This is a genomic window from Stenotrophomonas sp. YJH_SMC_81 (genome assembly GCF_059370875.1).
The window spans coordinates 1-55,862 of the sequence record NZ_JCAFUB010000005.1 but is presented as its reverse complement, the minus strand read 5'-3'; the positions used below and the strand labels follow the sequence as shown (position 1 = coordinate 55,862).

Below are 55,862 nucleotides of genomic sequence, written 5' to 3'. Positions count from 1 at the left end.
AACACCGAGTACACGTAGACGTCATACCACTCCACCAGGTTGCCGGCGGAGCCTTTGAGGGTGTTGGAGATCGACCGCCGCAAGGCGGCGCGGTCGTTCGCGGGGACAACAGGTTGGGACGTGGTGCTCATCTGGGTGGAAATCCTCGATGCGGTGCGTCCGTGCGCAGGGAAAACGGCGTCCGGCCGTGGGGCGGCGCGGCCGGGCAGCCTTCTTGGTACTGCATCGGCCGTCAACACGGGGTAGCAGACCAGAGCAGGGTGCATGGATGGATGACAGCGTGCCACCGTATGGGGTCCCGGACCATACTCAAAACGTCCTAGAATCCGCCTTCCCCCGGCTCCCTGGTGTGTCATGTCGGCTCCCCCCTCTTCGTCTGCGGCTGCCCCCCGGGGTGGCCTTGTCGCGCTGGCACTGCTGCTGGTCTACGTGGTCTGGGGCTCGACCTATCTGGGCATCGCCAAGGCCCTGCACGGCGGCGCACTGCCGCTGACGATGGTCTCCGGCAGCCGCTTCATCATTGCCGGCGGCCTGATGTTCCTGGCCTTGCGCCTGTTCTGGAAGCTGCCGAACCCGACGCTGCGGCAGTGGCGCAACCTGGTCATCATGGGCGTGACCATGCTGGTGCTGGGCAACGGCATGGTGGTGCTGGCCGAGCGCGAGGTGTCCTCGGGCCTGGCCGCCACGGCGGTGGCCTCGGTGCCGCTGTGGATGGCGCTGTTCTCGGCGCTGCGCGGGCAACATGCCAGCCGTGGTGAGTGGCTGGGCATCGCCATCGGCTTCCTCGGCGTGGTCTGGCTCAACGCCGGCAGCAGCCTGACCGGCTCGCCGACCGGGCTGGTGCTGCTGCTGATCGCGCCGATCGGCTGGGCGTTCGGTTCTGTGTGGGCACGCGGCCTGGACCTGCCGGGCCCGTTCATGACCGCGGCCGGGCAGATGATCTGCGGCGGCGTGCTGCTGGTGCTGATCGGCCTGGCGGTGGGCGAGCGCCCGACCACGCTGCCCGATACCGGTGGCCTGCTGGCAATGGCTTATCTGTGCGTGTTCGGCTCCATCGTCGCGTTCACTGCCTACGTGTGGCTGCTGCAGAACGTGCGCCCGGCGCTCGCGGGCAGCTACGCGTATGTCAATCCGGTGATCGCGGTGCTGCTGGGCGCGCTGCTCAACGGTGAGCGCTTCGGTTGGCGCGACCTGCTGGCGATGGCGGTGATTCTTCTGGGTGTGGTGGTGCTGACAATGGCAAGGACGAGAAAGAAGTGAGCATGGACGAGAAAGAACAACGCCGGGGCCTGCTGGTCACCGCATCCACCTTCGTGATCTGGGGCCTGGTGCCGGTCTATTGGCACCTGCTCAACGAGGTGCCCTCGTTCCAGATCATCGCCCACCGCATCATCTGGAGCACGGTGCTGGTGCTGGGTTGGCTGTTGATCAGTGCGCGCCTGGGCTGGTGGCGGAAGATCGCCGCGCAGCCGCGCGCGCTACCGATCCTGCTGGTGTCGAGCCTGACCATCGCCTTCAACTGGGGCCTGTACATCTGGGCGGTCAACGCCGGTCATGTCATCGAGACCAGCCTGGGCTACTTCATCAACCCGCTGGTGAACGTGCTGCTGGGCGTGCTGGTGCTGAAGGAACGGCTGCGCCGGCTGCAGTGGGTAGCGGTGGCAATGGCGGCGGTGGGCGTGGCCTGGCTGACCATCGATGCAGGTACGCCACCGTGGATCGCGCTGGGCCTGGCCTGTTCGTTCGGCCTGTATGGCCTGCTGCGCAAGCTGGTCTCGGTCGACCCGGTGGCCGGCCTCGGCGTGGAGAGCATGTACCTGTTCCTGCCGGCGCTGGCGTTTGCGATCTGGGCCGAGAACGGCCACGGCGGTGCGTTCTTCCATGGTTGGGGCTGGCGCAACGACCTGCTGCTGATCTTCGGCGGCGCGGTCACCGCCGTACCGCTGATCGGCTTTGCCTACGGCGTGAAGCGCATTCCGCTGTCGCTGGTCGGCATCCTGCAGTACATCGCGCCGAGCCTGCAGCTGCTGCTGGGTGTGTTCTTCTTCCATGAGGCATTCGACACTGCCAAGGCGATCGGGTTTGCAGCGATCTGGGCTGGCCTGGTGCTGTTCGTCGGCGACAACATCCGCACGATGCGCGCCAAGCGCTAGCGCCGGCGGGGATCCGACCCCGCTTCCACGAAAAAAAGAACGGCGCCCCGAGGGGCGCCGTTCTGCTTCCATCCACGGCCAGGAGAGAGGGATGGCCGTGGCGGGAACGCGGTTGCAGGCTTAGAAGCGCTGCTGGTACTTCATGTACATGAAGCGGCCGATGTCGAAGCCACCGTAGTAGGTGAAGCTGCTGTTCGGCTGGCTGTACATGATCGGGCCCTGGTGGTTGAACACGTTGTTCACGCCCAGCGACACGGTGCCATCCCACGGCAGGCTGTAGCGCACCTGCAGGTCGTGGAAGGTGTTGGAGCCCACCCTGTTGGTCGGCGAGGCGCTGGTGTACGACGAGTTGAAGCCCGGCATGTTGCACTCGTCCATGTACGAGCACTTCTCCTTCATGCTGGAGTAGTAGCGCGCGGTCCAGCCGATGCCGAGGTCGCCATACTGCCAATCCAGGTTGAAGGTGGAGCGCACGCGGAAGTCGCCCGCCCAACCGGTACGCTGTTCCACCGGGGTGGTGGCGGCGCTGTCGTTGCGCTGCTCCAGGTAATCGGTGTAGGTGGTGTTCCAGTTGACGGCGAACTTGCCGAACGCGGTTTCCGGCAGGCGGTAACGCACGTTGATGTCATAGCCGGCAGTTTCGCGGTAGCCCGCGTTGACCAGCGAGCGGTCCAGCGAGTTGACCTGGCCGTTGCTGCCACGGGTGAAGCGGCCACAGGCAGCATCCGAACCCTGCACGTAGCACTGTTCCAGGATGTTGGTGGCCGACTCACCGACGATGGCGTTGTCGATGCGGATCTTCCACCAGTCCAGGCTGACGTCCAGGCCCTGCACGAAGTCCGGGCTGTAGACCAGGCCCACGGTCCAGGTCTTGGCGGTTTCCGGCTTCAGGTCCGGGTTGGAACCCGAGCTGAAATCGGTGGTGGCCTGCTGGCCGGGCTTGGTGGCCACGCTGCCATCGCTGTTGAGCTGGCGGAAGTTGGCCGGCACCTTCAGCGCCTGGCAACGGGCAGCGACGGCCGGGCTGCTGGCGGCGGTGCCGAAGGAGGTATCGCACGGGTCGGTGAACGAGTCGCGACTGCTGACGGTGCCGCCATACAGGTCATCCACGGTCGGCGCACGGAAGCCGGTGCCGTAGGTGGCGCGCACCAGCAGGCTGTCGATCGGCTTCCACTTCAGGCCGAACTTGCTGTTGGTGGTGGAACCGAAGTTGTTGTAGTCCGAGTAGCGACCGGCCACGTCCAGCGACAGTTCGCGGGCGAACGGCAGGTCGGCCAGCAACGGCACCTGCAGTTCCAGGTAGGCCTCGTTGAGCGAGTAGTTGCCGCGGGTCGGCTGGCCGCTGGTGCCGGCGATCTCGCCCTTCTGCACCTTCATGTCCGGCGTGTAGCTGGCCTCCTCGCTGCGGTGCTCGAAGCCCATCGCGGCCAGGATGTCGCCGGCCGGCAGGGTGAACAGCGAACCGGAGATGTTGCCGCTGGCGACCTTGGTGGTGCTCTGCATCTTGTCGACGAAGCGGGTGAACAGGTAGTCCTGCACGTCCTGGTTGCTCAGCGAGCCCGGGCCGGTGTAACCCATCGGGGCAGCCGGGTTCCACGGCACGCAGCCGGCGATCACCGCGCCCGGCGCACCGCAACGGGCCACGTTGCCGTCCATGAAGGACGGGCCGACGGCCAGGTTGACGTGCGGCTGGTACATGCTGCCGGTACCGATGCGCTCGCCTTCGTTGCGGTTGTACATGTAGTTGATGTTCCAGTCCCAGTACCGCGAACCGGTTTCGAAGCTGCCTTCCAGGCCGATGCTGGCGCGCTTGGTTTCCAGGTTGTTCTCGGTGCCGCGCGGCAGTTCCTCGGTGCGGTGCGCGAACAGCGCATCCTGGCCCCACAGGTTGAACGCGCTGTCCTTGGACAGGGCGGCACGGCTGCCATTGCGGGCCTGCGCGGCGCTGACCGAGTACGGGTAGCCGGCCAGGTGCTTGGTCGACTCGCGCTTGCTGTACAGCGCGTCGGCGACGATGCGCAGGTTGTCGGTGATCGAGAAGCCACCGTTGGCGAACACCGAGGTGCGCTCCAGGCCGGTCAGCAGGCTCATGTTCGACTTGGTGTTGGCACCATCGGCCGGGTCCGGCGCATGGAAGTTGCCGGCCTTGCTCGGGTCGCCGCCCGGACCCACGGTCAGGTTCTTGCCACCGACGGTGACGTAGCCCCACGGCGTGTTGCCGTTGAGGCCATCGTTCGGGTGGCGCGGGCCGTTGGTGTAACGGCTGAACTCGCGGTCCTTGCCCAGCACCTCGTCTTCCTTGGTGCGCTCGGCGCCCACGCTGAACCAGCCGCGCTCGAAGGTCTTGCCGAAAGTTGCACTGTATGCGCGCTTCTGGCCGTCACCCTGGCCGTACTGGCCGACATAGACGCTGGCTTCGCCACCATCGAAATTCTTGCGGGTGATGATGTTGACCACACCGGCGATGGCATCGGAGCCGTACAGCGCGGAGGCGCCGTCGGTCAGCACTTCCACGCGCTCGACGATGGACGACGGGATCGAGGCCAGGTCGGAGTAGCCGCCGGCGCTGACGCCCATGCGGCGGCCGTCGATCAGCACCAGGCTGCGTTCCGGGCCAAGGTTGCGCAGGCTGACGTACATGCCGCCGAAATCGCGCGAAGAAGTCAGCGACGAGGCGCGGCTCATGCTCGGCGCCCCGGCGGCAGGAATGTCCTGCAGGATGTCGGCGACGTTGACGTAACCCTTCTTCTCGATCTCGGCGCGGTTGAGCGCGACCACCGGCTGTGCGGTTTCGACACTGGCCTGGCGGATGCGCGAGCCGGTGATTTCGATGCGGTCGAGGTTGGTCGGGGTATCGCCGGCGCTCTGTGCGAAGGCGGGGGTGGTGCAGCTGGCGGCCAGCGCGATGACGATCGCGTTGCGCAGCGGATTGGTTTTCAGGGACATCCGTGAAATCTCGTGTTTCAGTAAAAACATGCGCCCGTTCTATGGGCGCGTGGGGTGCTGCAAACCAACGTGGGGGGCGCGATTCTAGAATGTTTCCATTCGTACCTGTTTGTCTCGACGCCGCTGGAAGTGCGCGAAGATGAATCGCAACCAACAATCCACAGATGCACTGTGCGCAGCGTCACGCGCACTGCGTTTGCGATGAGTAGAGGCATCGATAGCGGCACAGAACCGCCACGCTTGAGCGGTTGCGGCAACACGCCGCAGTGCGCACTTGTACGCAGGTGCCTATCCGTTGCGATGCATCCACCCGCATGAAATGCTCTTCGCGCTGTCATCGAAAACAAGAGGCGAAGGAATGATCCAGCTCGACGAAGCACGCCGTCGCGTGCAGGCTGCACTTGCCAGCGACGATGAGCCGGTTGCCATCACGCACGAGCATGAGATGGTCGAAGGCTGGCTGTTCTGCTTCCAGTCGCTGCGCTACCTGCAATCTGGTGAGATCTCGGACGCGCTGGCCGGCAATGGCCCGATCTTCGTCGACAGGCATACGGGTGAGCAGCACGCGCTGGGCACGGCGTACGCGCCGGAGGAGGCTGTTCGCCGGCATTTGGCCCTGCGGCACCCACCATCCGATGTTGCGGCGATGGATGCCTGAGTTCAGCAACGGAAAAGGGACGGAGCCTTCGCTCCGTCCCCCTGCGTGATGCGCAGTCCACCGCTGCATGATGCTCAGGTTTCGCGCAGCGCCGTAGTGATCGGCAAACGCGCCGCGCGCAGCGCCGGGAACAGGCCGCCGACCAGGCCGATGCCCAGTGCCCATTTCAGGCCGGTCCACAGCAGTTCCGGTGATACGTGGAACTTGAACACCACCGCGCTGAAGTTGCTGCCGATGGTGGACACGCTGTAGCCATTGAACAGCAGCCATGCAACCGCACAGCCGAGCAGGCCACCGAGCAGCGCCAACAGCATCGTTTCCAGCATCACCGCCGTCACCACCGGCAGGCCGCGGAAGCCGATCGCACGCATGGTGGCGATTTCGCGGGCGCGCGTGGCCACGGCCGCATACATGGTGTTGAGCGCGCCGAACACCGCACCGACCGCCATGATCGTGCCGATCACCTTGCCCAGGATGTCGATCAGCTTGGTCAGCCCGCCGCCCTGCTTGCTGTAGTAGACGCGGGTGGTTTCCACGTCCAGCTTCAGGCGTGGGTCGGCAGCGACGGCCGCCTTGAACTGATCGAAGCCGGCCTTGCCATCGGTACGCACGCTGATCGACTGCCAGGCACTGCGCTGGTAGGTGGTGGCCAGCGTATCGGCGTCGGTCCACAGTTCCGAATCATGCGCATCGCCAGTGGCGAACACGCCGACCACGGTCCAGGTCTGGTTGCCCAGCGACAGCGTCCTGCCGACCTCCATGTCGCGGAACTGGCCCTTGGCGCCCTGGCCGACCACGATCTCGCGCAGCCCGGTGGCGAACTTGCGGCCCTCGACGATCCTGACCTTGTCATGCACCGCCCACGCCTGCGGGCCGACGCCGCGGAACTGCGCGTTGACGTCGGTGCCGTCGGACTTCGATACCAGGTTGACCACCTGCGACAGTTCCGGTGACAGCAACGGCCGGCCCTGCGCATCGCGGCTGATGCCGGGCAGGGTGGACAGCATCGGTACCTGCTCGCGGGTGATCACCGAGTTGGTCTCGGCCTGCGAGCCACCGCGCAGCACGATGGCAGTGGTGTCATCACCGGTGTTGTTGAGCGTGGCCTGGAAGCCTTCGCCCATCGCCAGCATCGCCACCAGCACGCCGACCACGCCGGCAATGCCGACCACGATCACCGAGGACGCGCCCCAGCGTTGCGGCAGGCTGGCCACGCCGATGCGGGTGGCGGCCAACGCCAGCCGTCCACCGCGGGTCAGCAGCAGCCACAGCGTTACCAGCACGGCCACGGCCAGCACGCCAAACCACGGCAGCCCGATCCACAACACCAGGCCGATCGCAAGCAGCAGCACGGTTACGCCGTTGCCCAGCCACTTCTTGAGCTTGTTCATCTGCAATCCTCCTCAGCGGCCGGCCAGTGCATCGACGATCTTCAGGCGCTTGGCACGCAGCGCGGGCAGCAGCCCGACGATGATGCCGATCACTACGATCAGGCCCAACCCCATCAGCCAGGTTGGCGTCGGCACGTGCGGCGGCAGCATGCCCATGCTCTTCGGGCCGATCGCCGGCAGGATCAGGGCGGCCAGGCCCATGCCGATCAGGCCGCCCAGGCCGATCAGCAGCACCGACTCCACCATCACCAGGGTCAGCACGGTGCTGTCCTTGAAGCCCAGCGTTTTCAGCGTGGCCAGCTCCGGCACGCGCTCTCGCACGGCCTGCGCCATGGTGTTGCCGGTCAACAGCAGCAGGGTGAAGAACACCGCGCCCATGATCGAGGTGACGATCATGCCGATATCCGCGAACTGCTTGACGAAGGCCTGCTGGAACGCCGATTCGGTCTGGGTCTTGGTCTCGTGGTCGGAGTTCGCCGAGATCGCATCGATCGCCTGTGCGACCCGCGAAGAGTGGTCCGGGTTGTCCAGCGTCACCGTGTACCAGCTCACCTGGTTCTTGATGTAGTCGTTGGATTCGTCGAAGTACTTCCAGTTCATCATCAACTGGCGTTCTTCGTTGGCGGCCAGCGCGCGGTCCTTGGAGCGGTAGATGCCCTTGAGCACCAGTGGCCAGTCATTGCTGCCGCCACGCGGGAAGATCGTCGCCTGCAGCGGGATGGTATCGCCGATCTTCCAGCCGAACTGCTTGGCCAGGGTTTCGCCGACGATGGCGCCAGTGCGGGTCTGCTTCCAGTCCTCCAGTTGTGCCGGATCGATCTGCAGCTCGCGGTAGACATCGAAGTAGTTGGGTGACACCGAGAAGTTCGGGAAGAAGTTCTTCGGGTCCTGGTAGATGCCACCAAACCACATGCCATAAGCCACGTCACGGACACCGGCTACCTGGCGCACCTGTGCTTCCAGCCGGATCGGCAGCGACTGGGTGATCGACAGCCGCGAGGCCACGATCAGCCGGTTGGCACCTTCCACGCTGCCACCCGACGAGAACGCCACCCGCACCGAATCGAGCATGCCGAACAGCAGGAACGCGGCCACCACCGACAGCAGGGTCAGCAGGGTGCGGGTACGGCTGCGGAACAGCTGTGCCCACACCAACGAGAAGTATTTCATCGCTGTGGCCTCCGTCAGTGGGCCAGCGGCGCGTCGGCCAGCTCGCCCTTGTCCAGGTGCACCGTGTGCGTGGCGTACTCGGCGGCCTTCGGGTCATGGGTGACCATGATGATGGTCTTGCCGTGCTCGCGGTTGAGCTGCTGCAGCAGGCCGAGGATCTCCTCGGCCGATTGGCGGTCGAGGTCGCCGGTCGGTTCGTCGCAGATCAGGAAGGTCGGGTCGGAGACGATCGCGCGGGCGATCGCCACGCGCTGCTGCTGGCCGCCTGACAGTTCATTCGGGCGGTGGCTGCGGCGGTCGGCCAGGCCGACCAGGGTGAGCGCGATCTCGGCATTGCGGCGGCGCTGCGCCGCGCTGAGGTGGGTCAGCAGCAGCGGCAGTTCCACGTTCTTCTGCGCGGTCAGCATCGGCATCAGGTTGTAGAACTGGAACACGAAGCCGACATGGTGGCTGCGCCAGGTCGACAGCTGGCCGCCACTCATCTGGTCGATGCGCTCGCCCTCGATGCTGATCTCGCCGCCAGTGGGGCTGTCCAGGCCGCCGATCAGGTTGAGCAGGGTGGTCTTGCCCGAACCGGACGGGCCCATCAGCGCAACGAAGTCGCCGCTGGCGATGTCCAGGTCGATGCCGTGCAGCACCTGCACTTGCTCGGGGCCACGCTGGTAGGTCTTGGTGATGTTGCGCAGTGAAACCAGGGTCGACATGGGTGGTTCTCCACGGGAAGCGGGAAACGGGGAAGCGCACCTGCGGTGGCCGCAGGCGTGCGTCGAGCGATGCTGCCGGCCGCGCCCACGGGCGCCAGGCCGTTACTGCGCTTGTTTCTGTTGCACCTTGGCGCCATCGCGCAGGGTGTCGGGTGGGTTCACCACCACCGGCTCACCTGCGCTCACGCCCTTGAGGATCTGGCGGTCCTTGCCCATCGCCTGGCCGGCCTCGACCGTGCGCTGCTGAACGCGGTTCCCGTCACCCAGCACGAAGGCCACCGAGGCACCGTCGCGCTGGACCACGGCGCCGCCCGGCACGCGCACGCCCTGCGGCTTGGCGGCCGCCTGCGGCTGCGCCTGTTCCAGGAAGCTGACCCGCACGCCCATCTCCGGCACGATGCGCGGGTCTTTCACCTTCAGCGCCACGCGCACCTTCACCGTGGCCTTGCCGCGGTCGGCGGTGGGGATGATGGCGATCACCTCGCCGGGAATCTTCCATTCCGGGTAGGCGTTGAGCGTGGCTTCCACCGGCATCTTCGGCTGCACGCGGCCGATGAAGGCCTCGCCGACCTCCACTTCGATCTCCAGCGAGTCCATGTCCACGATGGTGCCGATGCCGGTACGGGTGAACCCACCACCCGCCGACAGCGGCGAAACGATCTCGCCGGGCTGCGCCGCCTTGGCGGTGACCACGCCGGAGAACGGCGCGCGCACGATGTTGTTGTCCACGCCCAGATCGGCGATGGCCAGCTGGTCGTTGGCAACCTTGACGTTGCGCTGCGCGGTATCCAGCTGCGCACGCAGGCTGTCGCGCTGGGCCACGGCCTGGTCGTACTGCGAGCGCGAGACCAGCTGCTGGCCAACCAGCGCCTGCAGGCGGCTGGCTTCGGCGGCGGCCTGCCTCTGCTGCGCCTCCAGCCCGGCGACCTGGCTGCGTGCGGCCTGCAGCTGCGAGGCGTACAGGCTGCGCTGCGCGTCGGCATCGATCGGGTCGAGCGTGGCCATCACCTGGCCAGCCTCGACCCGCATGCCTTCTTCGATCATCACCTCGCGCACCTTGCCGGTGATCTTGGCCGATACCGTGGCCATGCGCCGGGCGACCACGTAGCCACTGGCGTCGAGCACCGAGCTGCTGGTGCTGCCCTGCTGGATGGCCACGGCGGGAGCGGTTTCCACCTCTACGGCCGGTGCGCGGCCGAACAGGTAGGCCACGGCCGCGGCGACCAGCAGCACGACCACGATGATCGCGATCCACAACCCGCGGCGGCCACCGCCATTGCCTCCGGCGGCCGGCGGCGGCGACTTGCGGTCGATACGGAGTTCCTTCAACAGCTCGGCAGAAGCGTTCATTCGTTCCATCACATGCGTTCGGGCGGGTGTGGCCGGAAGCGCGGACGACGGCGGTTCCGGCGGTGGAGCGTGCGGCACAGCATGAAGGCAGGCACAGCGAAGACGGCAGTGACAGCTGTCATCCGATGACACTGACGGCGGCAACTGCGAAATGTGACCACGGCGGCACAGGATGGCAACGTTCCCGCTACCGGTACTGCCCATGGATCCGATCGCCCCATTGCCGGCCCGCCGCAGCGGCGCCGCCAAGCGTACCGTGATCTGCGCCCGGTTGCGCCGGTGCCGCCCAGCCGACGGTGGCGCCTGCGCGCAGGCGGCTGAACTGGCATGATCGGCGGCGATCGTCCCCGCCTGGAACCGCCCGTGCCGTCCATCTGGCTTGCCTCGCTGCTGCGCCCCGCGCCGGACTCGGCGGTGGCCGAGACGCTGCGCCGGGGAAAGTCCCCCTGGGGCGAGGCAATCCACCTGCTGTGGTCAGTGTGGATCTTCCTGACGCCCTTGCTTGGCCATGGCTTCACCCTGCGCTGGCTGCTGTTGACGCTGGCCAGCTATCCGGTGTTCCTGCTGCTGTACGCCAAGGTGATGGTGGCGCCGCGCCATCACGCCCCGCGCTATGCCCTGGGCCTGATCGCGATGTCGCTGGTGCTGCTGCCCTGGTACCCGTCCGGGCTGACCTACTTCGTGTTCGGCTGCGTGCTGCTGCGGGTGAGCGGTCGCGGCGGCTGGTGGCAGTATCTGCTGCAGCTCACTGGTCTGAACCTCCTGTTCTGCAGCCTCGCCCTGCTGTTCCAGTACCCGTGGCAGAGCCTGGTCTGGATCCCCGCCGTGTCCTATATCGTCGGCCTGGTCGTGAACGTGGAGGCACTCAACCAGCAGAAGGATGCGGCACTGCAGCTTTCACAGGACGAGGTGCGGCGGCTAGCAGCCACCGCGGAGCGCGAACGCATCGGCCGCGACCTGCACGACCTGCTCGGCCACACCCTGTCGCTGATCACGTTGAAGCTGGAACTGGCGCGCAAGCTGCAGGACCGCGGTGATGCACGCGCGCGGCAGGAGATCGGCGAGGCCGAGGCCATCGCCCGCGAGGCGCTGGCGCAGGTCCGAAGTGCGGTCACCGGTATCCGCGCCAGCGACCTGGCCGGCGAGCTGGCATCGGCGCGGCTGCTGCTGGAGTGCCAGCAGGTCCACCTTCAGTACGCACCACCACCGGCGATGCCGGTGGATGTCGAACGCGGGCTGGCACTGGTGCTGCGCGAGGCCGCGACCAATATCGTGCGCCATGCACAGGCGACGCAGGCACGGGTGGAGTTCATGCTGGAGGGAAGCATGCTGGCGATGCAGATCCGCGACGATGGTCGTGGCGGCGTGCAGGCCGAGGGCAATGGGTTGTGCGGCATGCGCGAACGCGTGGCCGCCCTGGGTGGAAGCCTGCAGGTGCAGTCCGCAAAGGGCGAGGGCACGGTGTTGATCGTGCGCGTGCCACTGGCCGCTGCGACCACACCGCTGCCGCCAGGCGTGCCGCCGTCGCTGGTGCAGGACGGTGCCGCATGATCCGCATCCTGCTGGCCGAAGACCAGGCGATGGTACGCGGCGCACTGTCGGCGCTGCTGGGCCTGGAAGCGGATATCGAAGTGCTGGGCAGCGCCGCCGACGGCGAAACCGCGTGGCGCATGCTGCAGCAGCTGCAGCCGGACATCCTGGTGACCGACATCGAGATGCCGGGCCTGTCCGGGTTGGAGCTTGCACAGCGCATCGCGCGTCACGAGCTGCCGATCAAGGTGGTGATCGTGACCACCTTCGCCCGCGCAGGTTTCCTGCGCCGCGCGCTGGAAGCCGGCGTGCTGGGCTACCTGCTGAAGGACGCACCGGCTGAGAACCTGGCCGAGGCACTGCGCAAGGTCAAGCAGGGCATCCGTGCGATCGACCCGCAGCTGGCACTGGATGCGTGGTCGCAGGCCGACCCGCTGACCGACCGCGAGCGCCGCGTGCTGCGGCTGGCGGGCGAGGGCCGTACCGCCAGCGAGATCGCCGAGCAGTTGGGGCTGTCGCACGGCACGGTGCGCAACTATCTGTCCGAGTGCATCGGCAAGCTGGGCGTAGCCAATCGCATTGAGGCGTACCGGCTGGCGCGGCAGAAAGGGTGGCTGTAGGGGCGGCCTGCCTTTCCTGGTGATGTCGTTTCCGCGACCGCGGGTGGGTGTCACTTTCTTTGCTCGTGCACCACGCTGCAGGAGCAGCGTGGAACGGCGTAGCCGGCCCGTAGGGTGGCGCACATGGATGTGGGCCATCAAGAAAGTAACCAAAGAAACGCTCCGCCGGCCGCGAGCCGGCGTGCGTCGCACGCCGGTGCCCTGCGCTCCTCGGTCCGTCGAGGGACGGCGCGGGAACTCGCTGCGCTCAAACACCGGCGCCTCTTCGCCCTCGCCGGACCTGCGGTGCTCGGCTCGCTCAAGGCGGACTGGAAGGTCAAGATCAACGGCAACAGCAACCACGCATGGCGTGGATCTACTGGGTGCAGCTGTCGCTCTTGATGTTGGGTCCGCCTTGAGCGAGCCGAGCATCGCGGGGGAATCAGGGGCGAAGAGGCGCCGGTGTTTGAGCGTAGCGAGTTCGGCGCCGTCCCCTGATTCACCGAGAAGCACAGGGCACCGGTGCGCAGCACCGGCTCGCGCTCTGGCGGCGCGTTTCTTTTGGTTACTTTTCTTTTCGCGCGAAAAGAAAAGTGACACCCCCCCCGCGGTCGCGGAAACAATCCGCCGGGAACGCCCGGCGAATCCTTTCAATCCTTCCCGCGCGCCATCGCCTGGAACACCCCGTCCCGCCGCACCCACAGGTGGAACAACGCCGCACCCACATGCATCAGCACCGTGGCGAACAACACATAGGCCAGCAGGCTGTGCGCATTGCGCAGCGCGGCATACAGCGCCGGGGTGTGCGGAACGATCGATGGCAGGTGGAATCCACCCCACAGCACGATCGGGTATCCGCCGGCCGACAGCATCGCCCAGCCGATCAACGGCATCGCCAGCATCAGCGCGTACAGCACCCAGTGCGAGGCCTTGGCCGCTACCCCCTGCCAGACCGGCAGGTCGGCAGGCAGCGCCGGTGGGCGATGGCGCAGCCGGTTGTACAGGCGCAGCAGCGCCAGCAACAGGATCGCGATGCCCAGCGGGCGGTGCAGGTCGATCAGCGCGGGACGCAGGTGCAGCGAGGCGACCATGGTCACGCCGATGAACAGCATGGCGACGATCATCAGCGCCATGGACCAGTGCAGCACCCGCGCCAGCAGGTTGAAGTGGCCGTTGCCGGTGCTCATCGTGCGGCCTCCTTCGGTTGTTCGACATTGCCGGCGGCGCGCTCGCGTTCACGGCGGTTGAAGGACTGCGAGTACACCGCCGAGCGGGCCGCCAGGATCGGATCATTACTGCCGCGCACCCCACTGGGCAGGATCAGCGGATCGAAGTTGATCTGGCCGCAGGCGCCTTCTTCCTGCGACTGCATGCGGTCCAGGCTGAGTACGCCCGCCACTACCTGGTCACGCGACTCGGGCCACGGTACCGACGGATCATCGATGGCATCGCCGGGCTCGGCGGTGGTCACGACCAGGTTCCAGCGTACCGGGCCGCGGGCCAGGCGCTGCTGCAGTTCCTGGCTGAGGAAATCGACGCTGGCCTGCTTGCGCGCTTCCGCATCCATCTCCACCACCGGCGCCAGCGGCTGCCAGCGCCAGCGCACCGCACGCTTCTGGCCCTGCGCATTGGTGAACCAGAAACTGTTGACGCTGTTGAAAGTGGTGTCGGCCCAGCTGCTGGTCCATGGCGCTGTCTTCGCCCACTGCTGGAACGCCTGCGCACTGGGGTATTTCGCCAGCACTGCCGCCATCTTCTGCGGGTCCGGCTTGCCGGTGGCCGGGTCGGGAATCGAGGCGCGCGTCTGCTCGTAGAACGCCTCGGCCGTGGGTACCGCGAAGAACGGGAAGCTGTTCATCGCCATGCGCCATTCCTGGCCATCATCGCTGACCATCTGCACCGCCAGGCTGCGCACGCGTGCGGTGTTGTCGGCGCCGTAGGGGTCGCCGCCACCGATTGACAGGCGGCCCATCACCGGCACACGTGTCTGCGAGAACACCCGGGCACTGGACAGGGTAGGGGCCTGCGCGCTGGGTTCGAACCAGCCGCTTACGCAGATGCCCTTGCTGTGTGCACGGCGGAAGCCCGGATGGGCCGGGCCGGTGGCCTCGATGGTGTCGGTGAAGCGCTGCGCGGTGAGGCGGTCGCCCATCCAGCCGGCCAGCCAGGCGAAGGCCAGCGCCACGGTACCCAGGATGAGCGCGATCAGCGCGATCCAGAGCAGGGGGGAATGCTTGCGCGGTGCGCCCGGCGTCTGGCCGGCACGGGTGTAGCCGAAGAGCGACATGGTCGGAGTCCTGCCTTCACGGAGCGTGTGGGTGGTCGACCCACACATCCTCGCAGAACCCGGCCGAGGCCGAAATTCAATTTTTCGTCAGATTTGCCGGGGACAGCGTGCCGACCAAGGTCGGCACCCACCCGATCAGCTGTAACGCGCCTTCAGCATCGCCCAGGCCGAGCGCAGCGCCAGCGCTTCGCCACCGGCCGGACGGCCCGGGCGTTCGCCGTCGTTCCAGGCGTACACGTCCAGGTGCGCCCAGCGCTGGCCGTCTTCCAGGAAGCGCTCCAGGTACAGCGCGGCGGTCACCGAGCCGGCCATGCGCGAACCGGCATTGGCCAGGTCGGCAATGCCGCTGCTCAGATAGCGCAGGTAGGGGCGCCACAGCGGCATGCGCCAGACCGGGTCACGGGTTGCGTCGCCGGCCTGCAGCCACTGCTGCGCCACCGTGTCGTCGTTGCTGAAGAGCGCCGGCAGATCCGGACCCAGCGCGATGCGTGCGGCACCGGTAAGAGTGGCGAAATCCAGCACAAGGTCCGGCTTCTGCTCACCGGCGAAGGTCAGCGCGTCGCACAGGATCACGCGGCCTTCGGCATCGGTGTTGTCGATCTCCACGCTCAACCCCTTGCGGGTGGCGATCACTTCGCCGGGGCGGAACGCATCCGGACCGATCGCATTTTCCACCGCCGGCACCAGCAGCGTCAGCCGCACCGGCAGTCCGCGCGCCATCACCAGGCCGGCCAGGGCCAGCGCGTGCGCGGCGCCGCCCATGTCCTTCTTCATGTTGCGCATGCCGTCGGCCGGCTTGATGTCCAGGCCGCCGGTATCGAAGCACACGCCCTTGCCGACCAGCACCAGTGCCGGGTCGGTTTCCTTGCCCCAGCGCAGCACCACCAGGCGCGGCGCGCGGTGCGACGCGCGGCCCACGGCGTGGATGGCCGGGAAGTTCTGCTTCAGCAGTTCATCGCCGGTGATCGCCTCGACCTGCGCACCATGTGCATCGGCCAGTGCACGCGCGGCGTCTTCCAGCTGCTGCGGCCCCATGTCTTCGGTCGGGGTGTTGACCCAGTCGCGCACGCGCAGGCTGGCGGCGATCAGGTCGGCCACTTCGCCGGACGGTGCGGCCACCAGCTGCGCCGGGGCGCGGTTGCGCTTGCGGTAACGGTCGAAGCGGTAGCTGCCCAAGCCCCAGCCCAGCTGCAGCAGCGCCTGTTCGGCGGCAGGCAGTTCATTGGCCAGCTGCCAGACACTGCCTTCCGGCAGGGCGTGCGGCGCATGCGCATAGCTGTAGGCATCGGCGCGATCACCGACACCGATCACCGCGCCGGCCAGGCCCTCACTGCCGGGCAGCAGGGCCACGCTGTGCGCACCGGCAGTGAAACCCTGCGAGGCCAGCCAGGCCTGGGTCGCGGCCGGTTGGCCGTCCTTCCAAGCGGCGAACTGCTCGCGGTCCAGCACGTACAGCGGCAGCGCCGCGGTGGTGTCGGCGGTGAAACCAGTGATCTCGCTCATGCGTCAGGTACTCCGGGATGCGGCGGCGTCGAGGTTGGCGTCCAACCAGTCGGCCAGGCCGGTGAGGGTGTCAAACTGCAGGTCCGGCTGCAGTTTCGGATGGGTCCAGGTGGCTGCTTCGCGGTTGATCCAGCACCCGCGCAGGCCGGCGGCGATCGCCCCGGCCACGTCCATTTCGGCGTGGTCGCCGACATGTAGCACCTGTGCCGGCGCCACACCCAGGCGGGTGCAGGCGGCGTGGAAGATGCTTGCCTCCGGCTTGGCCGCGCCGTGTTCGCGCGCGCCCAGCTGGAAGGCGAAATGATGGGCCAGGCCGATCCGCTCCAGATCGGCGTTGCCGTTGCTCAGTGCTGCCACCGGCACCCGCGCGGCAATCCTCGCCAGCGCATCGATCGCATCGGGATAGCACTCGACCTGATTGCGCGCGGCGTAGAACGCTTCGTACGCCGGCTCCAGCAGATCGAGGCTGGCGCCACTGGCGTGCAGCGCTTCGTGCAGGGTCAACCGACGCAGCGCGCTCAGGTCGTGGTGGAGGTGCGGATGGGCGTGGTACAGGCGCTCGCGCAGTTCGCGCATCGCCGCCACCGGATACATCGCGGCGGTGGCGGGGCTGTGTTCACGCATCCACTCGTGCAGGACCAGGTCGATGCGGGCGCCAATCGGAGCGAACGGCCACAGCGTGTCGTCAAGGTCGAGAGTGATGGCTTGGACGGGGAAATTCACCCCTCCATTCTACGCCTGCCCGCGCGGGCTTTCATTCCAGCAGCCGTGCCCAGCCCTGCATGCCTTCCAGCCGTGCCAGCACCAGCTTGATGCAGACCAGCAGCGGCACCGCCAGCAGCAGGCCGATCATGCCCCAGGCCCAGCCGAACACCATCAGCGCCAGGATCAGCACCAGCGGCGACAGCTTCATGCGCCGGCCCAGCACGATCGGGGTCACCATCTGCCCTTCCAGAGTGTGCAGGGCCAGGTACGCGGCCGCCGGCAGCAGCGCCTGCAGCGGGTCGCGGAGTTCCACGAAGCCCATCAGCAGCATCAGTGCCACGCCGATCAGCGGACCGACGTACGGGGCAAAGTTCAGCAGCGCGGCCACCGTGCCCCACAGCAGCGCCTCCTGCAGGCCGATGCCGAGCAGCATCAGCACGCCGGCGAACACCAGCCCGACCAGGGTGTTGATCACGCTGATGGTCAGCACATAGCGCGAGACTTCGCGCTCGATCGACCGCAGGATGTCGGCGGTGAAGCGCTGCTGCTGGCGGCTCGGGAACAGCGCGATTGCCGCGCGCTGCAGGCTCTGCCCATAGATCATGAAGAACAGGGTCAGCAGCACCACGGCCAGCACCGAGGCGGCAAGCCGTGGCGCGCGGGTCAGCATGCGGTACGGGTCGTCGAGCTGGGTGCGGATCACCTGCACCTTGTGGTTGCTGTCACCACCGGCCACGCGGGCGAAGTTCTCCGCCGCCTGGTTGGCCTGCTGCACCGGCTTGGTCAGGTCCTGCACCTGGCGGGCGACCTTGCGCAGCTGCTGCGGGGCTTCCTGCGCCCATTCCATCGCCGGGCCGATCAATTGCACCGCCAGTGAACCGGTCACGCCCAGGCCGGCGCCGAGAATCAGCAGCGCGCCCAGCGCGCGCGGAATCCACAGTTTCTGCAGCAGGCGCAGGATCGGGTTGCCGACCAGTGCGAAGAACATCGCCAGCAGCACCGGCAGGATGATGTCCTGCGCCGCCCACAGCGTGTAGCCCACCGCCAGGGTCGCCAGCACCACCAGCGACATCGGCCCGCGTGGGCGAGACGGAGGCGGCAGCGGTGCCTCCGGGTCCTGTGGATCGGCTGGTGACGGGGACAGGGAGGACTCGCTCATCGACGCATCAGCCGGAAAGGGGAGCGCATTATCCGCCGGCCGCCATCGGCGCGGCGGATTCCATGGATCAACGTTCGGACAGTTCGGTGGCCGCCTCGGCCGGGCGCGGTTCGCGCAGGTCCGGTTCCGCCTCCGGCACAGCTCGCGCCGCCGCTGCGGGCCGCGCTTCAGCGGCGGAGGCCGCTGCGTGTGCCTGTTCGCTGGCATCGCCGGCTTCTTCGGCCGCATCGTCGGCGGTGGCCGCCGCCTGCGCCGCCATCGCCGTGGCGAACGCTGCCTGCGCACTGGCGAACAGGTTCGAGACCGAACCCACCATCTGCAGCCAGCGCGCACCGTTGACCTTGCCCGGCATTTCCAGCTTGCCGGCAATGAAGCCACCGGCCAGGCCCACTACCACGATGCGTAGTGGCGACCAGCCCTGGCGCCAGACCTGGCTGAGCGTGGACCAGTGGTCCTGGGTCTCGACCAGGCGTACGGTCACCACCTGTTCGCAGCGCTTCACCCGCCGCTGCAGCGCACCGAACTTCATGGCTTGCCCTCTGGCAGCTGCACATCGGCATCGGGGTCGTCTTCGCTGGGCTCGTCGAACAGGCCCAGGCGGGACAGCTGGCGCCGGGTGGCGTGCATGCCGGTGTGGTGGAAGAAGTAGGACACCCGCCAGATCGCATAACCGGTGACGGCCAGGCTCAGCAGCGAGGTGATCAGCAGGGCCTGCAGCCAGCTCAGGCCCCAGCTCTGCAGCAGGGCGATGAGGGTGGCGGCCATCAGCAGCCAGGCCGACGCTCCGAATACGATCGCTACGCCGGCCCAGGCCAGCGCGCGGCCGAAGGCACTGCGTGCCAGCGCGAAGTCGGCCGAGGCCAACCGGCGCAGCGAACGCAGCGAGTGCTTGGCCGAGTCGGCAGCGGCACGACCGGCCGCGCCGACCTGGCGGATGCTCTCATCCAGCGGCGGGGTAGCCGCCGGATCAGGGGCTTGCGCGTTGTCTTCGCTCACGCCGCGGCTTACTTGTCGCTGCTGCCGCGGGCCAGCTTGGCGATGATCCAGCCGGCAGCGAAGGCCACGCCGAACGAGGCCAGCGGACGTTCGCGGATCAGCTCGGCGGCGCTGTCGATCAGGTCCTTGCCCTTGTCCATCAGCGCATCGACCTGCTCCTTGGCGGCGGCACCACCAAACTCGGCAGCGGCCAGGCCGGACAGCGCGCTGTCGGACAGTTCAGCCTTGACGTTGGCCTTGCCGATCCGCAGTTCGTCGGTGGCCGCACCGGTGGCGCCCTTGATCGCACCGCCGGCGGCGCTGGCGGCCTGCTTCAGGTGGGAACCGGCTTCACCCAGGTGTTCCTTCAGGTTCTCGGTATTGGTGGGGCTCATCGAATCACTCCTGTTGCGATGGGGGAACGGGCGTCGGCGGTGCCGACCTGGACTGACAGCAATAGCATTGCCGGGGTATAGGGGGTGTTACGGCAGGGCGATCAGCGCATCACGAGCTGGCCCTGCTGCTGGCCATTGTTGCGCAGCACGCGCACCACCAGGGTCGGCGGGCGCTGCTGGAAATTGGCACGCCAGCTGGCCAGGTCGGCGAATTCGCCCACGGTGGCGTCGGTGATGATGTCGCCCTGCTGCAGGCCGTTGCTGGCGGCGCGGCTGCCGCGCTTGACCTCGCTGACCAGCACGCCGCCGACGCCAGACTGCCGCAGTGACTCGGGCAGGTCGACGAAGGTCGCACCGGTCAGGCGCGGGTCCAGGCTCTCACCGGTGACCGCGCGCGCCTGTTCCTTCAGCGTCGCCTTGATCTGCAGTGGCTTGCCTTCACGGCGTACGTCCAGCGTCATCGCGCTGCCGACGGCCGCCAGGCCTTCCACGTTGTGCAGGGCCTCGGCGCTGTCCACGCGCTGGCCGTTGGCCGACACCACCACGTCGCCCGGCTTCAGCCCGGCTGCGGCAGCGGCCGAACCGGCCAGCACGCGGGTGATCAGCGCACCGCGGGTTTCGCCCAGGCCCAGGCCCTGCGCGATCTGCGCGGTCAGGTTCTGGCTTTCCACGCCCAGCGTGCCGCGCACCACAACGCCGTGCTTGACCAGCTGGTCGACCACGCTGCGCGCCAGGTTGGAAGGAATCGCCAGGCCCAGGCCGATGTTGCCGGCCATGCTGCCCTGCGGGTTGAAGCTGGCGGTATTGATGCCGACCAGCTGGCCCTGCAGGTCGACCAGCGCGCCACCGGAGTTGCCCGGATTGATCGACGCATCGGTCTGGATGAAGTTCTGGTAGCCCAGCCCGCGGATGCCGCTGCGGCCCACCGCCGAGACGATGCCGGACGTGACCGTCTGGCTGAAGCCGAACGGGTTGCCGATGGCCACCACGAAGTCGCCTACGCGCAGCTGGTCGCTGTTGCCGAGCTTGATGTCGGTCAGGTTCTGCGCCGGAATGCGGATCAGCGCGATGTCGGTATCGCGGTCCGAACCGAGGAACTCGGCCTTGACCGTGCGCCCGTCCGCCAGTGTCACCTGGACGTCATCGGCGTTGTCGATGACATGGTGGTTGGTCAGCACCAGCCCCTCCTTGGCGTCGATGATCACGCCCGAGCCCAGCGATTCGTTGATGCGTTCCTGTGGGATATCCGGGAACAGGCGGCGGAAGAACGGGTCGTTGAAGAAGGGATTGCGTACGCGAATCACCTGCTTGGTGTTGACGCTGACCACCGCCGGCATCGCCTTCTCCAGCATCGGTGCCAGCGACGGTACCGCCTGTCCGGCCACCGAGGCCGGCAACGCTGCAGTGGTCGGCAGGACCGCCGGCAGCGGCGCGGCGTCGGCACGGTTGTCCATGTGGGCGTTGATGCCGGTGGCAACGAAGCCACCGAAGGCGGCGGCGATTGCGAGCGTGAGCAGGGTAGGAAGCGGTCGCATGGGAGTCGGTTCGCTGGCGTGGGTGGGGGCGGTACGGCCCTACGGTAGAACAAGCTGAATGAGTGTGTCGCGATCTGGATAAATGCGCCATGAAAACGGGTGCCTCGAAGGGGCGAGCGCGGGGGCCAGAACGCGCTTGTGGCGACACCCGGGCAGGTGATGGGTGCGCCATTCAAGGCCAACGCGCGCCGCACTGGCGCAGGCGGATACGTGCGCAGTTCCGCGCAGGCGGGTGCCGCAATGCGCCACGACGGATGCCGGACGCTGCCTCCGTGCACGTGCGCGCGGCGACGGCCAGACAATGCTGGGTTTGCGTAGCGCAGCACTGAAAAAAAGGGGTTTGCTGCGAACCGCAGGTGGCAACAGGGGCTGCTGCGTACACCATCGGCGTCGCAACAGATGCGATTGCCGGCACATGCCCCGTTCCACGATCGTCAATGTCGGTATAGCATCGCCCCGTTTTGATACTTAAGGCCCGCAGGAGGGCAACATGAGCAACGGTAATGGTGTGTCGGTCGTGACCGACGCTGTCGAGAACGTGAAAGAAGCCGCCACCAACGTCGGCGAGACCATCGCCCACGCCGCCGAAGACGCAGTGAAGTCGGTCAAGAAGACCGTCAAGCGCGCCAGCAAGGCTGCCGGTACCCGCGTTGCCAAGGCCAAGAAGGCCGTGGCCAAGGTCGAGAAGACCGTTGCCAAGAAGGCCGAGAAGGCTGCCAAGTCGGTCGGCAAGACGGTTGCCAACGCCAGGAAGAAGCTGGAAGCGGCCAAGAAGAACGCCAAGGCCGAAGCTGCTGCCCTGAAGAAGGAAGTGGCAAAGAAGAAGGCGGCTGCGGGCAAGGCCGTGACCAAGAAGGCCGCCGCTGCCAAGAAGACCACCAAGGCCACCACCAAGGCTGCCGGCAAGAAGGTCGCCACCGTGAAGAAGGCCGCCACCAAGAAGGCTGCTGTCGCGAAGAAGACCGTTGCCAAGAAGACTGCGGCCGCCAAGAAGGTGGTTGGCAAGAAGGTCGCCACCGCCAAGAAGGCTGTGGCCAAGAAGACCGTCGCCGCCAAGAAGGCCGTGGCTGCGAAGAAGGTTGTCGGCAAGAAGGTTGCCGCCACCAGGAAGGTCGCCACCAAGAAGACTGCCGCCGCCAAGAAGGTTGTCGGCAAGAAGGCTGCTGTCGCCAAGAAGGCCGTTGCCAGGAAGACCACTGCTGCCAAGAAGACTGTCGGCAAGAAGGTCGCTGCGACCAAGAAGGTCGTCGCCAAGAAGGCTGCACCGCTGAAGAAGGTCGCCGCCAAGAAGGCTCCGGCCAAGAAGGCTGTTGCCAGGAAGGCCCCGGCCAAGGCCGTGCGCAAGGTCGCCAAGCGCAAGTAATCGCGCCGTGACCGAAGGCCCTGCCGCCCACCGGGTGGTGGGGCCTTTCGCGTTTTCGGGGCGCGGTCTGGGGCAAGATGCAGATTCTTCCCGCCGGAGCCCCAGCATGCGCGGTATCGATTTCAGTTCCTGGCAGGGTGTGCTGTCCACGTTGGCCGGCCTGGTCCTGATCACCCTGCTGGGCGTAGGCATCCGCCTGCTTGTGATGCAGACCCTGCAGCAGCGTCGCGAGCGCGAGAACCGGCAGATCAACGAGCGGCTGCGCACACTGATGGCGGCCTACAAGACCCTGGGCGGTTCATTCACTGGTGAACTGGGCGTGGATCCCAGCCATCGCCGCGATCTGCGCCAGCGCGAAGCGGCCGAAGGCATCGCCGAACCGCGTTCGGATCGAACGCGCCGCATCCGCGATGCGGTCGAGGCCGCGCTCTCGGACATCCTGTTGCTGGGCACCGACGAACAGGTGCGGCTGGCCGCCCGCGCTGCCAACGATCTTGCACAGGGGCGACCGGTGCATACCCACGAACTGGTGGTCTCGCTGCGCGACTTCGTGCGCGAAGCGCTGGATCTGGCGCCGATTCCTCCCGACCTGCGGATTCCGCCGCAGGGGCCGACCCGCCCCGCTGCCAGCGGTGGCGGCAAGGGGCGCAACGATGGCGATGCCAAGGGCGGCCGTGCGGGTGGTGGCGGAGGTGGGGGCGGCGGAATGGGCGCTGGCATGGGCGGCATGGGCCTCGGTGCCGGCGCCGCACTGGGCGCCGGCCATGCCACTGCCAGCGATGAAACGGACGCGCGCTGAGCACGTCCGCCGGGTTCAGCGGGTCAGATCGTAGATCGGCACGAAGCCGCCGTAGATCATCCGCGCACCGTCAAACGGCATCGGATTCTTCGTTGGATCAAACCGCGGGTCTTCCATCATCTTCTTCATGCCGGCGTCGCGGGTCGGTTTGTCGGGCCATTCGATCCAGGAAAACACCACCGTCTCGTCCGGCGTGGCTTTCACCGCGCCGAAGAAATCGGTGGTCTTGCCGTGCGGCACGTCATCGCCCCAGCACTCGACCACGCGCAGTGCCCCGTACTCGATGAAGACCGGATCTCCTGTGCGTGCATGGGCGAGGAACTTCTCCTTGTTGGCGGTGGGCACCGCCAGGACGAAACCATCGATGTAGCTCATTGCCAGCCTCCGGATGGACCGTGCCACATGCACGGCCTTCAAGTACACGACGAACCAGGGGATCGGGGATCGACAGCGCTGGATCGTGAAGAAACCTGAAAATGCACGCGCGCCGCGCGCGTATGCCAGATACAGCCTGAATCAAGCCAGAAAATTCAGCAATGCGAAGACTGCTGTTTTCAGGGAGCGTTGTGGCGAATAACGGAGAATTTACATTCCCGATGCGATGGCGCCCTGGCGCTGCTGCACACCATAAGAAAGTAAAGGTGTACCCCCATGAAGAATTCGCTGATTGCTCTGGCCCTGGCCGCTGCCCTGCCGTTCACCGCCTCGGCTGCTGAAAACCTGTCCTACAACTACGCCGAAGCCAACTACGCCAAGACCGACAACGACGCGTTCAAGTCCGACGGTTGGGGCGTGAAGGGTTCGTACGGCTTCCTGCCGAACTTCCACGCTTTCGGTGAGTACAGCCGTCAGGAATTCGACCACACCAACGTCAAGCTGGACCAGTGGAAGATCGGTGCAGGCTACAACGTTGAAATCGCTCCGAGCACCGACTTCGTTGCCCGCGTTGCCTACCAGAAGCTCGACCCGAAGCACGGCCTGGACTTCAACGGCTACAGCGCTGAAGCCGGTATCCGCACCGCCTTCGGTGCCCACGCCGAGGTCTATGGCATGGTCGGCTACGAAGATTTCTCGAAGAAGCACGGCGTCAACCCGGAAGGCCAGTGGTACGGCCGCCTGGGTGGTCAGGTCAAGCTGAACCAGAACTGGGGCCTGAACGGCGAACTGAAGATGAACCGCGACGGCGACAAGGAATACACCGTCGGCCCGCGCTTCAGCTGGTAATTGCAGTTCCGGCGCGCCTGCGCGCTGGAGAAGTCTCGACAGGCCCGGCTCTTGCCGGGCCTGTTGCGTTTGTGGCGGCGCGAAACAAAATGCCGTCTGACTGGTGGTGCACGCGGGCCGAGCATTGCAAGGAATTGGATTCCGCCGCTGCGGGCACCGGCCTACGGTGGATGTTCCATGTTGCCTGGACAGGCCGCGATGCCACCGACACTCCCGCCCCTGCGGCCTGATCGGCCACGACGCCTGGCGCTGCTGGATCCGCACCCGGTACTGCGGTTGGGCGTGGAAGTTCTGCTCCGCCAACACAGTGGTGTGCAGGTGCGCGTGAGCCTGTCCAACGAGGCGCGCCTGCTGCAGTTGCTGGAGCGCAGCCCGAGGTGTGTCGACCTGCTGCTGATCGATGCGCTGCCGATGGGCGACCTGGGCGATGGGTTGGCCCTGCTGCGCGTGCTGTCGCAGCGTTGGCCGGCGCTGCCGGTGCTGGTGCTCTCGGCGCACTGCAACGCCAGTACGGTGACCACCGCGATGCGAGCCGGCGCGCGCGGCTTCCTGTCCAAGTCGATGCCACCGGAGACGTTGCTGCGCGCCATTGACGTGGTCGCCCGTGGCGGCCGCTTCGTGCCACCGGAACTGCGTGAGGAGCTGAAGCTGCCACGCACACGCCGGGTATCTGCACCGGTGCTGACGCCGCTGAGCCAGCGCGAGCGTGAAGTGCTCGGGTTGGTGCTGAAGGGCGTCAGCACCAGTGAAATGGCCCTGCGCTCAGGGCGCTCGGCCAGCACCATCAGCTCGCAGAAAACGTCGGCCTACCGCAAGCTCGGCATCCGCGGGGATGGTGACCTGTTCCGCTTCCGCCACCTGCTCGAATGTGGCTGAGCGGCCTTACTCGCCCTGGTACTGCTTCTCTTCCACCAGCGCCGAACCGGCCACGCGGTTGATCTCGTTCTTCACCTGCACGCGCTCGCCATTGGTGCCATAGACACCGCGTGCCAGCTGGATGAACGCATCGTCGAACACCTGGGCCGCTTCCTTGTCGCGCAGCTGGTCCTGGATGTCCCACATGCGTTCGTTGATCGCCTTCAGCTGCTGCTTCAGCGCGTCCAATGCCGGCTGCGCCTGCAGCTGCTGCTGCAGCAAGGGCAACAGGCCATCCAGTTCGGTGCGCACGTTGGCCAGCTTGGCAGCATCATCGATGCGCTCGGCCTTGATCTCGAGAATGGTGATCTTGTCGATCAGCTCGCCGATCGATACCGGGGTCAGGATGGCGTCCACGTGGTTGGTTCCTGGAAACGAGGCGCCATGATACCGCGCGGCTGGCGCGTAGCCTCCATCGACGGGATTTACGCCGAATTTGCGCCGCAGGCCGGGCAGCACCCTCGATCCGTTACGGCGGCGCACCCGACACTGCCGTCCCGGCGGCGCGACCGCCTTCGACGAGGAACACAGTGCAGTGAACAGCAAGGGGATGATGGCGGCGCTGGTGGCCGCCCTGGCAGGGCTGCTCGGGATCGGCAGCGCGCAGGCACAGGTGCAGGCCAGTGGCAGTGCTGCATTGACCAGCGACTACGTGTGGCGTGGCAGCTCGCAGAGCGATGGCGACCCGGCGGTGCAGGCCGGCGCGAAGGTCTCGATCCCGTCGGGATGGTACGCCAGCGTGTGGGGTTCGAACGTTTCGTTCAAACCGGACAATGGCGCGCGCAGCGAGTTCGACCTGGTGGCGGGCTGGTCCGGCGCACTGGCACCGGACTGGAGCCTGGATGCCAACCTGACCCGTTACGTGTACCCGGGCACCGGCCGCGCGCTGGACTGGACCGAGCTCAACACCACGTTGACCTGGAAGCAGCGCGCCTGGCTGCAGGTCGCCCATTCCAACGATGCGTTGGCCGGTGGCCATCGCGGTACCTATGCCCAGCTGGGTGTGCGTGTGCCGTTGCACGAACGCCTCCGCCTGGAAGCAGCGGTGGGCCAGTACTGGCTGGCCACCGCGCAGGGCCCGGACTACCTGCATGGGCAGCTCAGTGCCATCGCCTCGCTTACCCCGGCATGGGAACTGCGCGCCACCGTGCATGGCACGGACAACGCAGCCAAGCGCCTGTTCCCCGGCAACGCCGGTGGGCGATGGGAGCTGGCGCTGCAGGGCAGCTTCTAGTCGGCCAGCGACGCCTGGCGCGCACGCAGCGCGCCGGGCAGCCACAGCAGCAGGGCCAGCACGGCCACGGCGGCACCGGCCACGCAGACGCCGGTCCAGCCGAAGCGCTGGTAGACCTGTGCAGACAGCAGCGAGCCCAGCGAGCCGCCGATGAAATAGCCGGTCATGTAGCCGGCATTGAGGCGGTTGCGTGCTGCCGGTTGCAGCGCGTAGATCAGGTTCTGGTTGCTGACGTGCAACAGCTGCGCGGCCAGATCCAGCACCACCACGCCCAGCAGCAATGCCAGCAGCGAGTGTGCGGACAGCCCCAGCGGCAGCCACGACAGCAGCAACAGCGCCAGTGCAATGGCGGTGGCACGCCCGGTCTGGCCACGGTCGGACATGCGACCAGCCAGACCCGCCGCCAGCGTGCCGGCCGCACCGACCAGCCCGAACAGGCCGATGGTGGCGTCGCTGTAGGCGTACGGCGGTTGTGCCAGCAGGAATGCGAGCGGGGTCCAGAAGATCGCGAACATGGCGAAGCTGCAGGCGCCCAGCAGCGTACGCTGGCGCAGCACCGGTTCCTGCACGAACAGCACGCCGATCGAGCGCAGCAATGCGAAATAGCCAAGGCCGGCGCTGTGGTGGAATCGCGGCAGGCCGCGCTGCAATGCCAGTGCGGTCAGCACCAGAGTGGCAGCGGCGATCGCATACACCAGGCGCCAGTCGCCCAGGCTGGAAAGCAGGCCGGCCACGGTACGCGCCAGCAGGATGCCCAGCAGCAGGCCACTCATCAATGTTCCGACCACGCGGCCGCGGTGTTCCGGCGCGGCCAGCGTGGCGGCGAACGGCACCAGTACCTGGGCCACCACCGAAAACAGGCCGGTGATCGCAGTGCCCACCAGCAACCAGGTCAGCGACGGTGCGCAGGCACTGATCACCAGTCCGCCCGCCGACAGCAGGCTCATCACCACGATCAGGCGGCGGCGTTCGAACAGGTCACCCAGCGGCACCAGCAGAATCAAGCCGGCGGCATAGCTCAGCTGCGCGGCGGTAACCACCATGCCGACCTGGCCGAACGGCACGCCGAAGGCGTCGGCGATGGTGTGCAGCAGCGGTTGCGCGTAGTAGTTGCTGGCCACGGCCACACCGGTGGCGACCGACATCAGCAGCACCTGCCAACGGTGCAGAGGGGGAAGGGACGGGCTCACGCGATGTTCCAGGAAGCGGGGGCACAGTGTCCGCCTGCTGCGAGCATGATGGAAATGAATCATCATCATCCATGCCATCTGAAAACAAGATAGTTGTATGAACCTCAAGCAGCTCGAGTTCGCCGTGGCGCTGTCCGAAGAGGGCAATTTCACCCGTGCCGCCGAGCGCTGCCACGTGGTGCAGTCCGCGCTCAGCCACCAGATCGCCCACCTGGAACAGGAACTGGGTGCCACGCTGTTCGAGCGCCTGCCGCGCCAGGTGCGGGCCACCGCCGCCGGCGAGGCGTTGCTGGTGCACGCACGCCAGGTGCTGGCCAGCCTGCGCCACCTGCGCGCCGACGTGGCCGCCGTCAGTGGCGAAGTGCGTGGGTTGCTGGCCATCGGGCAGATTTCCTCGCTGACCGGAATCGACGTTGTGGCGATGCTGGCGGCGTTCCAGCGCGTGCACCCGCAGGTGGAGTTCCATTTGCGCGTGGACAAGAGCGAGGACCTGATCGCGCAGGTACAGTCGCGCGCGCTGGATGTGGCACTGGTCGGCCTGGCGCCTTCGGCAGCGCTGGACGGTGTCTGCCATCAGGTGCTGCAGGAGGAGGATCTGGTAGCGGTACTGGCGCCATCGCACCGGCTGGCCGGGCGCAAGCGGCTGCCATTGGCCGCACTGCAGGATGAAGCATTGGTCGACTTCCCGCGCGGCACCGGCGCACGCCGTCAGACCGATGATGCTTTTGCCGCAGCCGGACTGCCGCACACGGTCCGTTTCGAGGTCAACCTGATGGAACTGGTCGAGCGCTTCGTCCGCCATGGGTTGGCGGTCGGCATCGTGCCGGCATTGATCGCCGATGGGTTCCAGGGCGTGGTGCAGATTCCGCTGCAGCCGACCCCGACCCGGCGCGTGCACCTGGTCTGGCAGCGCCTGCCGACACCAGCGGCGCGGGCGTTCGTCGACGCCGTGCTCAGCCGCGCAGGCGCAGGCTCAGGCCCTTGAGGAAGTTGCGCAGCATCTGGTCCAGGCAACGCCGGTAGTTGGCGTGCCCGGGTTGACGGAACAGCGCGCCCACTTCCGACTTGGAGACATTGAAACCTGCGCTGGCAAAGATCTCCATCAGGTCCACGTCGCGCAGCTGGAACGCCACGCGCAGCTTCTTCAGCACCAGGTTGTTGTCGATGCGGGTTTCCACTGCGCGCTGCGGCTGGCTCTCGTCACGGCCACGCAGGTGCACGATCAGGCCGTCGAGGAAGTGCGCCAGCGCGCTGTCGTTCATCGCCTCGAAACCGGCTTCGTCCTCGCGGCGCAGCCAGGCCTTCACCTGCCCGGTATCCACGGCAAAGGCCGGGTCGGCCATCTGGCACAGGGCGACCACGTGCTGGTCACCCAGGTCCAGGGAATAGCGCACGCTGCGCAGGACATCATTGTTGATCATGGCCCATTGTACCGGCCCCTGGCGTGTCACCGGACTGTCATCGAACTGCAGCATCGTGAGCACTCGTTCGCTGGGACCCTTGCATGCGCCGGTATCTGTTTTCCGCACTACTGCTCGCCGGCAGCTTCGCTGCCTTTGCCCAGGACCGCTTCGTACCCGTCGAGCGGCGCCTCAGTGCATCCCAACTGGCCGAGGTCGGGCTCAGTCCAGCGCAGTTGCAGGCGTTGAACCGGGTACTGCGCGAGGCAGAGAGCACGGCCGCCGCGTCGACGGCAGCGGTGGCCCCGGTCGCTGCGCCGCTGCCTGCCAATGTGCCGGCACCGCCAGCAATGCATCTGGGCCTGGATGACGAACCGGTCAGTGCCCGTGTGGTCGGAGAGGTCGCAGGCTGGCAGCCCGGCACGCTGTTCACCCTTGATAACGGCCAGCAATGGCAGGTGATGAAGGGACAGATGAAGCTGCGCAAGGTGTTGCAGTCGCCGCAGATCGCCGTTGTTCCAGGAATTGCCGGGCGCTGGTTCCTGCAGGTCGACGAAGACCTGCCCAAGGCCAGAGTGTTTCGCGTGCGTTGAGCCGGGGGGACGACTGGACGGCGGGCACCTCAGGACGGGCCGGGAATGCCAGAATGGGCGTCCGGTTTTTCCCCCTGGAGTTGCCTGATGACCCGCACTGTCCTGATTACCGGCGCCACGTCCGGCTTCGGCGCCGCCGCCGTCCACCGCTTCGCCCAGGCCGGCTGGAAAGTGATCGCCACGGGCCGCCGCAGCGAACGCCTGCAGCCGCTGGTCGAGCGCTACGGCAAGGACGTGGTGCACGCCGCCGCCTTCGACATCCGCGATGCGGTGGCGATGGAGGCGGCCCTGCTGGCGCTGCCGCCGGCCTTTGGCGAGATCGACCTGCTGGTCAACAACGCTGGCCTGGCGCAGGGCACCGCGCCGGCACAGAGCGCCACGCTGTCGGACTGGACCACGATGATCGACACCAACATCACCGCGCTGGTGACCCTGACCCATCGCCTGCTGCCGCAGCTGGTGAAGCGCAAGGGCGCGATCATCAACATCTCGTCGGTGGCCGGCGTCTACCCGTACCCGGGGGGCAACGTCTACGGTGGCACCAAGGCCTTCGTCAGCCAGTTCTCGCTGGGCCTGCGTTCGGACCTGCACGGCACCGGCGTGCGCGTGACCACGATCGAGCCGGGCATGGCCGAAACCGAATTCACCGTGGTACGTACCCATGGCGATCAGAACGCCTCGGACAAGCTGTACAGCGGTGCCAACCCGATGACCGCCGAAGACATCGCCGAGCAGATCTTCTGGGTGGCCAGCCTGCCGCCGCACCTGAACATCAACCGGCTGGAGCTGATGCCGGTCAGCCAGTCGTTCGCCGGATTCCAGGTCGCCCGCGAGGGCTGACCGGAGTCGTAATCGCTTTTTGTAGAGTCGAGCCATGCTCGACTCTACAGAAACAAGAAAGCCGGGCACTGCCCGGCTTTTTCATTCACATCGGCAGGCTTACTGCGCCTTGATCGCCATCGCCTGCAGGCCGGTGCCATCCAGCTTCTGCTTGGCTTCGGACAACTCGCCGGCACTGCCGTACGGGCCCATGCGCACGCGGTACACGGTCTTGCCGTTGATCTGCGCCGACTCCACGCGTGCCGCCAGGCCCATCATGGCGAGCTTGGCCTTGGTGGCTTCGGCGTCACCGGAAGCACCGAAGGCTCCTGCCTGCAGGATGTAGCGGGCGTTGTCGGCGGCCGCCGGTGCAGCAGCGGATGCCGGCGGTGCCGACGCGGCGGGCGCGCTTTCCGCGCGCGGCGCTGGAGTGGCGGCCGCCGTGCTGGCCGACGGGGTTGCCGCGGTCGGGCGCTCGTTCAGCGGTGCCGGCAGCGGACGGTTGGTCGCGGTTACCGGCGCAGTGCTTGCGACGCTGGCCGTTGCGGTCGGTGCCGGCGTGGCCGTACTGGCCGGCGGTACCGGCTTGCCCTCCAGCGCGGCCTGCGCGCGCGACGCTTCGGCCTTGGCCCGGCGCTGATCCTCGGCGCGCGCGCTGGCGGCCAGTTCGGCGTCGGACATTTCCACTTCCTTGCCCGGCAGCAGGGTGTAGAAGTCGTACTGCGTCGCGGCGGGCTTCTCCGGTTCGGCCGGCTTCGGCGTGGCCGGCTGCGCGGCCGGCTGGCTGCCGACATCGCTGTCGGCATCAGCGACCGGGGCCGGCTGCGCGTTCGGGTTCGGCTGCGGACCGGCACGCAGGAAGCCATCGCCTTCGCCCTTGAACAGGTTCGGCGCCGCCAGGAACACCACGGCGGCGATCGCCACACCGGCCACCAGCCACACCCATCCGGGGGTGCCCTGGCTGCTGCTGTTGCGTCGTGCCTGGGTTTTGCCGCGTCGTGCTGCCATGTGTACTGCGTCTCCTGATGCTTACATTTTTTCCGGGGCACTCACGCCCAGGAGTTCGAGGCCGTTGGCCAGCACCTGGCGCGCCGCGCAGGCCAGGGTCAGCTTGGCGTTGCGATCGGTGGCGTCGTCCACCAGCACCGGCGTCCCGTGATACCACGTGTGGAAGGCATGCGCCAATTCACGCAGGTACTGCGCCACCAGGTGCGGCTCCAGCGCCACGCCGGCCGCTTCCACCACTTCCGGATACCGCGAGATCTCGTTCATCAGCCCCAGCGAGGCATCGTCGGCCAGGCGGCCCAGATTGGCCAGGCCATTGCCCTGCTCGTACACAAGACCCTTTTCCTGGGCCTGGCGCAGCAGGCTGCAGACGCGGGCGTGCGCGTACTGCACGTAGAACACCGGATTGTCGTTGCTCTGCTGGCGGGCCAGGTCGATGTCGAAGGTCAGCTGCGAATCGGGCTTGCGCGCGATCAGGAACCAGCGGGTCGCATCGCGGCCGGCCTCCTCGATCAGGTCGCGCAGGGTGAAATAGCTGCCGGCACGCTTGGACAGCTTCACTTCCTCGCCGCCGCGCATGACGGTGACCATCTGGTGCAGCACGTATTCCGGCCAGCCCTGCGGGATGCCCACTTCCAGCGCCTGCAGGCCGGCGCGTACGCGCGCCAGCGAGCCGTGGTGATCGGCACCCAGTTCGGTGATCGCGCGCTCGTAGCCGCGCTGCCACTTGGACAGGTGGTAGGCCACGTCCGGTACGAAGTAGGTGAAGGTGCCGTCGGACTTGCGCATCACGCGGTCCTTGTCGTCACCGAAATCGGTGCTGCGCAGCCACAGCGCGCCGCCTTCCTCGTAGGTGTGCCCGGAGGCCTGCAGCTTGGCCACGGCCTCGGCGACCTTGCCATCGGTGTACAGCGAGCTTTCCAGGAAGTAGATGTCGAAGTCGACGCCGAAGGCGGCCAGGTCCAGGTTCTGCTCGTTGCGCAGGTAGGCCACGGCGAAGCGACGGATCGACTGCATGTCGTCCGGGTCCTTGGCGCCGACCACCAGCGTGCCTTCCAGGTCAACGCTGGCGCCGGCCATGTAGGCGCGGGCAACATCGGCGATGTACTCACCGCGGTAGCCGCCTTCCGGCCAGCCTTCCTGGTCCGGCGCAATGCCCTTCACGCGGGCCTGCACCGACAGCGCCAGGTTCTCGATCTGCACGCCGGCGTCGTTGTAGTAGAACTCGCGCTTGGCGTTCCAGCCGTTGGCATCGAGCACGCGGGCCACGCAGTCGCCGATCGCCGCCGCGCGGCCATGGCCGACATGCAGCGGGCCGGTCGGGTTGGCCGACACGTACTCCACGCCCACCGTGCGGCCGTTGCCGGACAGGTTGCGGCCGTAGTCGTGGGCTTCCTTGATGACCGACGCGGCTTCGCGCTGGTACGCAGCCGGAGCCAGGTGGAAGTTGATGAAGCCGGGGCCGGCGATCTCGACCTTGCTGACGTCCTCGCTGCGCGGCAGCGCCTCGACCAGCGCCTGAGCCAGTGCGCGCGGATTGCTGCGCGCGGCCTTGGCCAGCAGCATCGCGGCGTTGGTGGCGAAGTCGCCATGGTCACGGGTCTTCGGGCGCTCGACCACGAAGTCCGGCGGCAGGGAGTCGGCGGGCAGGGTGCCATTGGCGCGCAAGGCTTCGATGCCTTGGCTGATCAGGGCGCGGAGGAGATTTTTCACGAGGCCTGCTGTGAGAATGAGCGGCGGAATCGCCCATTTTAGCGCAGATACCCGCGCCCACGCTGACCAGAACATGCCTGCGGGGGTTCCTGCCCGGCCCTGGTCAGGCCCGCTCAGCCGAACAGGCGTGGCTGGGGCGGGGACAGCAGGCCCCGTTCAGCAAACGAAACGGGGCGGCCTTCGCCGACCACGAAGTGGTCCAGCAGGCGTACGTCCACCAGTGCCAGCGCCTGCTGCAGTTCATCGGTGATCCGGGTATCGGCGCCGGAGGGTTCCGGGTCGCCGGAGGGGTGGTTGTGGCTGAGGATCACCGCTGCCGCATTGTGCAGCAGGGCTCGCCGCACCACCTCGCGGGGGTAGACCGGGGCGGCATTGATGGTGCCCTGGAACAGTTCCTCGCAGGCGATCAGCCGGTGGCGGTTGTCCAGGAACAGCGCCATGAAGATCTCGCGGGCCTGGCCGCGCAGGCGGTGCTGCAGGTAGCGGCCGACCGCGGCCGGGTTGTTGCCGACCGCCTCGCCCTGCTGAAGCTCGGCGGCCAGGTAGCGATGGGCCAGTTCCAGGCCGGCGGCCAGTGCACAGCTTCGTGCCGGCCCCAGCCCCGGCAACCGGGCCAGCTCGCGGGCCGGGCGGTCCAGCAGCACGCGCAGCGGGCCATGCGCCTGCAGCAGGTCGCGGGCGGTCTGCACCGCGTCGCGTCCACCGAAGCCGGAGCCGAGAAACAGCGCCAGCAGCTCTGCGTCGGACAACGTGGCGGGGCCGCGGGCGATCAGCTTCTCGCGGGGACGTTCCTGCTCGGGCCAGTCATGGATGGGCATGCCTGCATCATCGCCAGCGCGGGTGATGCGTCCCATCAGGGCAGGACGCACGCCCGGGTAGGCTGTTGCCTCAGTCGCGTCGCGACTGCAGATAGGCGAACAGCTCCTGGTTGTTCTGCAGCCCCAGCTTGCGCTTGGCTTCGGCCTTCTGCCGGCTGATCGTTTTCGGGCTGCGGCCGCAGTGGACGGCGATGGCGTTCACTTTCAGCCCGGCGGCCAACAGGTCCAGCACTTCCTGTTCGCGGGCCGACAGCGCCGCCGGCTCACGCGCGAACATCAGGTCGCGCGCCTGCAGGTGGTCGCGCAGCTGCTGCGAGACGAACACCTGCCCGGCCATGGCCGCGTTCAGGGCCTGCGGCAACTCGCCGAAATCGGCGCACTTGTCGACCAGGCCACTGACACCTTCACGCAGCAGGCCATCGAGCAGGCCGGGGTGACGGGCGCCGGTAAGCACCACCACGGGCATGCCCGGGTGGCGTTCGCGCAGCTCAGCGATCAGTTCCGGGCCATCCGGGCCGGTGCCCGGCATGGAGAGGTCGGTCAGCACCGCGTCGCAGCCGTGGTGCTCGACCAGCTGCAGCAGCTGGGCGCCGTCACGCGCGCTGCCGACGACCTCCATCAGATGGGTCTGCAGCACGATGCGGATGCCGTGCAGGACGACGGGATGGTCGTCGGCGATGATGATGCGCGGGTGCACGCGGAATCCTCGAAAAGCGAAGCGGCACACCTGCGGTGGCCACTGACGATTCTGCAAACGTGGCCGGCCAACAGGTATAGGAAAGTTCCGAATCGCAGTGTCTTGAACCCCGGAAGCGTTGTGGCGCAAGTCCCATCTGCTGATAGCCGCCCGCTATGTGTGCCGTGTACCGGGACATTGCCGACCATCGGGTAAGCTAATGCCCTCGTTTGCACAGGAATTCCAGGTGGCTGACTCCCCCAACGCTTCCCCCGCGCCGGCCCGCGCGCTGGAAGGCCAGAAACTGCTGTTGTGCGTCGGAGGCGGGATCGCGGCCTACAAGGCCCTGGAGCTGGTGCGGCGCCTGCGCGATGCCGGTGCCCAGGTGCAGGTGGCGATGACCGCCGGTGCCCAGCAGTTCGTCACTCCGCTCAGCTTCCAGGCCCTGTCCGGGCAGCCGACCCGCACCACGCTGTGGGACAGCGCCGCCGAGCAGGCCATGGGCCACATCGAGCTGGCCCGCTGGGCCGACCGCATCGTGGTCGCGCCGGGTACCGCCGATCTGCTGGCGCGGCTGGCCCAGGGCCATGCCGATGACCTGGTCAGCACCCTGTGCCTGGCCAGCACCGCACCGCTGACGATCTGCCCGGCAATGAACCACCGGATGTGGCTGCATCCGGCTACCCAGGCCAACATCGCCCTGCTGCGCCAGCGCGGTGCGCAGGTGATCGGCCCGGTCGATGGCCCGCTGGCCGAAGGTGAATCCGGTCCCGGCCGGCTGGCTGAACCGGGCGACATCGTGGCCGCGCTGGTGGCCAATGGCGGTACCGCTGCGACGGTTGCCGCGCCGGAAACCCGTGCCCTGCAGGGCTTGCGCCTGCTGATCAGTGCCGGCCCGACCTACGAAGACATCGATCCGGTGCGCTACGTCGGCAACCGCAGCAGCGGCAAGATGGGCTTTGCCCTGGCCGCTGCCGCCGCCGCGCTGGGTGCGCACGTGGTGCTGGTCAGCGGCCCGGTCCAGCTGCCGACGCCACCGGGCGTGCAGCGCATCGACGTGCGCTCGGCCGCGCAGATGCGCGATGCCGTACTGAAGTCGCTGCCCGCCGACATCTATATCGGTGCCGCCGCAGTGTCCGACTACACCCCGCGCCAGGTCGCCGCGCAGAAGCTGAAGAAGACCGCCGACAGCCAGTCGCTGGTGATCGAGCTGGTGCGCACGCCGGACATCCTGGCCGAAGTCGCCGCGCAGACGCAGTCGCTGAAGCTGGTGGTCGGCTTTGCCGCCGAGACCCACGACGTGGAGAAATATGCACGCGGCAAGCTGATCGACAAGCGCCTGGACCTGGTGATCGCCAACCAGGTCGGCATCAGTGGCGGTGGTTTCGAGAGCGACAACAATGCCGCCACGGCCTTCTGGCAGGACGGTGAACAGGTATTCCCGGCCACGTCCAAGCGCGAACTGGCCGAACAACTGCTGGCGCTGATCGCGCGGAGACTCCAGGCATGACCCAGGCATCCCTTTCCCGGCCGCTGCAGGTCAAGCTGCTCGATCCGCGCTTTGGCGACAGCTGGCCGCTGCCGGCCTACGCCACCGAAGCCAGCGCCGGCATGGACCTGCGCGCGGCGCTGGATACCGCACTGACCCTGCAGCCGGGCGACACCGCGCTGGTGCCCAGCGGCCTGGCCATCCACATTGCCGACCCGAACCTGTGCGCGGTGATCCTGCCGCGTTCGGGGCTGGGCCATCGGCACGGCATCGTGCTGGGCAATGGCACCGGCCTGATCGATGCCGACTACCAGGGGCCGCTGCTGATCAGCGTCTGGAACCGTGGCCGCGAGGCCTTCACCATCGAGCCCGGCGATCGCATCGCGCAGCTGGTGGTGGTTCCGATTGCCCGCGTCAGCCTGCAGGTGGTGGATACTTTCACCGACAGCGTGCGGGGCACGGGTGGATTCGGCCATACCGGGGTGCGTTGACAGGGGACATCGATGAGCGGCATCGGGGAAGGACAGCGGGGACGGTCGTTGGGTCGCAGTGCACCACTACTGGGGGTGCTGCTGATCCTGCTGGCCGGCTGGTTCGGATGGAGCGCGGTGCAGCAATGGCGGCAGGAGGCCAACGGCCAGGCGCTGGAAGAAGCGCGCGACCAGGCCGTGCAGGGCCTGCAGCAGGCCGCTGCTGGCCAGTTGCAGCAGCTGCAGCAGCAGTTGAAGAACGATCGCGTGCAGCAGGCGCTGCAGGCCGGCGATGCCGCTGCAGCGGCGCTGGCCGTGCGCGAGAGCTGGACCGGGGTTGAGCAGGTCGAGGTGCTGACGGCCGATCTGGCCAACGCCTATGCCGATCCGGCCACCTTCGGGTATGCACGCCTGGCCCTGCTGGAAGCGGCGGTGGCTGAGGGCAAACCCAGCCTGCGCGTCGTCCGCGATGGTGGCAGCAATCGCCTGGGCCTGGCTGCGCCAGTGCAGCTGGGCAGCCTGGGGCCGGCCGTGATCTATGTCCGCCAACCGCTGCTGCGGCTGACCTCGCCGCTGGACCAGGTGCGTGCGCCGTCCGCAGGCTTCCTTGGCCTGCGCCAGGGTGGCTTCGATCTGGTCACCCAGGGCGACGCGGGCCTGTCCGAAAGCGCCGAAGCGCTGGCGCGCCCGGTTGCAGGCACGCCGCTGCGACTGGTCGCGTCGGTACCGAATGTCGACGCCGGTCCGCTGGGCCTGGGCGCGCTGGCCAGCGCCATTGTGGCGTTGCTGCTGGCGTTCATTGCCGTGTTGCTGGTGGTGGGACGTGACCGACTGCCGAAGTCGCTGCCCTTGCCACGCCGCGCCGCAGCGTCCGAGGCCGACCATGGCCCGACCCTGAGCGAGAGCCTGCAGCAGGCGCCGCCACCCGTGGCCGCTGTGACCGGCAGTGGCGATGCCGCGCCACCGCCGCCACCGCCGGTGCCGGCCGAGGAGCTGGCCGCCGGCATCTTCCGCGCTTATGACATCCGCGGCGTGGTGGGCAGTGAACTGACACCGAAGACCGCGGCGCAGATCGGCCAGGCCATCGGCACCGTGGCACTGGAGCAGGGCCTGCGCGAGGTGGTGATCGGTCGCGATGGCCGCCTGTCCGGTCCCGAGCTGACGGCCGGGCTGGCCGAGGGCCTGCGCCGTGCCGGCTGCGCGGTGATCGACATCGGCCTGGCGCCGACCCCGCTGGTGTACTACGCCGCCTTCCATCTGCGTACCGGCACCTGCGTGGCAGTCACAGGCAGCCACAATCCGCCCGAGTACAACGGCTTCAAGGTGGTCATTGGCGGCGAGACGCTGTCCGGCGATGCCATCACCGATCTCTACCAGCGCATCGTCGAGGGCCGCCTGGCGCAGGCCGCCGAGCCCGGTGACTACCAGCAGCGCGATGTCAGTGCCGACTACATCCAGCGCATCGCCGATGACGTGCAGCTGGACCGCCCGCTGAAGGTCGTGGCCGATGCCGGCAATGGCGTGGCCGGTGCGCTGGCGCCGCAGCTGCTGGAAGCGATCGGCGCCGACGTCATTCCGCTGTACTGCGATGTCGACGGCACCTTCCCCAACCATCATCCCGACCCGAGCGAACCGGCCAACCTGGAAGACCTGGTGCAGACGGTCAAGCGCTTTGGCGCCGATCTCGGCGTGGCCTTCGATGGCGACGGCGACCGGCTGGGCGTGGTGACCGGCGAAGGCCGGATCATCTACGCCGATCGCCTGCTGATGCTGTTCGCTGCCGATGTGTTGATGCGCAATCCGGGCGCGATGGTGATCTACGACGTGAAGTGCACCGGCAAGCTGTCCGACCATGTGCTGCGCAACGGTGGCAGCCCGCTGATGTGGAAGACCGGGCATTCGCTGATGAAGGCGAAGATGCGCGAGACCGATGCCGAGCTGGCCGGCGAGATGAGCGGCCACTTCTTCTTCAAGGAACGCTGGTTCGGTTTCGACGACGGTCTGTACGCCGCTGCGCGATTGCTGGAGATCCTGGCCCAGCGCGAGGAAACCCCGGACGAGGTGCTGGGCGAACTGCCGGAAATGGTCGCCACGCCGGAGCTGAAGGTACCGGTGGCCGACGGGACGCCGCATGCCCTGGTGGCGATGCTGGTGGCGGCGGCGCAGTCGCCGGACAACCCGTATGTGGGTGGCCGCATGTCGACCATCGATGGGCTGCGCGTGGACTTCGCCGATGGCTGGGGCCTGGTGCGTGCCTCCAATACCACGCCGGTGCTGGTGCTGCGGTTCGAAGGCAACGACGAGGCCGCACTGGAACGCATCCAGGCCCTGTTCCGCAGCCAGCTGCAACCAGTGCTGGGCGACACCCCGCTGGGGTTCTGACCCCTTTGGAAGCTGCAGCAGAATGGGTAGTGCCGGCCGCTGGCCGGCAAGCCCATGAACCTCACACACCCTGCAGTTGCCGGCCAGCGGCCGGCACTACCCCTTGAACCGCAACCCCACGCCCGGCTCGGTGAACAGGTAGCGCGAATCCAGCGCCGAATCGCCCAGCTTGTGCCGCAGCTTGCCGACCAGGATGCGCAGGTAGTGGGTGTCGTGCTGGTGGGTCGGCCCCCAGATCTCCTGCAGGATCTGCGGCTGGGTCACCACCCGCCCGGCATTGCGCAGCAGCAGCGACAGCAGCGCGTATTCCTTGCGGGTCAACGCCACCGGTTCACCCTGCAGGGCGACTTCGCGACGCACCAGGTCCACGTGCAGGTGGCCATCGTCGAACACCGGCGGCGTGCCATCGGTCGGCACGCTGCGCGTGCGCAGCAGCGCCCGCACGCGCGCCATCAGCTCCTGCGTGCCGAACGGCTTGGTCACATAGTCGTTGGCGCCGGTATCCAGTGCGCGCACCTTCTCGGCTTCGCCGGCGCGCACGGTCAGCATGATCACCGGCACCTGGCTCCACTGGCGCAGCTGTTCCAGGACCTCATGGCCTTCCATGTCCGGCAGGCCAATGTCCAGGATCACCAGGTCCATGTCTTCGCTGGCGGCCAGCTGCAGGCCTTCCTGGCCGGTGGCGGCCTGCCGCACCTGGTAGCCCTGCGCGCGCAGGCTGATGTCCAGGAACCGGCGGATCTGGGTTTCATCGTCGATCACCAGCACGCGTGCGGCCGGCACGCTGGCATCAATCGGGGTCGGGCTCATCGTGGGAGGCTGGCTTGAGCAGGGGCAGGGTGATGCGGATCAGGGTACCGCGACCGTCGCGTCCGGGCAGCGCCTGCACGCTGCCGCCATGTGCGCCGATCATGCCCTGGCAGATGGTCAGGCCCAGGCCGGTGCCGTGGCGGCCCCGGTCGCCACGCTCGACGCTGTAGAACATGTCGAAGATGCGCGCGCGCTCGTCATCGGGAATGCCGGGGCCGGCGTCGATCACGTCGATGCGCAGCTGGCCGTCCAGCTCGCGCGCCTGTACCTGCACGGCGGCGTCGGGCGGCGAGAACTTGGCCGCGTTCTCCATCACGTTGAACACGGCCTGTTCGACCAGCGCCGGGTGCACCCAGATCGGTGCCAGCGTGGCTGGAATGTCCAGCTCCAGCCGCACCTTTGGCTGGTAGCGCTGCAGGCGCCGTGCTGCCGAGCCGATCAGCTCGTCCACGCCGATCCAGTCGCGGTTGATCTTCAGCCCTTCGTGGCCGAGCCGGGTCATGTCCAGCAGGTTCTGGATGTAGCGGTCCAGCCGTTCGCCCTCGACCAGGATGGTGTCCAGCAGGGCGCGGCGATCAGCGGTATCCATCGCTGCACCGTAGCTGGCCAGGCTGTCGGCCGACCCGATCATCGCCGCCAGCGGCGAGCGCAGGTCGTGCGACACCGAGGAGAGCAGCGCCGAGCGCAGCCGCTCGGTCTCGTTGCTGACGTGTGCCTGCTCCAGTTCCGCCACCAGCCGGGTACGCAGCGCGGCCTGTGCGATGTCATCGACCATCGCTTCGGCCAGCTGCCGCTGTTCGGGCAGCAGGCGCGCCTGTGCGCCGGGCAGGTACAGGCCGGCCACGCCGATCGCACGGTCTTCTCCGTCCAGCAACGGCAGGAACCACCATTGCGCACCGGCCAGGGTATCGGTGAAGCGCCCACTGGGCTGGCCGTGGCGCAGTGCCCAGTCGGCGGCAGCCAGGTCGGTATCGCCAGGCTGGTTGCGGCCACCGGCGGCGGTATCGGTGCCGATCCGCAGCCACGCCGGCACGTCCAGGGCCTGCTCCAGCGCATGCCGGCCCGCCTGTGCCACCTCGCCGTTGCCGGCCGCGCTGGCCAGCTGACGGCCCAGCTGCTGGCGCGCACGCGCATGGCGGTTGGCCGCACGCAGCGCAATCACCTGCATGCGCAGACGCGAGGCCAGGCGCCCGGCCACCAGTGCCGCGGCCAGGAACAGGAACACGGTGATCACGCCCTGGCGTGCACCGATGGCGAAGGTGAAGCGCGGCGCGATGAACAGGAAGTTGTAGGCCAGGAAGCACAGGATCGCGGCCATCACCGCCACGCTGGCGCGCGTGCGTGCAGCCACCAGCACCACCGCGACGATGAACACCATCGACAGGTCGGCCATGCCCACCCAGTGTTCGGCCAGCCACGCCACCGCACAGGCCAGCGCGGTAGCGATCAGGGCTTGTGCCGGTTCATGACTGATACCGCGCATTGGCGGCAGCAGGCTCTCGCGGCGCGAGCGTGCGCGTGCCTGCGGCGTGCTGATGATGGTGATCTCGTAATGCGCGCCACGCTGGATCAGCTGCTGGGTCAGGGTGCGGTTGAACATCCGTGCCAGTGGACGTTCGCGGGTCCGGCCCAGCACCAGGGTCGACACGCCGTTGTGTGCGGCATGGTCGAGCAGGGCATCGGCGATGCTCGATCCATGCAGCAGTTCGGCGTCGCCGCCCAGCCGCCTTGCCAGCGCAAAGGCCGCATCGATCTCGCGCCGGGTCGCCTCGTCCTGGCGCCGGCCCTGCACGGTCACTACCGTCCACGGCGCGTCACGGCGCTCTGCGATGCGCCGCGCCACGCGCACCAGGTATTCGCTCTGGCCGCCCCCGTCGATGGCCACCAGAACGCCGCGACGCAGGGGCAGATTGCCTTCGCCACGCGCGGCGCGGGTTTCGCGCAGGCTGCTGTCGACGCGGTCGGCGGCTTCCTGCATCGCCAGTTCGCGCAGCGCGGTCAGGTTGGCTGGTGAGAAGAACGCCTGCAGTGCCTGCGCGGCCTGTTCGGGCACATAGACCTTGCCCTGCTGCAGGCGAGCGATCAGTTCGCGCGGCGGCAGATCGACCAGCACGATGTCGTGCAGGCGGTCGAGCACGCCGTCGGGCACGGTCTCGCTGACGCGCACGCCGGTGATCCGCATCACCACGTCGTTGAGGCTTTCCAGATGCTGGATGTTGACCGTGGTCCAGACGTCGATGCCGGCGTCCAGCAGCTCCATCACATCCTGCCAGCGCCGCTCATGGCGGCTGCCGGGCGCATTGCGATGGGCCAGTTCATCCACCAGCACCAACGCCGGATGCCGTGCCAGCACGGCATCCAGGTCCATCTCCTGCAGGGCATGGCCGTGATAGGCCACGTCCTTCAGCGGCAGCTGCGGCAGGCCCTCCAGCAGGGCCTGGGTATCGGTGCGTCCATGGGTTTCCACCAGGCCCACCACCAGGTCGACGCCGCGGCGCAGCTGTTCCTGCGCGCGGGTCAGCATGGTGTAGGTCTTGCCCACGCCCGGCGCCGCACCGAGGAACACGGTCAGCTTGCCGCCGGCTTCGCGTTGCAGGCCTTCAACCAGGGCATCGGCCTGGCGGGTACGTGCATCAGTCATGGGGGCCGCTGTCATGGCTGCCATTGTGCGCGCAGCCGGTGCCGACCGGCATCACGGTGCCTTGGTTGCATGGTCCAGCGCGAAGTTCAGCGTCACCACGTTCACCCGTGGCTGGCCGAACAGGCCCCACTGGCGCCCTTCGGTATGCGCCTGCACCAGTGCCTGCACGCGCTCCACCGACAGGCCACGGGCACGCGCTACGCGCGCCACCTGCAGCTGCGCCGCCGCCGGCGACAGCTGCGGGTCCAGGCCACCGGCGGACTGGGTGACCAGGTCCGCAGGCACCTGCGCCGGGGCAACGCCTTCGCGTGCGGCCACCGCAGCGGTGCTGGCGGCGACGCGCTCGGCCAGCGTGGGGTTGCTGCGCGCCATGTTGGAACCGGCCGCAGCCATCGGGTCGTAGTTGGCCGCCGACGGACGCGCCTGGAAGTAGCCATCACCGGTGAACGGCTGCGCCAGCCACGCCGAGCCGCGCACCTGGCCGTTGCCGTCGCGCAGCAGGCTGCCCTCGGCCTGGGTCGGGTAGGCCAGGCCGGCGAAGCCGGTGGCGATGCCGGCGTAGACCGCGCCGGCCAGCAGCAGGGTGGCCAGGCCCAGGCCGATCGCCGGGCGCCAGCTTGCGCCATCCTGCAGGCTCGCCACGCGGGCCTCGGCTTTCTGTTCGCGGGGAAGGGAAGACGAAGTGGAAACAGTACGGTTCATGCGCCGAATACCAGGACAAGAAGGAGGTCGATCGCCTTGATCGCTGCGAACGGCAGCAGCACGCCGCCGAGGCCGTACACCAGCATGTTCCGGCGCAGCAGCGCGGTGGCGGTGGCCGGGCGGAAGCGCACGCCACGCAGGGCGAGCGGAATCAGGGCGGGAATCACCAGGGCGTTGAAGATCAGCGCTGCCAGCACCGCATTGCGCGGGCTCGACAGCTGCATCACGTTCAGTGCAGCCATGGCCGGAACCGCAGCGGCAAACAGCGCCGGCAGGATCGCGAAGTACTTGGAGACGTCGTTGGCCAGCGAGAAGGTGGTCAGCGCGCCACGGGTGATCAGCTGCTGCTTGCCCACCTCCACCACCGCCAGCAGCTTGGCCGGGTCCGAATCGAGGTCGACCATGTTGCCGGCCTCCTTCGCCGCCTGCGTGCCGGAGTTCATCGCCAGGCCGATGTCCGCCTGGGCCAGCGCGGGAGCGTCGTTGGTGCCGTCGCCGACCATCGCCACCAGGCGTCCACCGGCCTGCTCCTGGCGGATGCGCGCCAGTTTGTCCTCCGGGCGGGCCTCGGCGATGTAGTCATCGACGCCGGCTTCGGCAGCGATGGCAGCGGCGGTCAGCGGGTTGTCGCCGGTGATCATCACCGTGCGGATGCCCATCGCGCGCAGCTGCGCGAACTTCTCGCGCATGCCGTGCTTGACCACGTCCGACAGCTCGATCACGCCCAGCACGTGGCGACCCTCGGCCACCACCAGCGGGGTGGCGCCATTGCGCGCCACCTGCTCGACGCGACCGGCCAGTTCCGCCGGCACGTTGCCGCCCAGCGCCTGTACGTGGGCGCGGATCGCATCGGCGGCACCCTTGCGGATCTGCCGGCCATGTTCCAGGTCCACGCCGGACATGCGGGTCTGTGCACTGAACGCCAGGTACTCGGCATGGTCCGGCTCGGCGGTGGCGCAACCCTGCTCGCGCGCCAGGCGTACGATCGACTTGCCTTCCGGGGTCGGGTCGGCCAGCGAGGACAGCAGCGCCGCTTCACGCAGCTGGCTGGCGTCGATGCCGGCCAACGGATGGAAGTGGCTGGCCTGTCGGTCGCCGTAGGTGATGGTGCCGGTCTTGTCCAGCAGCAGCACGTCGACGTCGCCGGCCACTTCCACCGCCTTGCCCGACTTGGCCAGCACGTTGGCAGCCAGCGCACGGTTCATGCCGGCGATGCCGATGGCCGGCAGCAGCCCGCCGATGGTGGTCGGGATCAGGCATACCAGCAGCGCGATCAGCAGCAGCGGATCGACCTGCACGCCTACCGCCGCGCCGATCGCCGGCAGCGTCGCCACCACCACCAGGAAGGTCAGCGTCATCGCTGCCAGCAACAGGGTCAGCGCGATCTCGTTCGGCGTCTTCTGACGGTTGGCACCCTCCACCAGCGCGATCATCCGGTCCAGGAAGCTGTACCCCGGCTCGGCGGTCACCCGCACGATGATCTGGTCGGACAGTACTTTGGTGCCGCCGATCACGCCAGAACGGTCGGTACCGGCCTCGCGTAGCACCGGGGCGGATTCGCCGGTCACCGCCGCCTCGTTGATGGTGGCCAGGCCCTGCACGATCTCGCCATCGGCCGGCACCAGCTCACCGGCACTGACGATCACATGGTCGCCCGGGCGCAGCTCGGCGGCAGGTACCTGGGTTTCCGCAGCCCCCGGCTGCGGCGCGGCCAGGCGGCGCGCCACCAGATCCTGGCGAGCGCGGCGCAGCGATGCGGCCTGGCCACGGCCACGCGCCTCGGCCACTGCTTCGGCGAAATTGCCGAACAACACGGTCACCAGCAGGATCGCGGTCACCGCCAGGCCGAAGCCCAGCGGCGCATTGCCGGTCAGTGTGACGATGGCGGCGACGATCGTGCCGGCCATCACCACCGCCATCACCGGGCTGCGCACCAGGTGCATCGGCGATAGCTTGCGTACTGCTTCGACCAGCGCACGGCGCAGGCCGGCGCCATCAAGCAGCGCAGGGCGCGGGGCAAGGGAACTACGGGTGGAACTTGCGTGGGTACTCATCGGGGTGTCCTTAGTGCAGTCCCAGGCTGAGGTGGTCGGCGATCGGGCCGAGTACCAGCGCCGGCATGAACTGCAGCACGGTCAGGATGACGATCACCGAGACCAGGGTCAGGGCGAAGGTCGGGGTTTCGATCTGCAGGCTGCCGGCAGACTCCGGCGCCTGGCGCTTGGCGGCCAGCTGCGCGGCCACCACCAGCGGGATGATCAGCAGCGGGAAGCGGCCCAGCAGCAGCACCAGCGAGCAGCTCAGGTTCCACCACAGCGTGGCGTCGCCCAGCCCCTCGAAGCCCGAGCCGTTGTTGGCGTAGGCCGAGACGTACTCGTAGAACACCTGGCTGATGCCATGGAAGCCCGGGTTGGAGGTAGCGGCCAGCCCGGGCACGGCCAGGGTGATCGCGGTGAACACCAGCAGGGTGATCGGCTGCAGCAGCACCAGCAGGGCCAGCAGGCGTACCTGTGGCGTCTCCAGCTTGCGGCCGAACAGTTCCGGCGTACGTCCAGTCATCAACCCGGCCAGGAACACGCCCAGCAGCAGGTACACGATGAACTGCTGCAGGCCACAGCCGATGCCGCCCCAGATCGCGCTGACCAGCATGTTGACCATCGCGATGCCGCCACTCAGCGGCGCCAGCGAGTCATGCATGCCGTTGACCGAACCGTTGGAGACCTGGGTGGTCACCGCCGCCCACAGCGCCGTGCCGTCGGCGCCGAAGCGCACCTCCTTGCCTTCCATCAGCAGCGGCGTGGCGGCGCTGGCACTGTGCCCTTCACTCCACATCATCGCGCCGGTGGACAGCAGCGACATGCCCAGCATGCAGCTGAACACCAGGGCGCCGAACCGGCGCCGGCCGGTGAACGCACCGATCATGAAGTTCACCGCCATCGGCACCAGCAGGATGCCGACGATCTCCAGCGCGTTCGACAGCGGGGTCGGGTTTTCCAGCGGGAAGCTGCTGTTCGGGCCGTACCAGCCGCCACCGTTGGCGCCCAGCTGCTTGGCCGCGACCATCGCCGCCACCGGGCCGAGCGGCAGCTTCTGTCCGGCCATGCCGGCGCTGGCATCGATCGGCGTGGCCTGCGGGCCACCGGCCATCGTCGACGGCACGCCCTGGCTGGTCAGCAGCAGGGTCCACACCAGGCACAGCGGCAACAGGAAGCGCACGCACAGGCGCACCACGTCCACGTAGTAGTTGCCCACCGCCACCTGGCGGTCATCGCCGGTGCTGGTGGCCGCCGCAGCCTGCGGCGCACGCGAGAACAACGCGCGCAGCGTGGCCACCGCCAGCGCCAGGCCCATCATCGGTGTCACCACCTGCAGGCCGGTGATGCCGGTCATCTGCGAGAGGTAGGACAGCTGCGCCTGGCCCGAATAGTGCTGCTGGTTGGTGTTGGTCAGGAACGAGATCATCGTGTGCAGCGCGGTGTCCCAGCGCATGTTCGGGATCTGGTCCGGGTTCAACGGCAACCAGGCCTGGGTCATGAACACCGCCTGGGTCAGTACGGCGACCACCGCGTTGCTCAGCACGAAGGCCAGCACGTAGCCGCGCCAGGACATCGCGCGCGAGGGATCGACGCCGAACACCTTGTACAGCGGCTTCTCGATCCAGTTGAACAGCACGTCGGCCCTCATCGGCGTGCCGCGCATCACCCGCGCCAGGTACAGGCCCAGCGGCCACGCCAGCAACAGGCTGGCGGCAATAATCACAAGCATCTCGGTCATGGCAGGCTCCGCTCAGAACGACTCGGGCCGCAGCACGACATAAAGGAGATAGGCGGCGGCGACCAGCACCAGCACGCCACACAACAACGACAGCCAGGGGGACATTGCAATAGCGTCCTGGTGGAACCCCTCCACCTCAGGCCGTCATCGTCGTCCTGCCGCCCATAAACGCACTACGCGCCGGACCGTGCCGACGCGTAAAGAGTGCATAAATTCCGTGGGCCAAGCCGTAACCAGGCGCCGCCTACTGTAGAGCCGGGCCCATGCTGGGCTGCTCTTTCCCAAGGTCACGCGGAGCCGAGCATGGGCTCGACTCTACAAGCGAATCACGGTGCCTGGCTTGCTGGCGCCACGCCCTTCAGCTCGCGATAACGCTGCAGGGTGCTTTCAATTTCCGCCTTCAGCGCCTGCTGCTGCTGCAGGAACCCGGCCTGCAGGCGCTGCTGCGCCTGCAACTGCACGTGCCGCTGACGGATCGCCTCGGCCTGCTTGTCGGCGACCTTGCCACCGGCCAGTTCTCGGTCACCGGCGGCCGACAGCAGCGCCACCAGTGATTCGCGCAGGCTGGTGACGTTGTACTCGGCGGTCTTGAGGTTGTTGTCCAGCACTTCCTGGCGCTCGGCAAACACCCGGCGCAGGTCCTCCTCGCTGCCATAGGTGGACAGCATCGCCTGCTCGGTACGCTGGCGGGTCTGCTCGGCCATCAGGTCCAGCTGCTGCTGCTGCGCCTGGGTGCTGGCCGCGGCGCGCTCTTCGTCGGTCAACGCGCGCTGGACCTGCGCATTGCGCAGGCCGCTCTTCGCGTTGAACTCCTCGCGGGCGTGATTGACCGCATCGGCTGGCAGCGAATCGCTGCAGATCCGCTCCTTGCCCTCGTTCCAGCAGTACAGCTTCTTTTCCACTTTGCCGCCGTCGCGCGACTGCGCCGGCACGGTGGACGGCACGGCCAGCAGCAGGCCGGCAAAGAGAACGGCAGGAACTCGGGACATGACCTTTCCCCTGGGTCGGTCAGCGGATCGAACGGACGCCGTACTGGGCCCGGTAGGCTTCCAGCGGCTGGCGGTAACCCACAAGTTCCGGGTTGCCGGAGGCGAAATCAAGCAGATCGGCCAGCGACGCCACGGCGATCACCGGAATCCCGGCCTCTTCGGCCACCGACTGCGCCGCCGAGCGGCGGTCGGTTTCCGAGGCGATCTCCTGGCGGTCCAGGGCTACCACGATGCCGGCCGGGGTGCCGCCGGCAGCGCGGATGATGCCCAGCGCTTCGCGGATCGCGGTACCGGCGGTGATCACGTCGTCGACGATCAGCACGCGCTTGGCATTCATGTCAGCGCCGATCAGCTGGCCACCTTCGCCGTGGTCCTTGGCTTCCTTGCGGTTGAATGACAGCGGCAGGTCGCGGCCGCGCTGGGCCAGCTCGCAGGCCATCGCGGTGGCCAGCGGGATGCCCTTGTAGGCCGGGCCGAACACCACGTCGTACTTGATCCCGCTGGCATCGATGGCATCGGCATAGCAGGCGCCGAGCTGGGACAGCAGCGAACCGGAGTCGAAACGGCCGGCGTTGAAGAAATAGGGGCTCAGCCGGCCGGACTTGAGGGTGAACTGGCCGAAGCGCAGGGCGTCGGCGGTCAGGGCCAGCTGCAGGAAACGGTGGCGGTGGTCGCTCATCAAAACTCGATTCATCTTCATTTGGAGCACAAATCCTAATCCAGCTGGGCGTTTCGCGCTCGTCCGGCCCCGCGTGAAGCCTGTCGCGGCGTTGCCTGGCGGACTGCGCAGCCCCACGGGCAACCGGTATGCTTGCCCGGTTTCCCGCCGCAGGTCCCCGCATGCGCATCATCAGTTTCAACGCCAATGGCATCCGTTCCGCCGCGACCAAGGGCTTCCTGGACTGGTTCCGGGCCCAGGACGCCGACGTCCTGTGCATCCAGGAAACCAAGGCCCAGGAAGACCAGCTGACCGACCCGATGTTCCGTCCGGATGGCCATCACTGCTTCTACCGCGACGCCATCACCAAGAAGGGCTACAGCGGCGTGGCGATCTACAGCAGGCGCGAGCCGGACCAGGTCATCACCTCGCTGGGCTGGGCCCCGTTCGACGACGAAGGCCGCTACATCGAGGCGCGCTACGGCAATCTCAGCGTGGTCTCCTTCTATATTCCCTCCGGCAGCTCGGGTGACCTGCGCCAGGGCTTCAAGTTCGAAGTGATGGAATGGCTGCGCCCGATCCTGGAGGAGTGGGCGCGCAGCGGCCGCGACTACGTGCTGTGCGGCGACTGGAACATCGTGCGTTCGGCGCTGGACATCAAGAACTGGAAGTCCAACCAGAAGAATTCCGGCTGCCTGCCGGAGGAACGCGACTGGCTCAACGCCCTCTGCGCCGACCACGGCCAGGCCACCGATGTCGCCGCCGGCCGCGGTTGGGCCGATGCCTACCGCCTGCTCAATCCCACCGGCGAGGACTACACCTGGTGGAGCAACCGCGGCGCCGCCCGCGCCAACAACGTCGGTTGGCGCATCGACTACCAGTTCATCACGCCGGGCCTGCGCGACAAACTGCGTAGCTGTTCGATCTACCGCGACGAGCGCTTCTCCGACCACGCCCCGTTCACCGTGGACTACGACCTGTGACCGAGGCCGCCACACCGGTCAGCTACAAGGGCTGGGCAGGCATCAAGCGCGCCTTCGGTACCCCGTCGGCGCTGACCATGGCCATGCTTGGCTTCGGCAGTGGCCTGCCGTTCCTGCTGATCGCTTCGCAGACGCTGTCCACGCGCCTGCGCGACGTCGGCCTGGACCTGGGCAGCATCGGCCTGATCAGCCTGGCCAGCTTCTTCTACCTGCTCAAGTTCCTGTGGGCGCCGCTGCTGGACCGCTATGCATTTCCGCTGCTGGGCGCGCTCGGCCGCCGCCGTTCGTGGCTGCTGGTATCGCAGGTGCTGGTGCTGGTCGGCCTGGTCGCACTGGCCTTCGTGCGGCCGGAAGAGGGCGTCTGGCCACTGGTGATGTGGGTGCTGGTGGCGTCGTTCGCTGGCGCCACCCAGGACTCGGCGGTCGATGCCTACCGTATCGAGATCGCTCCGCAGACCGCGCAGGCCGCGCTGGCGGCCACCTATACGCTGGGCTACCGGATCGGCCTGATCCTGGCCGGTGCCGGCGCGCTGTACCTGGCGCAGTTCGAAGGCTGGATCGTCGCCTACCTGGCGATGGCCGCGCTGATGCTGCTGCCGATCGTCACTACCCTGCTGTGCGCCGAGCCGGAGCGCCCGGCCACGGCGGTGCAGCGTCGCATCGATATCGCCGAAGCCTTCGTCCAGCCCATCTCCAGCTTCTTCAGCCGTAATGGCGTGGCGTTGGCATTGGTGCTGCTGGCCTTCGTCGGCCTGTTCAAGTTCCCCGATCAGGTGATCGGCGTGATGGCCGGGCCGTTCTATCTCGATTCGGGGTTCGACAAGGCCGACATCGCCACCGTGTCCAAGCTGTTCGGCGTATGGATGGGGATCGGCGGTGCGTTCCTGGGGGGTATTGCGGTGGCCGCATTCGGCTTCCGGCGCATGCTGCTGGTGGCCGCACTGGGCGTGGCGATGTCCAACCTCGCCTTCCTGCTGATGGCGCACAACCCAGGCAAGCTGTGGGCGTTCTATGCCGCGCTCAGTGCCGACAACCTGTTCCAGGGGTTCGCCGGCACCGTGCTGGTGGCCTTCATGTCGTCGCTGACCGACCGCAACTTCACCGCCACGCAGTACGCATTGCTGGTATCGCTGGCCAACCTGCCGGGCAAGTTCATCGGCGGTGTCTCCGGATACATCGTTGAGGCGACGTCCTACAGCACGTTCTTCATCCTCAGCTCGGTCACTGTGGTGCCGACCCTGCTGCTGCTGGCCTGGCTGTGGCCGCGGATCGCCGACCGCGGGCCGCCACCGGTCGCCTGATTGCCTGCCCGCCCGGACTGCGGGATCATCGCCCCCGACGCGCCGAGGGGGCGGTGCCTTGCGAACGGGGAAGTGAGCATGGCCGACGTTGTGCTGCGGGACCTGGACCCGCTGCTGCTGGAACGTATCAGACGTGTCGCGGTCGCCCGCGGCTGGACCCATGAACAGACCTGCGCCGCCTTGTTGGAGCAGGGCCTGTTCAGCAGTGAACTGGAGGTCCGCTCCGGTTTCGGCGATCCCGAAGTGGACGCCCTCTCCGATGCGATCGCCGCCTTGCAGGCCTTGCCCGCAGGGCAGGGCTTCGATTAGCGGCTTTGTAGAGGTAGAGCCGAGCCCACGCTCGGCTGCCCGGTGAATCCACGCCCTGCGTGGATGGCGCCACCTCACGCCAGGTGGATTGCCCCCAGGATCCGCGGCCCCGTCGCCCCGGTCACGCTCGGCAGGTTGCCGGCCAGCCCGTCCATCGTCCGCTGCGCCAGCCAGGCAAAGCCCATCGCCTCCACGTACTCCGGGTCCAGCCCGTGCAGCGCGCTGGACTCCACCTGCACCTCCGGCAGCCGCGCCGCCAGCCGCTTCATCAGCTGCCGGTTGCGCACGCCGCCGCCACAGACCAGCAGGCGCCGGGTCTGCGGCTGCTGCGCCAGCAGCGCGTCGGTCACGGTCGTCGCGGTCAGCTCCAGCAGGGTGGCCTGCACATCGGCAGCGGCATATTCGCCTTCCCCCATGTGCGCCTCGGCCCAGGCCAGGTGGAACTGCTCGCGCCCGGTGCTCTTCGGCGGCGGCAGCGCGAACCACGGGTCCGAACGCCAGCCGGCCAGCAGGCCCTCGTCCACCGCGCCACTGGCGGCATACGCGCCATCGGCATCGAAGGTACGGCCGGTGTGGCGCTGGCACCAGGCATCCATCAGCGCGTTGGCCGGGCCGGTATCGAAGCCGCGCACCGCGCCTTCGCGCGGGATCAGGGTCAGGTTGGCGATACCGCCCAGGTTGAGCACGGCACGGTCCTCGTCGGCGGCGCCCAGCATGCCCAGGTGGAAGGCCGGCATCAGCGGCGCGCCATGTCCCCCGGCCGCCACGTCGCGGCGACGGAAGTCGGACACCGTGGTGATTCCGGTCAGCTCGGCGATGCGGTTGCCGTCGCCCAGCTGCACGGTGAACGCCGGATCGGCCAGCGGGCGGTGGCGCACGGTCTGGCCGTGCGAGCCGATCGCGCGCACCTGGCTGCGATCCACGCCGGCTTCGGCCAGCAGCTGGTTGGCAGCCTCGGCGAAGTTGATCGCAATCCGCGCGTCCAGTTCGCCCAGCTCCTCCAGCGAATCCAACGGGCCACCTTCGCCCAGCGCCACCAGCCGCGCGCGCAGCACCGGTTCCCAGCGGGCGGTCAGGCCGTGCACGAAGCGGCAGCCACCGCCCGCGGGAAACTGCACCAGCGCAGCGTCGATGCCGTCGGCGCTGGTGCCCGACATCAGGCCAAGGTACAGGGGGGCGTCAGCGTCGGCAGTGGTGTTCATGGCGGGCATAAAAAAGGACGCGGCAAGCTTGGGCTGCCGCGTCCTTGTTCGTCAACGCAGCGCGCTCAGCCGCGCTTGCGGCCGGTCGACTGCTTGTCCTTGGCGCTGGCCACCTCGGCGGCGGCCTCGTCGCGGCTGGTCGGTGCCGGGCTGGCATCGGCGTAGATCAGCTTCTCCATGCCCTGGATGCGGGCCATCGCCGGCGCGGTCTGCGCGCGGAAGGCGACCAGCTCGGCGCCCTTCAGCGGCTCCGGCGGCGGCATGGTCACGGTCAGCGGGTTGCGGTGCTCGCCGTTGACGCGGAATTCGTAGTGCAGGTGCGGGCCGGTGGCCAGGCCGGTCGAGCCGACGTAGCCGATCACCGTGCCCTGGGCCACGCGCTGGCCGGTCTTGATGTTCGCAAAGCGCGACATGTGGCCGTACAGGGTGGTGTGGCCGCGACCGTGGTCGAGGATCACCACGTTGCCGTAGCCGCGCTGCACGCCGGCGAACTGCACGCGGGCGTCGCCGGCGGCCATGATCGGGGTGCCGGTGCGCGCGGCGTAGTCCACGCCCTTGTGCATGCGCATCTTGCCCAGCACCGGGTGCTTGCGTGCGCCGAAGGTCGAGCTCAGCCGCGCGAACGGGATCGGCATGCGGATGAAGCTCTTCTTCAACGAACGGCCGTTGATGTCGTAGTACTCGGACTTGCCGTTGCGGTCGAAGCGGAAGCCGGAATAGGTCTTGCCCCCGGTGGTGAAGGTCGCCGCCAGGATCTTGCTGGTGTCCACCTTCTCGCCTTCGCGCCAGGTCTCGTCCATCACCACGCTGAAGCGGTCGCCCGGCTGCAGGTCCTTGGAGAAGTCGATGTCGTACTTGAAGATGTCGTCGGTCATCGTCGCGATCGCCGACGGCGACAGCCCGGCCCGGCGGGCCGCGGCATACAGCGAACTGGTGATCTCGCCGCTGGTGACCACGGTACGCGTGGAGGTCTCGCGCCGCGTCACCTTCTCCTTGATGTCATCGCCGGTCAGGCTCAGTTCCACCCGGTTGTCGGCGTCGCGATCGAAGCGGATGCTGCGCAGGTCGCCGGACAGCGGCATGTCGAAGGCGATCTCGGCGCCCGGGCGCAGCTTGGTCAGCGCCTCGCGCGCACCGGGGTGCTCCAGCACCCGGTGCAGGGTGCTGGCCGGAATGCCGGCTTTGTCGAACAGGTCGCTCAGGGTCTGGCCGCGCTGGATGCGCAGCACCTGCCAGCTGTCGCCCGGCACCTGCTGCTGGCGGGCCATGGTCAACGGCGGCAGCGGCAGCGCCAGGCTGGTGTGGCTGTCCGCGTAAGGCGCATCAATGGTGTGCGAGAAACCGGGGACGATCGTCGCCACCAGGGCGCCGATGGTCGCAAACAGGCTGGCGTGCATCCAATGGCGGCGGGTCCAGCGCTCATTGAAGGCGGCGGGAAGGTGTTGCCTGAGCTTCCGATGCAGGGCGTTGTCGTGCAGGACGTGAAGGCGTTCCTGGAAGCGCTGCTTGCGTGCGCGCCCTTGTTCGGAATTGTGCATCGGCGGTCTTTTCCTGGCGGCCCGGGAGCGCGGGCCTGATCGGCGGTTACCATAGACACCTGAGAAAACCGCGTCAAACCCTTGTGCCCATTGGCTTTTGTGAAGCCAATCGGGTTAACTTTGCTTTAACACCCCACACAAGAATCGGCGTTGCCGGGAGTAGTCACGTGTCCTCGATTGAAGAAGCCCTTGCCCTGATCGGCCGCGGTGCCGACGAGATCCTCAAGCTCGAGGATCTGCGCGCGCGCCTGCAGGAAGGCCGCCCGCTGCGGATCAAGGCCGGCTTCGACCCCACTGCGCCCGACCTGCACCTGGGCCACACAGTGCTGCTGAACAAGATGCGCCAGTTCCAGGACCTTGGCCACCAGGTCATTTTCCTGATCGGCGACTTCACCGGCATGATCGGCGATCCCTCGGGCAAGAGCCTCACCCGCAAGCCGCTCAGCCGCGATGACGTGCTGGCCAACGCCCGTACCTATGAGGAACAGGTGTTCAAGGTGCTGGACCGCAGCCGTACCGAAGTCCGCTTCAACTCGGAGTGGTTCGGCAAGATGGGCGCGGCCGACATGATCCGCCTGGCCGGGCAGCACACCGTGGCACGCATGCTCGAGCGCGACGACTTCGCCAAGCGCTATGCCGCCCAGCAGTCCATCGCCATCCATGAGTTCCTGTACCCGCTGGTGCAGGGCTACGACTCGGTGGCCCTGGAGGCCGACGTCGAGCTGGGCGGTACCGACCAGAAGTTCAACCTGCTGATGGGCCGTGGCCTGCAGGAACACCATGGCCAGAAGCCGCAGGTGGTGCTGACCATGCCGCTGCTGGAGGGCCTGGACGGCGTCAACAAGATGTCCAAGTCGCTGGGCAACTACATTGGTATCAGCGAGCCGGCCATCGACATCGTCACCAAGACCATGAAGGTGGACGACACCCTGATGTGGCGCTGGATCGAGCTGCTGTCCTTCGACATCAGCCAGGCGGAGGCCGTGCAGCTGCGCGAGCAGGTGACCAATGGCGACCTGAACCCGCGCGTGGTCAAGCTGCGCCTGGCGCGTGAGCTGGCGACCCGTTTCCACGACGCCGTGGCGGCAGAGCAGGCGATTGCCGGCTGGGAAGCGGCGGTGACCGGGCAGGGCGACATCACCCAGTTGCCGCTGCAGGATGTGGCGATCCCGGCCGAAGGCCTGCGTATTGCCGCGTTGCTGACGGCGGCCGGCCTGACCCCGAGCAACTCCGAAGCCAACCGCAAGCTCAAGGAGCGCGCGGTGAAGGTGGACGGTGAAGTGGTTGAAGACGGCCAGCAGGTGCTGCAGCCGGGCTTCGAAGGCCTGCTGCAGGTCGGCAAGCGCACCTTCGCCCGCGTGCGCCTGGTTGCTGGCTGAGAAGAAGGAAGGGCCGGCGCCAGCCGGCCCTTCCTTCTGCTCTTGTAGAGCCAAGCCCACGCTCGGCTGCTCTTCACGGGTTCCTGCCGCAGCGCGGCGCATGAACAGATGCAACATCCGGTGAAAAAAATCGCCACACCCCCTTCACAAATGATGGGAATGGGGACATACTTCTCCTCCCCCGTCGCAGGGGTCGCCACCAAGGGGCTTCAGCGACACCAGGGCGCCCACCACCGTCGAACGAAATAATCGAACGAAGGTGTTGACGGACTGAAAAAGTCTGGCATAATGGGCGGCTCGCTACGAAGGAAACTTCGCGGCATACGGGAACGGCGCTGAGGCCACTTCCCCGGATCTTTGAAAGTATGCGCAGGTATCTTGTGAAGGCGCCTGCAGGAAGGATGATTGTCCATCTTGCAGACGTTT

Annotated in this window: 53 protein-coding genes (1 of these 53 running past the window's edge); 20 read left to right on the top strand and 33 right to left on the bottom strand. The window is 67.6% G+C overall.

Translation table 11 applies throughout. The features are described from left to right. On the bottom strand, positions 1-131 hold the 5' end (the start) of the coding sequence (locus AC5P8U_RS12130; protein ID WP_005420583.1) for an MFS transporter. Its footprint begins 1,204 nt before the window's first position; the window shows 131 of its 1,335 coding nt (coding positions 1-131); its start codon is at positions 129-131; its stop codon lies beyond the left edge, outside the window. 223 nt (positions 132-354) lie between these two features. On the opposite strand from AC5P8U_RS12130, the gene yedA reads away from it, so the two are divergent. Together yedA and rarD are read left to right on the top strand one after the other, a co-directional pair. After that, positions 355-1,260, top strand: coding sequence for a drug/metabolite exporter YedA (yedA, locus tag AC5P8U_RS12125; protein ID WP_005420582.1), 906 nt, complete (start codon positions 355-357; stop codon positions 1,258-1,260). Then, positions 1,257-2,153: an EamA family transporter RarD gene (gene rarD, locus AC5P8U_RS12120; RefSeq protein ID WP_065178981.1), complete on the top strand. Its 897-nt coding sequence runs from the start codon at positions 1,257-1,259 to the stop codon at positions 2,151-2,153. Before yedA ends, rarD begins: the two co-directional genes overlap by 4 nt. Before the next feature lie 120 nt (positions 2,154-2,273). On the opposite strand, the gene AC5P8U_RS12115 is transcribed toward rarD, so the two are convergent. Beyond that, positions 2,274-5,099: a TonB-dependent receptor gene (locus tag AC5P8U_RS12115; protein WP_111007551.1), complete on the bottom strand. Its 2,826-nt coding sequence runs from the start codon at positions 5,097-5,099 to the stop codon at positions 2,274-2,276. A gap of 358 nt (positions 5,100-5,457) precedes the next feature. Here AC5P8U_RS12115 and AC5P8U_RS12110 point away from each other — a divergent pair, with 358 nt between their 5' ends. Next, positions 5,458-5,757, top strand: a complete 300-nt coding sequence (locus AC5P8U_RS12110) for a YrhB domain-containing protein (RefSeq protein WP_005420578.1) — start codon at positions 5,458-5,460, stop codon at positions 5,755-5,757. 74 nt (positions 5,758-5,831) lie between these two features. Here AC5P8U_RS12110 and AC5P8U_RS12105 read toward each other — a convergent pair whose 3' ends face one another. From AC5P8U_RS12105 to AC5P8U_RS12090, 4 genes are all read right to left on the bottom strand, one after another. Continuing rightward, a complete protein-coding gene (locus AC5P8U_RS12105) occupies positions 5,832-7,148 on the bottom strand; it encodes an ABC transporter permease (protein ID WP_088497250.1) in 1,317 nt (438 codons plus the stop codon). A 12-nt stretch (positions 7,149-7,160) separates the two neighbouring features. Beyond that, a complete protein-coding gene (locus AC5P8U_RS12100) occupies positions 7,161-8,318 on the bottom strand; it encodes an ABC transporter permease (protein WP_072168722.1) in 1,158 nt (385 codons plus the stop codon). Between the two features lie 14 nt (positions 8,319-8,332). Beyond that, entirely contained in the window at positions 8,333-9,022 is a 690-nt protein-coding gene (locus AC5P8U_RS12095) for an ABC transporter ATP-binding protein (RefSeq protein WP_005420572.1), read from the bottom strand. 102 nt (positions 9,023-9,124) lie between these two features. After that, on the bottom strand, positions 9,125-10,372 hold the full coding sequence (locus AC5P8U_RS12090) for an efflux RND transporter periplasmic adaptor subunit (protein ID WP_088497249.1): 1,248 nt from the start codon (positions 10,370-10,372) through the stop codon (positions 9,125-9,127). Positions 10,373-10,699: 327 nt separating this feature from the next. On the opposite strand from AC5P8U_RS12090, the gene AC5P8U_RS12085 reads away from it, so the two are divergent. Next, positions 10,700-11,923 (top strand): sensor histidine kinase, encoded by a 1,224-nt coding sequence (locus tag AC5P8U_RS12085; protein ID WP_111007549.1) that lies wholly within the window; start codon positions 10,700-10,702, stop codon positions 11,921-11,923. Continuing rightward, complete coding sequence (locus tag AC5P8U_RS12080; RefSeq protein ID WP_005420563.1) at positions 11,920-12,522, top strand: response regulator transcription factor; 603 nt, start codon at positions 11,920-11,922, stop codon at positions 12,520-12,522. The genes AC5P8U_RS12085 and AC5P8U_RS12080 overlap by 4 nt, the downstream gene beginning before the upstream one ends. Positions 12,523-13,151: 629 nt before the next feature. Here the strand turns inward: AC5P8U_RS12080 and AC5P8U_RS12075 are convergent. From AC5P8U_RS12075 to AC5P8U_RS12035, 9 genes are all read right to left on the bottom strand, one after another. Further along, positions 13,152-13,688, bottom strand: coding sequence for a cytochrome b (locus tag AC5P8U_RS12075; protein ID WP_072168719.1), 537 nt, complete (start codon positions 13,686-13,688; stop codon positions 13,152-13,154). Then, the gene (locus tag AC5P8U_RS12070) at positions 13,685-14,788 is read right to left on the bottom strand and encodes a catalase family peroxidase (RefSeq protein WP_065178988.1); all 1,104 of its coding nucleotides are present in this window, start codon (positions 14,786-14,788) and stop codon (positions 13,685-13,687) included. The genes AC5P8U_RS12075 and AC5P8U_RS12070 overlap by 4 nt, the downstream gene beginning before the upstream one ends. Before the next feature lie 135 nt (positions 14,789-14,923). Then, complete coding sequence (locus AC5P8U_RS12065; protein ID WP_053499499.1) at positions 14,924-16,291, bottom strand: leucyl aminopeptidase family protein; 1,368 nt, start codon at positions 16,289-16,291, stop codon at positions 14,924-14,926. A 3-nt stretch (positions 16,292-16,294) separates the two neighbouring features. Beyond that, a complete protein-coding gene (locus tag AC5P8U_RS12060; protein WP_053499497.1) occupies positions 16,295-17,014 on the bottom strand; it encodes an HAD family hydrolase in 720 nt (239 codons plus the stop codon). A 31-nt stretch (positions 17,015-17,045) separates the two neighbouring features. Next, complete coding sequence (locus tag AC5P8U_RS12055; RefSeq protein ID WP_111007548.1) at positions 17,046-18,155, bottom strand: AI-2E family transporter; 1,110 nt, start codon at positions 18,153-18,155, stop codon at positions 17,046-17,048. Between the two features lie 67 nt (positions 18,156-18,222). After that, positions 18,223-18,684, bottom strand: coding sequence for a protein sip-5 (locus tag AC5P8U_RS12050; protein WP_069138037.1), 462 nt, complete (start codon positions 18,682-18,684; stop codon positions 18,223-18,225). Beyond that, complete coding sequence (locus AC5P8U_RS12045; protein ID WP_004153834.1) at positions 18,681-19,151, bottom strand: phage holin family protein; 471 nt, start codon at positions 19,149-19,151, stop codon at positions 18,681-18,683. Before AC5P8U_RS12045 ends, AC5P8U_RS12050 begins: the two co-directional genes overlap by 4 nt. Before the next feature lie 8 nt (positions 19,152-19,159). Next, positions 19,160-19,525, bottom strand: coding sequence for a hypothetical protein (locus AC5P8U_RS12040; protein ID WP_010486932.1), 366 nt, complete (start codon positions 19,523-19,525; stop codon positions 19,160-19,162). A 101-nt stretch (positions 19,526-19,626) separates the two neighbouring features. Further along, entirely contained in the window at positions 19,627-21,060 is a 1,434-nt protein-coding gene (locus tag AC5P8U_RS12035) for a Do family serine endopeptidase (protein WP_252745521.1), read from the bottom strand. 490 nt (positions 21,061-21,550) lie between these two features. Here AC5P8U_RS12035 and AC5P8U_RS12030 point away from each other — a divergent pair, with 490 nt between their 5' ends. Then, positions 21,551-22,423 (top strand): histone, encoded by an 873-nt coding sequence (locus AC5P8U_RS12030; protein ID WP_227836905.1) that lies wholly within the window; start codon positions 21,551-21,553, stop codon positions 22,421-22,423. A 106-nt stretch (positions 22,424-22,529) separates the two neighbouring features. After that, positions 22,530-23,222 (top strand): hypothetical protein, encoded by a 693-nt coding sequence (locus AC5P8U_RS12025; RefSeq protein WP_072168713.1) that lies wholly within the window; start codon positions 22,530-22,532, stop codon positions 23,220-23,222. Between the two features lie 15 nt (positions 23,223-23,237). Here AC5P8U_RS12025 and AC5P8U_RS12020 read toward each other — a convergent pair whose 3' ends face one another. Next, the gene (locus tag AC5P8U_RS12020; RefSeq protein WP_188241601.1) at positions 23,238-23,597 is read right to left on the bottom strand and encodes a DUF1428 domain-containing protein; all 360 of its coding nucleotides are present in this window, start codon (positions 23,595-23,597) and stop codon (positions 23,238-23,240) included. 276 nt (positions 23,598-23,873) lie between these two features. Between AC5P8U_RS12020 and AC5P8U_RS12015 the strand changes: the two genes are divergently transcribed. After that, complete coding sequence (locus AC5P8U_RS12015; protein ID WP_072168711.1) at positions 23,874-24,446, top strand: OmpO family porin; 573 nt, start codon at positions 23,874-23,876, stop codon at positions 24,444-24,446. Between the two features lie 177 nt (positions 24,447-24,623). Continuing rightward, complete coding sequence (locus AC5P8U_RS12010) at positions 24,624-25,322, top strand: response regulator transcription factor (RefSeq protein ID WP_111007699.1); 699 nt, start codon at positions 24,624-24,626, stop codon at positions 25,320-25,322. A gap of 6 nt (positions 25,323-25,328) precedes the next feature. Here AC5P8U_RS12010 and AC5P8U_RS12005 read toward each other — a convergent pair whose 3' ends face one another. Further along, entirely contained in the window at positions 25,329-25,718 is a 390-nt protein-coding gene (locus AC5P8U_RS12005; RefSeq protein WP_049414316.1) for a DUF6165 family protein, read from the bottom strand. A 178-nt stretch (positions 25,719-25,896) separates the two neighbouring features. On the opposite strand from AC5P8U_RS12005, the gene AC5P8U_RS12000 reads away from it, so the two are divergent. Continuing rightward, positions 25,897-26,595: a TorF family putative porin gene (locus AC5P8U_RS12000; protein ID WP_111007697.1), complete on the top strand. Its 699-nt coding sequence runs from the start codon at positions 25,897-25,899 to the stop codon at positions 26,593-26,595. Here AC5P8U_RS12000 and AC5P8U_RS11995 read toward each other — a convergent pair. Beyond that, positions 26,592-27,740 carry an MFS transporter gene (locus AC5P8U_RS11995; protein ID WP_194434067.1) on the bottom strand — a complete coding sequence of 383 codons (1,149 nt, stop codon included), beginning with the start codon at positions 27,738-27,740 and terminating at the stop codon, positions 26,592-26,594. The two genes, AC5P8U_RS12000 and AC5P8U_RS11995, sit on opposite strands and share 4 nt — an antisense overlap. 142 nt (positions 27,741-27,882) lie before the next feature. On the opposite strand from AC5P8U_RS11995, the gene AC5P8U_RS11990 reads away from it, so the two are divergent. Next, positions 27,883-28,770 carry a LysR family transcriptional regulator gene (locus tag AC5P8U_RS11990; protein WP_188241600.1) on the top strand — a complete coding sequence of 296 codons (888 nt, stop codon included), beginning with the start codon at positions 27,883-27,885 and terminating at the stop codon, positions 28,768-28,770. Here the strand turns inward: AC5P8U_RS11990 and AC5P8U_RS11985 are convergent. Further along, on the bottom strand, positions 28,739-29,206 hold the full coding sequence (locus AC5P8U_RS11985; protein WP_005420526.1) for a YehS family protein: 468 nt from the start codon (positions 29,204-29,206) through the stop codon (positions 28,739-28,741). The genes AC5P8U_RS11990 and AC5P8U_RS11985 overlap by 32 nt on opposite strands. Before the next feature lie 83 nt (positions 29,207-29,289). Here AC5P8U_RS11985 and AC5P8U_RS11980 point away from each other — a divergent pair, with 83 nt between their 5' ends. Together AC5P8U_RS11980 and AC5P8U_RS11975 are read left to right on the top strand one after the other, a co-directional pair. Continuing rightward, entirely contained in the window at positions 29,290-29,778 is a 489-nt protein-coding gene (locus AC5P8U_RS11980) for a hypothetical protein (RefSeq protein WP_072168706.1), read from the top strand. 87 nt (positions 29,779-29,865) lie between these two features. Continuing rightward, positions 29,866-30,618 carry an SDR family NAD(P)-dependent oxidoreductase gene (locus AC5P8U_RS11975; RefSeq protein ID WP_111200532.1) on the top strand — a complete coding sequence of 251 codons (753 nt, stop codon included), beginning with the start codon at positions 29,866-29,868 and terminating at the stop codon, positions 30,616-30,618. Positions 30,619-30,717: 99 nt separating this feature from the next. On the opposite strand, the gene AC5P8U_RS11970 is transcribed toward AC5P8U_RS11975, so the two are convergent. The 4 genes from AC5P8U_RS11970 to AC5P8U_RS11955 all read right to left on the bottom strand — a co-directional run bounded on the left by AC5P8U_RS11970 (position 30,718) and on the right by AC5P8U_RS11955 (position 34,830). Further along, complete coding sequence (locus tag AC5P8U_RS11970; RefSeq protein ID WP_088497606.1) at positions 30,718-31,605, bottom strand: SPOR domain-containing protein; 888 nt, start codon at positions 31,603-31,605, stop codon at positions 30,718-30,720. Positions 31,606-31,626: 21 nt separating this feature from the next. After that, entirely contained in the window at positions 31,627-33,315 is a 1,689-nt protein-coding gene (gene argS, locus AC5P8U_RS11965; RefSeq protein WP_072168704.1) for an arginine--tRNA ligase, read from the bottom strand. 113 nt (positions 33,316-33,428) lie between these two features. Continuing rightward, positions 33,429-34,133 carry a RadC family protein gene (radC, locus tag AC5P8U_RS11960; RefSeq protein ID WP_014035697.1) on the bottom strand — a complete coding sequence of 235 codons (705 nt, stop codon included), beginning with the start codon at positions 34,131-34,133 and terminating at the stop codon, positions 33,429-33,431. 70 nt (positions 34,134-34,203) lie between these two features. After that, a complete protein-coding gene (locus AC5P8U_RS11955) occupies positions 34,204-34,830 on the bottom strand; it encodes a response regulator (RefSeq protein ID WP_072168702.1) in 627 nt (208 codons plus the stop codon). Between the two features lie 199 nt (positions 34,831-35,029). Here AC5P8U_RS11955 and coaBC point away from each other — a divergent pair, with 199 nt between their 5' ends. From coaBC to AC5P8U_RS11940, 3 genes are read left to right on the top strand one after another with little or no spacing between them, the layout of a single operon-like run. Continuing rightward, positions 35,030-36,319, top strand: coding sequence for a bifunctional phosphopantothenoylcysteine decarboxylase/phosphopantothenate--cysteine ligase CoaBC (gene coaBC, locus AC5P8U_RS11950; protein ID WP_061478746.1), 1,290 nt, complete (start codon positions 35,030-35,032; stop codon positions 36,317-36,319). Beyond that, positions 36,316-36,789, top strand: a complete 474-nt coding sequence (gene dut, locus AC5P8U_RS11945) for a dUTP diphosphatase (protein ID WP_061478745.1) — start codon at positions 36,316-36,318, stop codon at positions 36,787-36,789. Before coaBC ends, dut begins: the two co-directional genes overlap by 4 nt. A 12-nt stretch (positions 36,790-36,801) precedes the next feature. Continuing rightward, the gene (locus tag AC5P8U_RS11940; protein WP_495214160.1) at positions 36,802-39,150 is read left to right on the top strand and encodes a phosphomannomutase/phosphoglucomutase; all 2,349 of its coding nucleotides are present in this window, start codon (positions 36,802-36,804) and stop codon (positions 39,148-39,150) included. A gap of 96 nt (positions 39,151-39,246) precedes the next feature. Here AC5P8U_RS11940 and AC5P8U_RS11935 read toward each other — a convergent pair whose 3' ends face one another. From AC5P8U_RS11935 to pyrE, 8 genes are all read right to left on the bottom strand, one after another. Then, positions 39,247-39,960, bottom strand: a complete 714-nt coding sequence (locus tag AC5P8U_RS11935) for a response regulator transcription factor (RefSeq protein WP_005420506.1) — start codon at positions 39,958-39,960, stop codon at positions 39,247-39,249. After that, positions 39,941-42,601, bottom strand: a complete 2,661-nt coding sequence (locus AC5P8U_RS11930) for an ATP-binding protein (protein WP_072168700.1) — start codon at positions 42,599-42,601, stop codon at positions 39,941-39,943. Before AC5P8U_RS11930 ends, AC5P8U_RS11935 begins: the two co-directional genes overlap by 20 nt. 51 nt (positions 42,602-42,652) lie before the next feature. Beyond that, positions 42,653-43,303: a potassium-transporting ATPase subunit KdpC gene (gene kdpC / locus AC5P8U_RS11925; protein WP_438915209.1), complete on the bottom strand. Its 651-nt coding sequence runs from the start codon at positions 43,301-43,303 to the stop codon at positions 42,653-42,655. Then, entirely contained in the window at positions 43,300-45,357 is a 2,058-nt protein-coding gene (gene kdpB / locus AC5P8U_RS11920; protein WP_227836906.1) for a potassium-transporting ATPase subunit KdpB, read from the bottom strand. Before kdpB ends, kdpC begins: the two co-directional genes overlap by 4 nt. A 10-nt stretch (positions 45,358-45,367) precedes the next feature. After that, on the bottom strand, positions 45,368-47,077 hold the full coding sequence (gene kdpA / locus AC5P8U_RS11915; RefSeq protein ID WP_495214159.1) for a potassium-transporting ATPase subunit KdpA: 1,710 nt from the start codon (positions 47,075-47,077) through the stop codon (positions 45,368-45,370). Between the two features lie 12 nt (positions 47,078-47,089). Beyond that, positions 47,090-47,182 (bottom strand): potassium-transporting ATPase subunit F, encoded by a 93-nt coding sequence (locus AC5P8U_RS11910; protein WP_005407770.1) that lies wholly within the window; start codon positions 47,180-47,182, stop codon positions 47,090-47,092. Positions 47,183-47,403: 221 nt separating this feature from the next. Beyond that, positions 47,404-48,066, bottom strand: a complete 663-nt coding sequence (locus AC5P8U_RS11905) for a hypothetical protein (RefSeq protein ID WP_134972362.1) — start codon at positions 48,064-48,066, stop codon at positions 47,404-47,406. 19 nt (positions 48,067-48,085) lie between these two features. Continuing rightward, positions 48,086-48,745 (bottom strand): orotate phosphoribosyltransferase, encoded by a 660-nt coding sequence (gene pyrE / locus AC5P8U_RS11900; RefSeq protein ID WP_439426533.1) that lies wholly within the window; start codon positions 48,743-48,745, stop codon positions 48,086-48,088. A 161-nt stretch (positions 48,746-48,906) separates the two neighbouring features. Between pyrE and AC5P8U_RS11895 the strand changes: the two genes are divergently transcribed. The 3 genes from AC5P8U_RS11895 to AC5P8U_RS11885 all read left to right on the top strand — a co-directional run bounded on the left by AC5P8U_RS11895 (position 48,907) and on the right by AC5P8U_RS11885 (position 51,317). Beyond that, positions 48,907-49,707 (top strand): exodeoxyribonuclease III, encoded by an 801-nt coding sequence (locus AC5P8U_RS11895; protein WP_069140053.1) that lies wholly within the window; start codon positions 48,907-48,909, stop codon positions 49,705-49,707. Then, complete coding sequence (locus tag AC5P8U_RS11890; RefSeq protein ID WP_049413991.1) at positions 49,704-51,008, top strand: AmpG family muropeptide MFS transporter; 1,305 nt, start codon at positions 49,704-49,706, stop codon at positions 51,006-51,008. The genes AC5P8U_RS11895 and AC5P8U_RS11890 overlap by 4 nt, the downstream gene beginning before the upstream one ends. Before the next feature lie 78 nt (positions 51,009-51,086). Next, the gene (locus AC5P8U_RS11885) at positions 51,087-51,317 is read left to right on the top strand and encodes a hypothetical protein (RefSeq protein WP_005420465.1); all 231 of its coding nucleotides are present in this window, start codon (positions 51,087-51,089) and stop codon (positions 51,315-51,317) included. Positions 51,318-51,391: 74 nt separating this feature from the next. On the opposite strand, the gene AC5P8U_RS11880 is transcribed toward AC5P8U_RS11885, so the two are convergent. Then, on the bottom strand, positions 51,392-52,519 hold the full coding sequence (locus AC5P8U_RS11880) for an anhydro-N-acetylmuramic acid kinase (RefSeq protein ID WP_334271705.1): 1,128 nt from the start codon (positions 52,517-52,519) through the stop codon (positions 51,392-51,394). A gap of 65 nt (positions 52,520-52,584) precedes the next feature. Further along, a complete protein-coding gene (locus tag AC5P8U_RS11875) occupies positions 52,585-54,057 on the bottom strand; it encodes a M23 family metallopeptidase (protein WP_180868022.1) in 1,473 nt (490 codons plus the stop codon). A gap of 167 nt (positions 54,058-54,224) precedes the next feature. On the opposite strand from AC5P8U_RS11875, the gene tyrS reads away from it, so the two are divergent. Next, positions 54,225-55,436 (top strand): tyrosine--tRNA ligase, encoded by a 1,212-nt coding sequence (gene tyrS, locus AC5P8U_RS11870; protein ID WP_088497597.1) that lies wholly within the window; start codon positions 54,225-54,227, stop codon positions 55,434-55,436. Positions 55,437-55,862: the final 426 nt, after the last annotated feature.

Coding starts and splice junctions, on each gene's coding strand:
- yedA (WP_005420582.1), top strand. CDS start 355: ATGTCGGCTCCCCCCTCTTCGTCTGCGGCTGCCCCCCGGGGTGGCCTT.
- AC5P8U_RS12115 (WP_111007551.1), bottom strand. CDS start 5,099: ATGTCCCTGAAAACCAATCCGCTGCGCAACGCGATCGTCATCGCGCTG.
- AC5P8U_RS12110 (WP_005420578.1), top strand. CDS start 5,458: ATGATCCAGCTCGACGAAGCACGCCGTCGCGTGCAGGCTGCACTTGCC.
- AC5P8U_RS12105 (WP_088497250.1), bottom strand. CDS start 7,148: ATGAACAAGCTCAAGAAGTGGCTGGGCAACGGCGTAACCGTGCTGCTG.
- AC5P8U_RS12100 (WP_072168722.1), bottom strand. CDS start 8,318: ATGAAATACTTCTCGTTGGTGTGGGCACAGCTGTTCCGCAGCCGTACC.
- AC5P8U_RS12095 (WP_005420572.1), bottom strand. CDS start 9,022: ATGTCGACCCTGGTTTCACTGCGCAACATCACCAAGACCTACCAGCGT.
- AC5P8U_RS12090 (WP_088497249.1), bottom strand. CDS start 10,372: ATGAACGCTTCTGCCGAGCTGTTGAAGGAACTCCGTATCGACCGCAAG.
- AC5P8U_RS12085 (WP_111007549.1), top strand. CDS start 10,700: ATGATCGGCGGCGATCGTCCCCGCCTGGAACCGCCCGTGCCGTCCATC.
- AC5P8U_RS12080 (WP_005420563.1), top strand. CDS start 11,920: ATGATCCGCATCCTGCTGGCCGAAGACCAGGCGATGGTACGCGGCGCA.
- AC5P8U_RS12075 (WP_072168719.1), bottom strand. CDS start 13,688: ATGAGCACCGGCAACGGCCACTTCAACCTGCTGGCGCGGGTGCTGCAC.
- AC5P8U_RS12070 (WP_065178988.1), bottom strand. CDS start 14,788: ATGTCGCTCTTCGGCTACACCCGTGCCGGCCAGACGCCGGGCGCACCG.
- AC5P8U_RS12065 (WP_053499499.1), bottom strand. CDS start 16,291: ATGAGCGAGATCACTGGTTTCACCGCCGACACCACCGCGGCGCTGCCG.
- AC5P8U_RS12055 (WP_111007548.1), bottom strand. CDS start 18,155: ATGAGCGAGTCCTCCCTGTCCCCGTCACCAGCCGATCCACAGGACCCG.
- AC5P8U_RS12050 (WP_069138037.1), bottom strand. CDS start 18,684: ATGAAGTTCGGTGCGCTGCAGCGGCGGGTGAAGCGCTGCGAACAGGTG.
- AC5P8U_RS12040 (WP_010486932.1), bottom strand. CDS start 19,525: ATGAGCCCCACCAATACCGAGAACCTGAAGGAACACCTGGGTGAAGCC.
- AC5P8U_RS12035 (WP_252745521.1), bottom strand. CDS start 21,060: ATGCGACCGCTTCCTACCCTGCTCACGCTCGCAATCGCCGCCGCCTTC.
- AC5P8U_RS12030 (WP_227836905.1), top strand. CDS start 21,551: ATGAGCAACGGTAATGGTGTGTCGGTCGTGACCGACGCTGTCGAGAAC.
- AC5P8U_RS12025 (WP_072168713.1), top strand. CDS start 22,530: ATGCGCGGTATCGATTTCAGTTCCTGGCAGGGTGTGCTGTCCACGTTG.
- AC5P8U_RS12020 (WP_188241601.1), bottom strand. CDS start 23,597: ATGAGCTACATCGATGGTTTCGTCCTGGCGGTGCCCACCGCCAACAAG.
- AC5P8U_RS12015 (WP_072168711.1), top strand. CDS start 23,874: ATGAAGAATTCGCTGATTGCTCTGGCCCTGGCCGCTGCCCTGCCGTTC.
- AC5P8U_RS12010 (WP_111007699.1), top strand. CDS start 24,624: ATGTTGCCTGGACAGGCCGCGATGCCACCGACACTCCCGCCCCTGCGG.
- AC5P8U_RS11995 (WP_194434067.1), bottom strand. CDS start 27,740: ATGTCGGTCGCCACCGGTGTGGCCGTGGCCAGCAACTACTACGCGCAA.
- AC5P8U_RS11990 (WP_188241600.1), top strand. CDS start 27,883: ATGAACCTCAAGCAGCTCGAGTTCGCCGTGGCGCTGTCCGAAGAGGGC.
- AC5P8U_RS11985 (WP_005420526.1), bottom strand. CDS start 29,206: ATGATCAACAATGATGTCCTGCGCAGCGTGCGCTATTCCCTGGACCTG.
- AC5P8U_RS11980 (WP_072168706.1), top strand. CDS start 29,290: ATGCGCCGGTATCTGTTTTCCGCACTACTGCTCGCCGGCAGCTTCGCT.
- AC5P8U_RS11975 (WP_111200532.1), top strand. CDS start 29,866: ATGACCCGCACTGTCCTGATTACCGGCGCCACGTCCGGCTTCGGCGCC.
- AC5P8U_RS11970 (WP_088497606.1), bottom strand. CDS start 31,605: ATGGCAGCACGACGCGGCAAAACCCAGGCACGACGCAACAGCAGCAGC.
- radC (WP_014035697.1), bottom strand. CDS start 34,133: ATGCCCATCCATGACTGGCCCGAGCAGGAACGTCCCCGCGAGAAGCTG.
- coaBC (WP_061478746.1), top strand. CDS start 35,030: ATGCCCTCGTTTGCACAGGAATTCCAGGTGGCTGACTCCCCCAACGCT.
- dut (WP_061478745.1), top strand. CDS start 36,316: ATGACCCAGGCATCCCTTTCCCGGCCGCTGCAGGTCAAGCTGCTCGAT.
- AC5P8U_RS11940 (WP_495214160.1), top strand. CDS start 36,802: ATGAGCGGCATCGGGGAAGGACAGCGGGGACGGTCGTTGGGTCGCAGT.
- AC5P8U_RS11935 (WP_005420506.1), bottom strand. CDS start 39,960: ATGAGCCCGACCCCGATTGATGCCAGCGTGCCGGCCGCACGCGTGCTG.
- AC5P8U_RS11930 (WP_072168700.1), bottom strand. CDS start 42,601: ATGACTGATGCACGTACCCGCCAGGCCGATGCCCTGGTTGAAGGCCTG.
- kdpC (WP_438915209.1), bottom strand. CDS start 43,303: ATGAACCGTACTGTTTCCACTTCGTCTTCCCTTCCCCGCGAACAGAAA.
- kdpB (WP_227836906.1), bottom strand. CDS start 45,357: ATGAGTACCCACGCAAGTTCCACCCGTAGTTCCCTTGCCCCGCGCCCT.
- kdpA (WP_495214159.1), bottom strand. CDS start 47,077: ATGACCGAGATGCTTGTGATTATTGCCGCCAGCCTGTTGCTGGCGTGG.
- AC5P8U_RS11910 (WP_005407770.1), bottom strand. CDS start 47,182: ATGTCCCCCTGGCTGTCGTTGTTGTGTGGCGTGCTGGTGCTGGTCGCC.
- AC5P8U_RS11905 (WP_134972362.1), bottom strand. CDS start 48,066: ATGTCCCGAGTTCCTGCCGTTCTCTTTGCCGGCCTGCTGCTGGCCGTG.
- pyrE (WP_439426533.1), bottom strand. CDS start 48,745: ATGAGCGACCACCGCCACCGTTTCCTGCAGCTGGCCCTGACCGCCGAC.
- AC5P8U_RS11895 (WP_069140053.1), top strand. CDS start 48,907: ATGCGCATCATCAGTTTCAACGCCAATGGCATCCGTTCCGCCGCGACC.
- AC5P8U_RS11885 (WP_005420465.1), top strand. CDS start 51,087: ATGGCCGACGTTGTGCTGCGGGACCTGGACCCGCTGCTGCTGGAACGT.
- AC5P8U_RS11880 (WP_334271705.1), bottom strand. CDS start 52,519: ATGAACACCACTGCCGACGCTGACGCCCCCCTGTACCTTGGCCTGATG.
- AC5P8U_RS11875 (WP_180868022.1), bottom strand. CDS start 54,057: ATGCACAATTCCGAACAAGGGCGCGCACGCAAGCAGCGCTTCCAGGAA.